This is a genomic window from Streptomyces sp. NPDC059003 (assembly GCF_042740445.1).
In the GTDB taxonomy this organism is placed as follows: domain Bacteria; phylum Actinomycetota; class Actinomycetes; order Streptomycetales; family Streptomycetaceae; genus Streptomyces.
Genome location: NZ_JBHYJH010000006.1, coordinates 110,912 through 166,935, shown reverse-complemented (window position 1 = coordinate 166,935; position 56,024 = coordinate 110,912). Strand labels below are relative to the sequence as shown.

Sequence of the window (56,024 nt, the reverse complement as noted above, 5' to 3'; positions counted from 1 at the left end):
GCGGTGCCGCTGCTCTACCACCGCAGGCGTTACGCGGGCTTCCCGCCGGAGCCCTGACCCGTAGCGCCCTGCCCCGCAGTGCCCTGCCCCGCCTGCTCCCGCAGCCCCGCCGTATCGGTGATCAGGACGGCCCGGCTCTCCACCCGGAGCAGCCGCAGCCCCGCGAAGCCGGTGAGGACCCGGTTCACGCTGCCGCGCGACACCCCGGTGTGCAGGGCCAGTTCGGACTGGGTCAGGCCGTGCCGCACCAGGAGCCCCGCCGGTGTCCGCTCGCCGAAGCGAGCCCCGAACTCCAGGAGGGTACGGGCGATACGGGCCGGTACGCCGTCGGCGAGCAGCGTCTGCGTCACGGCGTGGGCGCCGCGCAACCGACGGGCGAGGTGGCCGAGCAGCTGCCAGGCCGCGTCCGGTTCCGCCGCGAGCCAGCGGCGCAGCGGCGCCGAGCCGATGGAGAGCAGCTCCGTGTCCGTCAGGGCTCGGGCGGTGGCGCCGCGCGGCGAGGGGTCGAACACCGTCAGCTCGCCGAACACGTCCCCCGGGCCGAGCAGGGACGGCGCGTACTCCCGGGCGCCCTCCGCCCGGCGTTCGAGCCGCACCCGGCCGCGTACGACCACGAACAGGACGTCCCCCGGGTCACCGGGACCGAACACCGTGTCGCCGCGCGCGAGCCGCAGCGGCAGTGCGGCGGCGGCGAGCCGACGGGACAGCGCGGGCGTCAGACCGGCGACGCACAACTCGCCTTCCGTGTCGGGCAGTTGTGGCGCCACCGAGGCCGCCTTCGGTGGCGCTGCGTCCGGGGCGTCCATCGCCGCATCGTCACCCGGCCCGCGCCCCGCCGCAAGGCCGCCCGCGGCCGGGCGTTACGAACTCCACAACCGCATTGACCAGCGTCGCGCCGCCTCACGACACTCCTTGCCACCGCGCAGGCCAAGGCGGCCGCAAGCGACCCGGACCGACCTGGACCGACCCCCGCGAGGGAGCCCCGCATGCGCTTCTCGATCTACCTCAACGCCCAGACCCGCGGCCCGCACGAGGACGTGGACATCATCGAAACCCTGACCCGTCAGGCCGTCACGGCCACCGACGCGGGACTCGACGGCGTCGTGCTCACCGAGCACCACTTCTCCGGCTACAACACGTACGGCGACAACTTCATGTTCGCCGCCCACCTCGCGCCGCGGGTCCGCGCGGGCGTCCGGTTCTGCCTCGCGGTGGCCGTGCCGCCGCTGCACCACCCGATGCGCCTCGCCCAGCAGTGCAACCTGCTCGACATCCTCACCCGCGGGCAGCTGATCGTGGGCTTCGCCGCGGGCGGCTCGCCCCTCGAGTACGCGGGCCTGGGCCGCGACCCCGGCGAGCGGCACGCGCAGATGGCGCACAACCTCGACGTCCTCCAGGCGGCGCTCGCCAAGCACCCGGACGATCCGCCCCTGGAGTGGAAGACCGCGTTCGAGCGCGGCACCCTGCACACCCGCATCATGCCGTCGGCCTTCCACCGCGCGGCGCCGCCGTTCGCCCGCGCCACGCAGAGCGACAGCGGCGCGCGGTGGACCGGCCGCAAGGGCTGGTACCTGTTCTCCGCCCGGGAGAAGCCGGCGCCGCTCGCCGCCCGCTGGGGCGTGTACGAGGAGGCGCTGCGCGCCGCCGAGACCCCGCTGGCCGAGGCCGAGATCCAGGAGCGGCTGGACTGGAGCATGGTGCAGAAGCAGATCTACCTCGCCGAGTCCGGCGAGCGGGCCGAGCGGGAGATCCGCGAGCGGCTCGTCCTGATGGCCGAGAGCCAGCGCCGCAGCTTCGGGGCCGTCCGCGACCTGCGCGACGCCGAGCACCTCAAGAGCGTCGTCGGGGTGTCCCCGCAGGACCCGGACGCGTTCCTCGACCACGCCATGCTCGTCGGCGACCCGGCGTCGGTCGTCGCACAGATCCGCGCGTACGAGGACGCCGGCATCCGGCACATGGCGCTGCTCTTCCACTACGGCTTCATGGACGCCGAGACCTCCGACCGCTCCCTGCGCCTGTTCCTCGACGAGGTGCTGCCCGCGTTCGCCGCCCGAGGCTGACCACCGCCCCTTCTCTCCCTGTGGAGCCGCCATGGAAGCCTCGTACGCCGTCGACGCGGGCCTGCTCGCCGTCCGGCTCGCTGTGGCCGTGATCATCGTCTACCACGGCACGGAGAAGCTCTTCGGCTGGTGGGGAGCCGAAGGCCTCGACGGGGCCGCCGCGTTCTTCGGGCGCGTCGGCTACCGGCCGCCGCGCGTGATGGCGGCGGTGGCGGGCCTGTCGGAGACGGCGGGCGGCACCCTGCTCGCCCTCGGCGCGCTCACCCCGCTCGCCACGGCCGTGCTCATCGGCACGTTCGTGAACATCCTGCTCCTTCACGCCCGCAACGGCCTGTCCCGGCGCGGCGGCGGTTTCGAGTACGAGCTGGTGCTGCTCGCGTGCGCGTGCTGCGTCGCGCTCACGGGTCCCGGCGCCTGGTCGCTCGACGAACTCGCCGGTGTGCGGGACGAGTTCGACGGGTGGGGGTGGGTGTCCGTGGTGGCCGGGGTGGTGTGCGGGGTCGCGGTGTCGGCCAGTCGGCGTCGGAGTCAGGGTCGGGGTCGGCGCGCGGGAGGCGGGGGCCGGGGCGGCGGGGGCGAGGCGTCCGGCGGTCGGGCGGGTGAGGCTTCCGGGGGTCGGGCGGGCGGGGGCGGCGCCGCGTCCGGCGGGGCGTCGGACCGGGGCGTGGTCGCGCGGCGGCGGCTCGCCGTGTTCGGCCGCGGGCTCGTCGGGGCCGCCGTGCTCGCCCTCGCCTTCGAGGGGTTCGCGCGGCTCGGCCTGGTGGACCGGCAACTGCTTCCGCCCTCCAGCGTGATCCTGCCGGAGACGGCGCGCATGCTGGTCGACCCGGAGTTCCTCGGCGAGGTCGGGCACACGCTGCGGGCCGTAGTCACCGGCACCGGCCTCGCGTGCGCGGTGGCCGTGCCCGCGGGGCTGCTGCTCGGCTCGTACGCGCTGCTCACCAAGGCCCTCACCCCGATCGTGGAGTCGCTGCGGTCGGTGCCGGGGATCGCGATCATCCCGCTCCTGGTCCTGGTGCTCGGGCAGGGCCTGCGCATGGAGGCGACGCTCGTCGCGTTCGTCACCGCGTGGCCGCTCCTGTTCAACACCATGTACGGCGTGCGCGGCGCGGACCGCGTCGCGGTGGAGACCGCCCGCAGCTTCCGCGTGGGCACCCTCGCCACCTGGTGGCGCGTCGTGCTGCCCGGCGCGCTGCCGCTGATCCTCACGGGCCTGCGCGTGGCCCTGTCCACCGCGCTCACCGTGGCCGTCGCGGCCGAGGTCGCCGTCGGCACCCAGCACGGCATCGGGCACGTCATCCTCGCCGCGTCGTACGCGGGCTTCCACGCCGACGAGGTGTTCGCCGCCGTCACCGTGGCCGGGCTGCTCGGGTTCCTGCTCAACTCCGCCACCAGCGCCGTCGCTCGGCGGGCGACGGGGTGGGACACCGGGGAGGCGTCATGACGACGACCCTCGGGTCGACCTCGACCTCGACCTCGGCCACGGGTGCGGCGCGCGGCGCGCTCCCCCGCGACCGGGCGGCGCGGCGCGTCCTCGGCGTGCTCGGCGGCGTACTGATCCGCGTCGTCCCGGCCCTGGTCGCCGTCCTGCTGTGGCAGTGGGCCGCGGCCGCCGAGCAGTCCCCGTACTTCCCGCCGCCGTTCGACATCGCCGTGCGCGTGCGCGACCTGTGGTTCGGCGCCCCGCTCGCCGACGGCGTGCTCACCGGCCGGTTCCGGGACGACGCCGGGCCGAGTCTGCTGCGCGCCCTCGGCGGGTGGGCGCTCGGCGGGGCCGCCGGGGTCGTCATCGGTCTGGTCGCCGGACAGTGGCCGCGCGCCGCCGGGTACCTCGACCCGCCCGTCACCTTCCTGCGCTCGCTGCCCAAACCGGCCGTCGTGCCGGTGTTCCTGCTGGTCTTCGGCGCCGGTGACCTGATGCGGATCGGGCTCATCGCGTTCGGCTGCACCTGGCCGGTGCTGCTCAACACCCTGCAAGGGGTGCGGTCCGTCGACCCCGTGCAGCGGGACACCGCCCGCGCCTTCCACATCCCGACGCATGTGCAGCTCGTCCGCGTGGTCGTCCCGGCCGCGCTGCCGAAGATCGCGGCGGGCCTCAGGATCACCCTCTCGCTCTCCCTGATCCTGATGGTCCTGTCCGAGTGGCTGCTCGCCGACAGCGGGCTCGGGCACTTCCTGATCACCGCGCAGCGGACGTTCGACATCCTCGACATGTGGGCGGCGATCGTGCTGCTCGGCCTCATCGGCTACCTGCTCAACCTGCTGTTCCTGGCGGCCGAGCGGCGCCTGTTGCGCTGGCACCGCCATCTCTCCGCACGGACCTGAGCCGCACTCACCTGAGCCGCTTCAAGACCCGCCTGCCCCGAGAGGACGATCGTGAGCGCAGTGGAGGTCAAGGACCTCACCAAGGAGTACGGCAAGGGCGCGGCGGCGCACACGGCGCTGCGCGACGTGTCCTTCGACGTGGCCGAGGGCGAACTCCTGTCCGTGGTCGGCCCGTCCGGCTGCGGCAAGACCACGCTCCTGAAGTGCGTGGCCGGGCTGATGCCCGCGACGTCGGGCGGTGCCTGGGTCCTCGGGCAGAAGGCGGACGGCGTGCCGGACGGCCTCGCCGTCGTCTTCCAGGACTACAGCCGGTCGCTCTTCCCGTGGATGCGGGTGGCGCGCAACGTGGACTTCCCGCTGCGCTCGCTCGGTCTCGGCCGGGCCGAGCGGCGCGAGCGGGTGGAGCGGGCGCTCGAGTCGGTGGGCCTCGCCGACAGGGCCGACCGCTATCCGTGGCAGCTGTCGGGCGGCATGCAGCAGCGCGTCGCGATCGCCCGCGCGCTCGCGTACCGGCCCCGGGTGCTCCTGATGGACGAGCCGTTCGCCTCGGTGGACGCGCAGACCCGGGCCGGTCTGGAGGATCTGACCCGGACGGTCCACCGGGAGTCGGGGATGACGATCCTCTTCGTCACGCACGACATCGACGAGTCGGTGTACCTCGCCGACCGCGTCCTGGTCCTGCGCCGCTCGCCCGGCGCGGTCCTCACCGAGATGGACGTCGAACTGCCCGCCGCGCGGGACCAGATCACGACGAAGTCGCTGCCCTCGTTCGGGCGCCAGCGACGCCAGGTCGCCGAGCACATCCGCACGGCGGCGGCCGACGCCGATACCAGCACCAGCACCAGCACCCCCCGATAGCGCCCCGCACCCGCACCTCGCCACGGAAAGGGACCCCATGCCCGCGAAGCCCCGCGCCGGTCGCGCCGCCGCCCCGCACGTGCGCCCGCGCACCCCCGTCCTCGTCGGCTCGGCCGCCGCCTGCGCCCTCGCGCTGCTCGCCGCCTGCGGCGGCGACGGCACCGCGAAGGCCGCCAAGGACGAGCAGGGCCGGACCGTCATCCGCGTCACGTACCCCACCAACGTCAGCAACGTCCCGCTCCACATCGCGCTCAGGAAGGGCTACTTCGAGGACGCGGGCCTGCGCGTGAAGCCCGAGGCCGACCTGGGTTCCGGCAGCACGATCGAGGCGGTCGTCGGCGGTCAGGTCGACATGGCGTGGGCGAACACCGTCGGCGGCCTCACCGCGTACAGCAAGGGCATCGGCGTGCGCCTGGTCGCCGTCACCGACACCGCGTCCCACGGCAACCAGCAGGTCCTGGTGTCCGGCGCGTCCCGGGCCCGTGAGCTCGCCGACCTCAAGGGCGAGAAGCTCGCCGTCCTCGCGCCGACGACGGTGTGCATCCTGAACGTCCGCTCGGAGCTCAAGGCGCGCGGACTGCCCACCGACGCCATCGAGTTCACGCCCGTCTCGCCGCCCGAGCACGCCAACGTGCTGTCGTCCGGCGAGGTCGCGGCCACCTGCACCAGCGAGCCGTTCCGCACCCAGATGATCAAGAAGCTCGGTGCCCGGTCCGTCTTCGACACCGACACGGGCGAGCTCAAGGGCTATCCGGTCGGCGGCTATCTGGTGACGTCCGCGTTCGCCGAGGCCCACCCCGAGGAGATCGGCGCGTTCCGCACGGCACTCACCAAGGCGACGCGGTACGCCAACGCGCACCCCGGCGAGGTGCGCGACCTGCTTCCCACGTTCACGGGCACGGACGCGGACGTCGCCGCCGACGTCGTCATCAACCGCTATCTGGAGAAGCAGGACGCCGCCACCGTCCGGCCGCTGGTGCGGCGCGTGGCCGAGGCGATGCGCTCGTACGGCCTCGCGGAGAAGCCGATCGACGTGTCCGGCTACTTCGCGGCGGGGAGGTAGGCCCCTCATGCCCTCGTCCGTCGGACCCTCGTCCTCAGGACCTCTCATGCGCTCGCTCGTCGGCCCCGCGCCCTCAGGGCCGCTCACTCCCGAGGAGCGCCGCAACCTCGACACGGTCCTCGCGCTGCGCCGCGCCACCGTCGAGGGCCGCACGGCGTTCTTCGCCCCGGGCTACCGCGTCCACCGCCACGGCATGGCCCACCTGGCCGCGCTCGGCGGCTTCGCCCACGGCACCGGCTACACCGCCGCCTCGATCGCCGACCGGCAGGACCGGATCGAGGACGTCGTCGCGAAGGGCGACCGGGTCTGGGCGGTGTGGACGATCCAGGGCACGCACACGGGCCCGCTGTTCGGCGTCGAGCCGACGGGCCGGTCCCTGAGCGTCCTGGAGCTGGGCATCTGGCGCCTGGTGGACGGCCGGGTCGCGGAGGCCTGGTTCTTCGCCGACGAGTACGGGCTCGCCGGGGCGCTCGGCCTGGTTCCGGAGCCGCCACGCGCCCGGGCACTCGACGTGACGCCGGAGCCACCGCACGCCGGACCGCCGCCCCGGACGACTCCCTGACCGGCCCGGCTCAGGCCCTGCGGGCCCTTACCCCTGTGGACCCTTACAGCTCGGACTCGGCCCACTCGCCGACGCGCACGTCGTCCCCGACGGACACCTTGCCGGTCCGCAGGACGGAGAACTTCGCGCCGAGCGCGACGCCGCCCTGGGCGGCACGGCGGTAGGCGGCGAGGGTGCGGAGCGGCTCGGGGCCCTGCTTCGTCCCGGACTCCTGGTCGACCAGGGTGACGGCGCAGCGGATGGCGAGCTTGGCGTAGGCCAGGTCGACGTCGCCCACGGTGAGGCGCTCCGCGCGGTCCTCCGTGTGCGGTTCGTCCCAGCCGTCGACCACGAGGTTCGGGCGGAAGCGGCTCATGGGGAGCGGGTCCGCGCCGCGTGCGGCCAGCTTCTCGTTGAGCGCCGCCAGGGTGGCGAGCGACATCATGTGCAGGGCGGCGCTGTCGGCGTACCCGGAGGTGCCCGGGGTCCGCCCCGCGACCACGCGGTCGTGCTCCGGGGGCACCCGCACCAGCCTGCTGGACGTGCCGAGGACGTCGGACAGCCAGCCGGCGACGGCGTCGCCCTGGTCGATGCCGGTGTACGCGACCCCGAACAGGTCCACGGGCCGCCGCTCCCCGGTCGTGTCCACGTCGATGTCGACGGCGTCGCAGCCGGGCGCCCGCAGCGTGAGCCGCCGTCCGTCGGCGGTGATGTCGGGCCGGATCACCGCGAGGCGCGGGTCGCGCCGCTGCGTGCGGTACACCCCTTCCTCGCTGACGACCATGAAGCTCCGGTCGTGCGCGAGCCCCGCGGGCGTCACCATCGCCTCGTCGGCCGATGTCCCCGCGCACCCTTTGACGGGGTAGTACGTCACTTCGACGACACCAGCCATGACACGCCCCCCACTTCGTCGGTTTCTCAACGGAACGTACTAGGGACGCCCGATGATCTGTCAACCGTTCCCCGGTCGGCGCGCTGTGCCCGCGGCGCTGTCACTCGCCGTCGGCGGGCGGCGGGGGCGGTGTCGGGGCGCCGGGCGGCGGGGCGATCTTCGCGTACGCGGTCGTGGGGCTCGTGGGGGCGGTGGCCGCGGCGGGGGTGCCGTCCTCGCGCGGCAGCAGCGCGTCACGCCGTGCGCCCGGGTCCCAGCCGGTCTCCACGACCCGCTTCTGCACGACGATCGCGGCGGTCAGGATCACCGCGCCGATCAGGAGCATGAGGACGACGCCGCCCACGGTCCCGGCCTTCGCGGCGTTGCCGACGAGCGAGCCGAACCAGCCGAAGTCCGCGTCCCCGAACGTCGTGTTCTCCTTGCCGAAGGCGCCGAGGACCTTCAGGAGCAGCGCGGGCAGGAACGTGATGAGCACGCCGTTGAGGAAGGCGCCGACGACGGCGCCGCGCCGCCCGCCGGTGGCATTGCCGTAGACGCCCGCGGCACCGCCGGTGAAGAAGTGCGGCACCAGGCCCGGCAGGACCAGCGCGAGCCCGAAGGCCGGTTCGAAGATCCAGGCGAGCAGGCCGAGGCTGATCAGGCCGCCGATGAAGCTGGAGATGAAGCCGATGAGGACGGCGTTCTGCGCGTACGGGAAGACGATGGGCGCGTCCAGCGAGGGCACCGCGCCCGGCACGACCTTGTTGGCGATGCCCTGGAAGGCGGGCACGAGCTCGCCGAGGATCGTCCGGACGCCGAAGAGGATCACGGCGACCGCGATGCCGAACTGCAGCCCCTGCATGATCGACTGCATGACGTACGCACCGACGTCGGGGGCCGCGGGGCCGCCGTCCGTGGCGAACGCCTTGAACGCGGTCTCCTTGCCCACCTTGGCGAGGAACACCAGGGACATGATCAGGTAGATCAGGACCATGGACAGGGCGGTGGCGACCATCGAGTCCCGCAGGAAGCGCAGGCCTTCGGGCAGCTTCATGTCCTCCGTGGACCGGCTGCGCTTGCCGACGACCTGCCCCGCGGCACCGGCGACGACATAGCCCGCGGTGCCGAAGTGGCCGATGGCGACGGTGTTGTTGCCGGTGACGCGCTTGGTCCAGGGGTGGGCGAAGGCGGGCATCGCGACGAGCAGGATGCCGAGCAGGACACCGCCGACGACGACCACGACCCACGACTTCTGTCCGGCGGTGGCGAGGACCATCGTCAGGAGCGTGGCCATGAACAGCATGTGGTGGCCCGTCAGGAAGACGTAGCGCAGCGGCGTGCAGCGGGCGAGCACGAGGCTCACCGCGAAGCCGAGGATCATCAGCCAGGCCACCCGCGAGCCGTACTCGGCCTGGGCGATGCCGACGATGGCCTCGTTCGTCGGGATCACGCCGTGCGCGCCCGTCGAGCCCTGGATCATCTCGCCGAGCGGGGCGAGCGCGGCCACCACGAGCCCCGCGCCCGCGCCGATCAGCAGGAATCCGAGCGTCGCCTTGATCGCGCCGCCGAGCACCTGGCCCGCCGACTTGCGCAGCGCGACCAGGCCCGCGGCCGTGATGAGGCCGATCAAGTAGGCGGGCTGGCTGAGGATTTCGTTGACCAGGAACTTCGCTACGGATACCAGCCAGTCCACGGTGTCCTGCCTCTCGCTGTCGTACCGCGCGCCCGAACTCCCCGTCGGCCGCGCCCTGACCTACACGTCGTACGTGTCCCGCAGCACCCGGTCGGCCTCGGCGGTGGAGGTGAAGTCGTCGACGACCTTCACGGGGACGCCGACGTCGCCGAGGGTCCGGGCGATCTCGCGGGACGTGAGGATGGCGACGGCCTCCGCCGCCTTGCCCTTGGCGGAGATGGTGTCGGTCGCCTCGACGGTGACGTAGCGGCCCCAGCCCCAGCGGTCGAGGACCTGCTCCAGGGTGTTCTTCAGGAACAGGCTGGTGCCGAGGCCGTTGCCGCAGACGGTGAGGATCTTGTGCACGGTCCGGCCGCCCCGGCCGCCGGGCGCGGCGCCGCCCGGCACCGCGTCCTCCACGCCCGCCGCGGCCTCCGCCGGCTCCGCGTCCTTCACGGCCCCTGTCGCGTCCGCGGCCCCCGGCGGCTCGTCCCCCGCGAGCAGCGCCCGCAGCGCCCCCGGCGTGGACGCGGCCCGCAGGGCCCGGTCGGTCTCCGGGTCGGCGAGGAGGCGGGCCAGGGCGGCCATCGCCTCGGTGTGCTGGGAGGCGTCCCGCGCGGCGAGCGCGACGACCAGGTCCACCGGGTCGTTCGTCTCGTGCCCGAACTCCACGGGGCGGGCGAGCCGCACCCACGCCATGCCCGTGCGCAGGACCGCGGGCGAGGGCCGGGCGTGCGCGAAGGCGAAGCCGGGCGCGAGCACGATGTACGGGCCGCTGTCCTCGACGGTCCGGATCATCTCCGCGGTGTACGCGTCCGTGCTGCTGCCCGTCGCGACGAGGAGGTCACCCGCGGCGCGGACGGCGCCGCGCCAGTCCGCGGCCGTGACGTCGAGCCGGATCGCCTCGGCGGGCAGCAGTTCGCTCAGGGACACCATGGGGCTGATCGTTTCACAGGCCATGGGTCCGGGCAGAGGGTGCGGGCCGAACGGACGAGACCCGCGGGGGCGGTGCTCAGCCCGCCGACGAGGCCTTGCGCAGGGCCGTGAGGCAGGTGCCGATGGCCTCCTGGAGCTCTTCGAGGCGCTGGACCATGTCGTCCTCGTAGATGTCGTCGAAGTCGGCGGCGTCGTCGAGGGTCAGCTCCTCGAAGACCTTGGTCGCCTTCTGGAGGCTGTTGTAGAACTTCGTCCGCCGCTCCTGGACGCGCAGTTCGGGGTCGGCCTCGACGGTCTCGACGACGAGGGTCTTGACCGTGTCGTACGCCTCCGCGGCCCACTCGCCCGCCTCTTCGGCGTCGTCCAGCTCGTCGATGAGGGACAGATGCCGCTCGGCCTCCATGCGCAGGCCGACGGGCGCGTCGATGGTCTGCCCGGCCGGGGTCCTGACCTGCCCCTCCTCGGCGATCTTGCGGACGTACTCGATGCGGTCGGCGGCCCTGGCCTCGCCCGCGACGGCCTTCTTGAGGTCGTCGGTGCGGGCGATGTCGCGGGCCAGCTCGGTCTGCAGGGCCGGGTCCTCCTTCAGCCGGTCGAGCAGCGCGTGCCGGGCGGCCTGGGCGGTGGAGGGGTCGGCGAGGATCGCGGCGCGCAACGCGGTGGGGTTCTCGGCGACTTCGAGGGCCTTGGTGGGGCGGATGCCCTCCGCCTCGGCCGCGGCGGTGATCGCGGTGCCGCGCGCGGAGGTGGCGCTGGAGCGCGGCACGTAGTACGTGAGCCACACGTCGGCGTCCGGGAGTTCGACGTCCGCGCCGGGCACGAGCGCCTCGAAGTGCGGCACGAGGCCGTCGTCGGCGGCGCGGTCCCAGGCCTTGTAGTAGCGCATGACGCGCTCGGCGGAGCACCCGGCGAGCTCGCCGAACTCCTTCGCGGAGACCTTCGGCGTCTCCGCCGCCGACTGCCCGCCGGGCCGCACGCTGCGCGCCACCTTCAGGCCGAAGGCCCAGCCGCCGGTGCGCGCGTAGGCCCCGAACTCGCGGGCGTCGCGCTCGACGAGCTCGCGCGCGGCGGCGTCCGCGCCGTCCGCCGCGGGCGCGTCCGCGGTCACCGGTGCGGGCACGTCCGCGGGCACGTCCGCAGTCACGGGTGCGGGCACGTCCGCGGTCGCGGGTGCGTCATCGCATACGTCCATGGGCGCGTCGGCGGCCGGGGCGGCCTGCGTCGACAGGGCGGCCGGGTCGGCCTGGGCGGACGGGGCGATCACTGCGGTCACAGCTGACTCTCCGGGTGCTTCGTGAACGAAAAGGGGGCCCTGCCCCACAGGCCGGAGCCGGGACAGAGCCGTGCGCCAAAAGGCACAGAACGTACAGCCTATATCGGTCCCTTGGCGCGGCTTCCCCGGCGAAGCCGGACCTAGGCGGCAAGGCGGCGGCACATCCCCCAGGCCAGGACGGCCGCGCCGAGCGCGCCGAGCACGAGGTCGCACCACGCGGGCGCCCCCGCCTCCCGCAGCAGGGCCGTGACCCCGAAGCTCGTGTCCCAGGCCGCCTCCGTGACCGCGGACCCGAATCCCTGCACCAGCAGGACCAGACCGATGACCATCATGACGCTCTCCTCCTCGCGTTCCACACGTTCCGATGCGATCGCATCACAACGCAGGATCATGCCCGCGCGGCGGATATGATGCAACCGCATCGGAATGCCGAGCGTGGACCGGGAGGACGAGGCGCGTGCCCAAGCAGGTGGACTACGAAGAGCGCCGGCGGCGGATCGCGGACGCCGTGTGCGCCCTGATCGCCGCGTCCGGCATGGAGGCCGTCAGCCTGCGTGACGTCGCCGCCCGCGCGGAGGTGTCGATGGGCGCGGTCCAGCGCTGTTTCCGTACGAAGGAGGAGATGCTGCTCTTCGCCGTCGAGCACGTCTCCGAGCGGGTCGGTGCCCGCGCGCAGGCGCGGGTCGCCGCCACGGACGAGCCCCGCTCGGCCGCCACGCTCCTGGAGCGCACGCTGGCCGCGATCGCCCTGCCCGACCCGGAGGACCGCACCGACGCCCAGGTCTGGCTCGCCTTCGTGGCGCACGCGGCCGTCAGCGCGCCGCTTGCCACCGTCCTGCGCGAGACGTACGCCAAGCTGCACGAGCTACTGGTGTGGCTGATCGGCTACGGCCAGGACACCGGGGAGTTCCGCGCGGACGCCGACCCGGCGCGCGCGGCGCAGTCGCTGCTCGCGCTCGCCGACGGGCTCACCGCGCACGTCCTGGTGGGGCACCGGGCGCCGGACGCGGCGCACGCGCTGCTGAGGGCGGCCGTGGCGGACCACTTCAGTCCGTGATCCGCTCCAGGAGCCGGACCGTGACCGTGTCGCCCTCCTCCTTGCCGATCGCCTTGCGGAGGTCGGCCTTCACGGGCAGCTTGTGCGTGCCGTCGCCGAGCGCCATGAAGGAGCTGCGGAACGGCTGCCCGTCGATGGTCCCGCGCACCTTGACCAGGCCGCGGGTGCCGAAGTACGCGACGGATTCGGGCCAGACGAGATAGGTCCAGCCGCCCTTGGCCGGGCTCTTGCGCAGCTCTGCGGTGAATTGCTTGTCCATTCCGGGGCTCCCCTCGGTCGTACCTCCATGGTGCAGTGGTGACCTGCGGGAGCCCCGGAACTCATCGGCGGTCCGGCCCGCTACCGCAGCGGTCCGATCGGTGATGCTCCTGGGCGGCGGCCGTGCGTCAGACGTGCGCGGCGGCCAGGAGGACCCGGACGGTGCGGTCGATGTGGCTCTGCCGCGTGACATGGGCGACTGCACCCACCGCCCGCGACAGGGGCCTCGGTCAAAAGTCCTAGGACCCAAAGCGGGGCGCGCCTTCTTCCCAGGTCGGAGGCTCCCGCGTGCGGTCGTGGGGAGACTTGATCCATGGACTCCGCCCAGACAGACGCCTACCTGCGCCGCATCGGTGCCGAGCGCCCCGCAGCCCCGACCTCACAGGCGCTGCGCGAGCTGCACCTCGCCCACCTGCGCGCCGTCCCGTTCGAGAATCTCTCCATCCACTTCGGCGAAGAGGTCGCCCTCACGGAGAAGGACCTGGTCGCGAAGGTCGTCGACGACCGGCGCGGCGGCTTCTGCTACGAGCTCAACGGCGCCTTCGCCGCGCTCCTCGCCGCGCTCGGCTTCGACGTCGAGCTGCTCCAGGCCCGCGTGCACCAGGGCCCGCACCTCGGCATCCCCTACGACCACCTGGCGCTGCGCGTGCGCACCACCGACGGCGGCGACTGGCTCGCCGACGTCGGCTTCGGCACCCACAGCCAGCTGCCGCTCGACTTCGCCGACCGCGGCGAACAGGCCGACCCCGGCGGCACGTTCTGTCTCGTCGCGGCGCCCGGCGGCGACGTGGACGTGATCAAGGACGGCGAGCCGCAGTACCTGCTCGACCGCCGACCGCGGGCCCTTGAGGACTTCACCGCCGGAGCGTGGTTCCACCGCACGTCGCCCACCTCGCACTTCACGCAGAACCTCGTCTGCTCCCTCCTCACGGAGACAGGCCGGGTCACGCTGAGCGGCGCCAGCCTCACCGTCACCACGGGCACCGGCTCCGGCGCCGAGAAGCACGTCACCGAACTGGCCACGGACGCCGAGGTCCTGGCGGCGTACGAGACGCACTTCGGCATCCGGCTCGCCCAGGTGCCGCAGATCGCGCCGCCGGTGCGGATCGGCGGGCGGTAACCGGGCGACGGGCTCCCGGCCGCTCGGCGTCCTCCGCCCCCGCCCCGCGCCCTTCGGTGTCCTCCGCGTCCTTGCGACATGACACAGCACGCCCGCGCCGGATTGTCCAGACCTCTTGGCGCGAATCGTGCGCGCACGCAGGCGGTGACGTTCATCGCGGCGTTCGCGGCGCGCGCGGACGTAGGCTGCCGCACTGTGAAGACAGATATACCTATCGACCAGCTGCGCTTCCGCCGTGCCGGCGAGGCCGATGTCACCGAGCTCGTCCGGTTGCGGGACGAGGCGGCGCGCTGGCAGATCGGGCGTGGCATCGCTCAGTGGAAGCCGGGCGAGCTCGGCGAGGACCACTTCCGGGCGCGCCTCGCGGACAGCGAGATCTGGCTGGCCACGCTCGGCCCCGAAGGACCGGTCGCCGGCGCCTGGGAGCTGTGGTGGGACGACCTGGCCGCGTGGGGACCGCAGCCGCCGACCGCCGGATATGTGCACCGCCTGATGACGGACCGCCAGGTCGCGCCCGAGGGCACCGGGCGCCGGATGCTCGCCCACGCGGAGCGCCGCATCCTCGCCGCGGGGCGCAGCCGCTGCCGCCTCGACTGCCGCTCCAACAACCCGCGCCTGCGCGCCTACTACGCGTCCGCCGGGTACGAGGTCGTCGGCGAGCTGGCGTCGAAGGACGGCGGCGTCGCGGGCCGGTTCGCGGCGACGCTCCTGGAGAAGCGGCTCACGGCGGACCCGGCGGCCCGGCCCCGGCGTGAGGCGCTGGAGGCTACAGCGACGCCTTGATCCGGCGCGGCGCGTCGGCCAGGCGGCTGATCAGCGACACCACTTGCGGCGGCTGGCGGCTCGCGTCCTCGTCGGCGCTGAGCACGTAGTAGATCTGCTCGATCGAGGGCGGGCCGACCGCGACGGTGCGCAGCGCCGCCTGGCCCGGCGTCGCCTGGCCGGTGCGCACCAGATAGGCGGCCGTCATCGAGCCGGTGCGCCCGACGCCCGCCCCGCAGTGCACGAACACCGGGCCCTTCGCCTCGGCGACGACGCGCAGGAAGCGGTCGACCTGCCCGCTGTCGGGCGTCTGGCCGTCGCGGATGGGCATGCGCACGACGTGCAGTCCCGCGCGCCCCGGCTGCGCCAGGTTCTCGGCGCTCAGGTCCTCCGCGCGCAGGTCGACCACGGTGCGGATGCCGTGGGCCGCGAGCGCGCGGTACCCGGCCTCCGTCGGCGCGGAGCCGCGCCACAGACGGGCGTCGACCTGCTGGAAGTGGCGGACGCCGGTGATCTCCCGCTCGGCGCTGACGCGTTCGCCCGCCCAGGCCGACACGGCCAGGATGCCGACGGACGTGGTGAGCCAGAAGACCGCGTAGCCGAGCACGCAGGCGCCGACGAGCTTCAGCGCGCGGCGGGGAGTCGGCCGCTTCAGGCGCAGTCTTCTGCCCGAGGTACGCAGGGACGCGAGCAGGGCGGCGGCACGGGTGGGTGGGGCTGCGGACAAGAAGAGGTCACCACCTGAGGGCGTACGCGCGGGCGTACTCCAGGACGGGGCGGGGAAGGCACACAGACGGCGTCCAGGCTACCGGCGTTCACCGGGCCGAGGGACCCCGTCCGCCCGCCCCATGGGACCCGTGCGTCCCGTCAACTCACCCTCGTACCGGCCGACTTCATGGGCTTTCTCACAGCCGCCCGCGCAACCGCCCGGTCACCGGCCCCCGCTCGCCGGCGCCACCTGGCTCTCGCCCAGGACCTCGGCCCGGGTGCGGTGCGCTGTCGCGTCGACGAGACATCCGCTGAGCCGCATCACGTCGTGCCGGGAGAGCGCGGGACGTATCACTCCCGCCCAGACGTCGCCGCTCAGGCGGCTGAGCGGCGCGTGCTCGTTGAGGGCGGCGGTGGACCTGCGGCACCGCTCCCACAGTTCGCGGGCGGCCAGGGCGCGGGCGCGGCCGTCGTCGGTGCCGCGGACCTCCACCCGGTAGACGACGGTGGTCGCGGCGGCGTCGGGCCGCCCTTCCGCGCGGGTCTGGGTGGCGTCGGAGAGCGTGTCGACGAGCAGTGCGAGCAGCAGCACGCACACCGCGCCGAGCGCGCTCACCACGACGCCGCGCACGGCACGCGGCCGGGGCACGGCCTCCTGGTCCTCCAACTCCGGCGCGCGGCCCCGCAGTTCGTCCGAGGGTGCGGCCAGGCGGGCGAGCCGCCCGGCGAGCCTGCGCTCCGCGCCGGGCCGTGCGGTGGCCGCCGAGATCTTCTGCACGACCCAGGCGATGCCGGAGAGGAGCGCACCGGCCGCCATCAGGACGGGCACGAAGACATACGTGTGCTGGGTGCCGCCGGAGCCGTGCGGCTCCAGCCAGCGGAACCGTACGCCGTCGTCCGCGCGGGACTCCTGGAGCCGCCGCCACACCTCCTCCGTGCGCAGACTGGAGTCGGCGATGCGCCGCTCCAGGCGCCCCAGGCGGCTCAGGAGCACCGTGCACACGAGGAGGCCCTCGACCACGAGCAGCAGCACACCGCAGATGAGGGCGCGCTGCCACTCCCAGCGGGTGAGGTAGACGACGCTGTACGAGGCGGCCGCGGCGGCGGTGAGTCCGCCGAAGAGATAGCTCACGTACTTCATGACGCCATGCCCTCCGTGTAGTCGGCGTCACCGGCGGCGGCGCCGGGCGGCCCGCCGACCGCCGCCATCCGCACCACCTCCACCGCGCCGGTACCGCCGTCCACGGTGAGGCGGGTCCCCGCCGGGAAGCGGTCCAGGGCGTCGGGGACCCCGACGGCCGTCGGCACCTGGTACTCGCGGGCGAGCACGGCGAGATGCGAAAGGACGCTTCCGGTCTCGGCGACGAGGCCGGTGAGGCCCGGCAGGAGCGGGGCGAGGGCCGGGTCGAGGGCGCGCACGACGAGGACCGGGAAGCGGGGGCGCTCGCCGGTGCCGTGCCACGCGGTGCCGGAGCCGAAGCCGCCGCCCGCGCCCTGTCCCGCGGTGGCCGCCCTGCGCCTGCCCGGTTCGGTGACCGGCTGTCCGGCGGCGAGCCGGAAGGCGGCGGGCAGCTCGGAGCGCGGCGGGCGCGGAAGGCGTTCGGGCAGGTCGGCCGGGAGTCCCTTGCCGTCGCCCGCCGCGGTCAGCTCCGACCAGCGCAGCAGGGCGATCCGGTCCGGTTCGTCGAGGAGGTGGACGGCGGTCAGGCGGCGGGCGAGCTCCCGCACCATGCTGGTCTGCATCTCCTGCACCCAGCGGATGCGCAGCCGCAGCCCTTCGCGCGCGGGCAGCACGGCCGTGCCGCGGGGCGCGCCGGTCCGGCCCGTGCGCGCGGGCAGCGGGGCGCGGGGGCCGAGCGTCGGCGGCAGGAGCGAGAGCAGGACGGGGTGCCGGGCGACGAGCCGGGCGTCGTCGGGCTCGTCGGCGCGGGCCTCGCAGAGGACGGCGAGGGCCTCGCCGACCGCGGTGGCGCCCGAGCCCTGCCCGAGCAGGGCGCCCGCAAGGGACTCCTGGGCGTGCAGCGCGGACAGGACGGTCCGGCCCCAGGAGAGGGCGGCGAGCAGCCGGCCGCTCAACAGCTCGGCGGGTGCGGGCAGTTCGGCCAGGTAGCGGTCCACGTCGGCCGTCAGGTCGAGGGCGAGCATCGGCAGCGTCGTGCGCAGCCGTCCCATGCGCCAGGCCGCGGCGGCGCGCCGCGCGGCGGGCGCCGGGTTCAGGAAGGCCAGGAAGGGGTGGGTGGCGGGCACGGCACCCAGGAGGTGCAGGTCGGCGGCCGCGCGGCCGTCGACGGTGGTCACGACGGGCAGGCGGCGCAGTCGGCGCCGGGGCGCGGCACCCGCGACGTCGAGGGCCACCGCGAGGCCGTGCGCCATCGGGGCCACCCACAGGTCCTCCTCCAGCGGCTGCAGCACCCCGGGGAAGGTCTCCGCCACCGGTCCCGGGCCGAGGAGCCGGGCGCGCCGCGGCGGCCGTGCCGGCATGGCGGTGATGGGGCGGGTCTGGAACAGCCAGAGCCGGTCGTCGGCGTCGAACGCGAACTCGATGTCCTGCGGGCCGCCGAACTCCCGCTGGGCGTCGCGGGCCAGGCGCAGCAGGCGCAGCTGCCTGCCCCGGGCCAGGAGCCGCCGTTCGCGCGGCTCGTCCGGCTCGGTGTGCACCAGGCGGCCGTGCCGGGTGAGGTGGTAACGGACGCCCTGGACACTGCCGTTGACCAGCCGGTCGGGGCCGCCGGACACCGCGCTGACGACCATCCGGTCCTGCCGCCCGGCCAGCGGGTCGGCGCTGAACACGACGCCGCCGACGGCCGCGTGCACCATCGGCTGGACGAGGACCGCCATGGCGTCGTCCGGCGGCGGCCCGTCCAGGCTCGCACCCGCACCCGCACCCGGGCCCGCGCCGCGCAGCGGCGAGCGGTGCGCCGAGCGGAGCACGCGCTGGACGGCGGCCGTGAAGTCGCTCCAGCCGCGCACGTCGAGGACCGTGTCGAAGAGTCCCGCCATGGACGACTCGGCGGTGTCCTCGTACGCGGACGAGGAGCGCACCACCAGGGCGCGCACCCCGTCGTGGCTCAACTCGCGCCAGGCGCGCCGCAGTTCGTCCTCGCCGTGCGGCCCGGGTTCCGTGTCGCGCGCGGGCACGAGCACGAATCCCGGCAGGACCGGCAGGCCCGCGCCCGCCGCCCGTGCCAGGTGCGCCGCCTTGGCGCCCGCGAGCCGTGCGTCGCGCGCCCTGCGCGCCTCGAGCCCCACCACGGCCAACCGGTCCGTATCGACCCCGATCATGGCCCACCTCCTCCGCCCCCGGGCGAACAGCCCGGCCACGAGGCCTGTCCATGAACCATCCAGCCCTTAGCACGGACGCGTGGCCCGACGCTTAAGTTGAGTTCACACCGGAACGAATTACGCCGAACTGGTCCTTCACGCCAGAGACCGACCCCTGTGGGCACATCCGACACTGGAACCTCACCCGCCCCGCAGGCACCGGCCTCCGTCCGCCTTCCGTCCGCCCCGCCCAAGCCCTGACCCAGGCCCTGCCCCAAGCCCTCGGGAGGCACGCCTGCGGGCGCTGGGCGACCATGGAAGGGTGAGCGGTTCGCGCATCAAGCCCCATGTGCGGTGGCTGTCGGGGAGCGGCGGCCAGCTGCGGCACGCGGTGGTGGAGCGGGCCGTGGAGCGGGCGGTCGGCAAGGGGGAGACGCCTCCCGTGACGACGCCGTCGATGCATCTCCTGGGGATCTACACCGGGCGGCCGACGGAGCTGCGCTGCACGGCGGGCGGTATGGAACTCCGGGGGCGCTTCCACCCGGGCCAGGCCGTCATCCATCCCGCGGGCGTCCCGTCGCAGCCGCGCTGGACGGACGACGCCGAGCTGATGCTGCTCGCCGTCGCCCCGGAGCGCCTCGAACGGATGGCGGCCGAGGAGGGCGCCCGGGGCCGGTTCCGGGTGGAGCCGAAGTTCCACTTCACCGATCCGCTCCTGACGATGCTGGTGGAGCGGCTCGTGACGGAGTTCGAGGGGCCGGGGCCCGCGGATCCGCTGTACGCGGAGTCCCTGGTGCAGGCGGCGTGCGCCGTCATCCTGCGGATCTCCACGAACGCGGGCGACCTGTCCGTACGCGACGGCGGCCTGCCGCCCCGGCGCCTCGCGGAGGTCCTCGACTACATCCACGACAACCTGGCGGCGCGCGTGACCCTGGAGGACCTAGCCGCCGTGGCGGGCATCAGCGCCTCGCACTTCACCCGGGCCTTCCGCGCGTCGACCGGCGAGTCCCCGCACCGCTATGTGACCCAGCGCCGCCTGGACCGGGCCCGCAAGGCCCTGCTGACCACGGACGCGCCGATCGCGGACATCGCCCTGGAGCTCGGCTTCGCCGACCAGAGCCATCTCACGCGCACGATGCGACAGCACACCGGCGTCACACCCCGCACGCTCCGGGACGGGAGTGAGCGGGCCTGACGGATTCCGTTTCGCCCACCCATGAGCGATTCGTTCCAGAAGCGATGGAATCGTTCAAGATCTGCGGCGGCCCCGAAGGCGAGTCTGAGGCGAAGCCCGACCCACCTGCTAGGAGGCTGTCATGGTCACCACCCCGGACAAGACTCTCGAAGGAAAGGTCGCCTTCGTCGGCGGCGCGTCCCGCAATCTCGGCGGACTGATCAGCACCACCCTCGGCGCCGAAGGCGCGAAGGTGGCCGTCCACTACAACAGCGACTCCTCCCGCTCCAAGGCCGAGGACGTGGTCGCGCAGATCAACGCGGGCCCCGGCGAGGCGTTCGCCCTCCAGGCGGACCTGACCCGGGCCGCCGAGGTCGAGCGGGTCTTCGACGAGGTCGTGGGCCGCTTCGGAAAGCTGGACTACAGCGTCAACACCGCCGGGATGGTCCTGAAGAAGCCGCTCACACAGATCTCCGAGGAGGAGTACGACCGCATGTTCGCGGTCAACTCCAAGGCCGCGTTCTTCGTGATGCGCGAGGCCGCGCGGCGCGTCGAGGACGGCGGGAAGATCATCACGATCGTGACGTCCCTGCTCGCCGCCTACACCGGCCTGTACTCGACGTATGCGGGCAGCAAGGCTCCGGTGGAACACTTCACGCGGGCCCTGTCCAAGGAGCTGTTCGGCCGGAACATCTCGGTCAACAACATCGCGCCGGGACCGATGGACACGGGGTTCTTCTACCCGGCCGAGGACGACGACTCCATCGCTTACCACAAGTCGTCGGCGATGAACGGCGACCTCACCAAGATCGAGGACATCGTCCCGTGGGTGCGGCACCTGCTGACCGACGGCTGGTGGGCGAACGGGCAGACGCTCTTCCTCAACGGCGGCTACACGACCCGCTGACGCCCCGGTCGCCGGTGGGGACGCCGCCCCCGGCGCCCCCACCCCGGCACCCGCCCGTCCCCACACCCGTACCCCGCCGTCCCCGCAGATCGGAGCGCACCCATGCCGCCCCTCACCCTCCTGGTCACCGGTGCCGGTACGGGCATCGGCAACCAGACCGTCCGCGCCCTGGCCGAGGCCGGGCACACCGTCTACGCCAGCCTGCGCGACACCGAAGGGCGCAACGCGCCACGGGCCGAGGCCCTGCGGACGTACGCCGCCGACGCGGGCGTCGACGTGCGCGTGGTCGAACTCGACGTCGGCAGCCAGGAGTCCGCCGACTCCGCCGTCCGCACCGTCCTCGCCGAGCGCCCCCACCTCGACGCCGTCGTGCACAACGCGGCCCATCTGGGCGCGGGCGTGACCGAGGCCTTCACCGACGCCCAGCTCGCCGCGATCCTCGACACCAACGCCATCGGCCCGCACCGCGTCAACCGGGCCGTCCTGCCGCACATGCGCGCCCGGCGCCGCGGCCTGCTGCTCTACGTCGGCTCGACGACGAGCCGGATGATCTACCCCTTCCAGGGCCCGTACGAGGCCGCCAAGGCCGCGATGGACTCGCTGGCCGAGGTGACCCGCTACGAAGTCGCCCGCTACGGCGTCGAGGTGGCCGTCGTCGTGCCCGGCGCCATCACCACGGGCACCGTCCACTTCAGCGAGGGCACCCGGCCCGCCGACGGCACCACCGCCGCCGCGTACGGCAGGCTCGCGGGCGTCGAGCAGCACATCATGGACCGGCTCGCCGCGCTCAGCCCGCCGGACGCGACGCCGCGGGCCGTCGCCGACGAGATCGCCCGCGTGGTGGGCCTCCCCCACGGCACCCGGCCCTTCCGCACCTCCGTCGACTTCCTCCAGGACGGCGCCGCGGAGGTCGACGCCACCGCCCAGCGGCTCCAGGCCGACCTGCTGCGCCGCCTCGACCTCGACGACCTGCTGCACCCGGCCGTCGCGACTCCGGCCGCCGTGGATCCGGAAGCCAAGGATCCGGCCACCGCCTGACGAAGACACGCCTCCCGCGTTCCCGCCTCACCGGCCACACTGGACGCAGCGGCCAGGGAGGCACAGGCGTGACACACAGTCAGTTCGACGAGCTCGCCCAGATCTACGAGGAGTCCGCGGCCCTGCCCTTCCGGCAGGGCCTGGAGTTCCCCACGGTCCTGCACCACCTGGGCGCCATCGGGGACCGGGACATCCTGGACTTCGGGTGCGGCAGCGGCGTGTACACCCGGCTGCTCGCGCGGAGCGGCGCCCGCCGCGTCGTCGGCCTCGACGTGTCGGAGGGCATGATCGACCACGCGCGGCGCCGGGAGGAGTCCGAGGGGCTCGGCATCGAGTACGTCACGGCGCTGCCGGAGCGGCTGCGCGGCGCCTTCGACCTGGTGCTCGGCGTGTATGTGCTGCCGCACGCCACCACGTACGACGAACTCGTGGCGATGTGCCGCACCATCGCGTCGGCGCTGCGTCCCGGCGGGCGCCTCCTGACCCTGCCCATCCACCCGGACCTGCATCCGGACGCGGAGCACTACGCCCGCTACGGCTTCCGGCTCTCCGTGGCCGAGCGCCGCGACACCGCGCCGGTCGACTTCGGCTTCACCGTCGGCGAGCGCAGCGCCCGCTTCACCGCCCGCTACTGGACCGCGGCGACGTTGGACACGGCACTGCGCGAGGCGGGCTTCGCCGCGCCGAAGTGGCGCGCGCACGTCGTCTCCGACACCGCGGAGCCCGCCCCGTCGGACGCCTTCTGGGCTCCCTATCTGACGCGCCCGCACGCCGCGATCCTGGACGCCCGGACGCGGTGATCCGCCGCCTTCACCCTCCGGGGGCCGCCGCCGAACGCGCGGTGGCCCGGCGACCGAGAAGGTCACCGGGCCACCATGGTGTCCGCGGGTCCGCGGACGGGTGCCGCAGGTCAGCGCATCGGCTGCAGCTGACGCTCCGGGTCGGCGTCGGGCGCGGGCCCGCCGCCGTTGTTGTCACCGAGCATCTTGTGGAGCTTCTCGCCCTCCACGTCGACGTTCGGCAGGAGCGCGTTCAGCCAGCGCGGCAGGTACCAGGCGGCCTTGCCGAGCAGGGCGAGGACGGCCGGGACGATCGCCATGCGGACGACGAAGGCGTCGAACAGGACGGCCGCGGCGAGACCGAAGCCCATCATCTTGATCATGTCCTCGTCCTCCAGGATGAAGCCGGAGAAGACGCTGATCATGATGATCGCGGCGGCGGCGACCACGCGACCGCTGTGCGTGAAGCCGGTGACGATGGCCTCGCCCGGGCGCTCGCCGTGGACGTACGCCTCACGCATACGCGTCACGAGGAACACCTCGTAGTCCATGGCCAGACCGAAGACCACACCGATCATGAAGATCGGCATCATGCTCATGATCGGGCCGGGCTGCTCCACGCCGAAGAGGTCGGCGAGGTGGCCCTGCTGGAAGACCGCGACCACCGCGCCGAGCGCCGCGAGGACCGACAGGAGGAAGCCGAGGGCCGCCTTCAGCGGAACCAGGATGGAGCGGAAGACCAGCATCAGGAGCAGGAAGGCCAGGCCGACGACGAGCGCGAGGTACGGAATGAGCGCGTCGTCGAGGGTCTGCGAGAAGTCGATGGTCATGGCCGTCGCGCCGGTGACCAGGACCTCGGAGCCGGTCTTGGACTCCACGTCGCTGATGTCGGAGCGGATCTTCTTGACCAGCTTCTCGGTGTCGGCGTCGCTGGGTCCGGTCTTCGGCACCGCGGTCATGATCGCCGCGTTGTCGGCCTTGTTCGGCGTGGACGGGGTGACGCTCACGACGCCGTCGAACTTCTTGAACGCCTCGCCGACTTCCTTCGCAGCGGCGCCCGCGCCCTTGTCCTTGTCGACGACGACCGTCAGCGGGCCGTTGAAGCCGTTGCCGAAGGAGTCCGACAGCATGTCGTACGCCTTGCGCTGGGTGGTGTCCGGCGCGAAGGTGCCCTCGTCGGGCAGGCCGAGCTCCAGCTTGGCGGCCGGGGCGGCGATGGCGCCGAGGCCGACGACGGCGAAGATCAGGACGATCAGCGGGCGGCGCAGGACGAACCGGGCCCAGCGGGTGCCGAGCTTGGGCTTGCCGTGCGCGTCCGCGAACGGAACGCCGACGGGCTTCTTGCGGTCCTTGCGGCGCAGCACCTTGCGGGGCGCGATGCCGAGCAGGGCCGGGATGAGGGTCAGCGCGATGAGGACGGCGATCACCACGGTGCCGGCTGCGGCGAGGCCCATCTTCGTGAGCAGCGGGATGTTGACGACGGCCAGGCCGGAGAGGGCGATGACCACGGTGAGTCCGGCGAACACCACGGCGGAACCCGAGGTGCCGACGGCGCGGCCGGCCGCGTCCTCCGGTGTCCGGCCCTCGGCGATCTCCGCTCGGTAGCGCGAGACGATGAACAGCGCGTAGTCGATGCCGACCGCGAGACCGATCATCATGGCGAGCGTCGAGGTGGTGCTGGACAGCTCCAGGGTGCTGGCGAGCGCCGTGATGCTGGAGATGCCGATGCCGACGCCGATGAGCGCGGTCAGGATCGGCATGCCCGCCGCGACCAGCGAGGCGAACGTGATGATCAGGACCACCGCGGAGACCGCGATGCCGATCATCTCGGCGCTGCCGCCCATCGACTGCTCGGTCTCGACGGCGTCACCGCCCGCCTCGACGGTCAGCCCGTCCTTGCGGGTGTCCTCGAGGAGCTTGGTGAGGGCTTCCTTGTTCTTGTCACTCAGCTCCATGCCGGTGACCTTGTACGACACGGTCGCGTAGGCGGTGGTCCGGTCCTTGCTGACCGCGTTCGTCTTGAACGGGTCGTCGACCTTGGTGACCTTCGCGCCCTTGCCCAGGCGGTCGACCAGCTTCTCGACCTTCGCCTTGTTCTCGGCGGCGTCGATCTTCTCGCCCTTGGGGGCGCGGACGACTACGCGGGCGGTGGCACCGTCGGCGCTGGTCTCGGGGAACCGCTCATCGAGCAGGTCGAAGGCCTTCTGCGACTCCGTGCCGGGCATGGAGAAGCTGTCGGCGGGCGCTTTGGGAGCCGACGACGCAGCGACGCCCGCACCGATGAACAGCAGCACCCATATCAGTGCCATCCACCAGCGCCGTCTGAAGGCCATTCGGCCCAGTTTGTAGAGGAACGTAGCCACGGCGAAAGAGACTCCCGTCGGGATTGGCAGGCAGGGCCGACCTCCCGGCGGCACGGGTGCGCACGTCAGGGTGGGTCGGCAGGATCTACTCCATGTTGAGGGACGCATTCTCCGGGGAAGTCAGACTGCGGGCCGGACTCTGCGCCCACGCCTGATGTAGTCGCCGGAAGGGCGGGTCATCCTCGGGTAGGAGACGCGACAGATAGGTGTAGATCTCATGGACTAGGGGGAAGTCAAGGGGTGTGACGTGCGTCTCCACACGTTCACCGCACGTCCAATTCCCGTCCATGATGCGGTATTTCAGGACACATCACTCGCGCTTGATCACGCAGAGAGAGTGATACGGATACCCACCGTGCCGCTCAGCCCCCGACGCGCCCTGCTGGCCAACAGCGTGAGGCGCCCCGTCATTCCGTACTTGCGCGCGACGAGTGTCCGATAGCGCGCGGTGGTCGTCGAGTCGCACACCTCGGCCATGGCTGGAATCGACTCCCCCGTCGGACGCCCGCGGAAGTCGCAGGGCCCGACCCGGACCTCCGCGTTCCGGCGGATCCGCTTCACCTTCCAGCTGTCCGCGGCCGTCCAGATGCCGAGCGCGGCACCGTCCCGCACGACCCAGACCGGGGTCGGCACGCCCGTGCCGTCCTTGCGGTAGGTGGTGACCAGCAGGTACGAACCGCCCGCGAGGCGGTCGATGAGCGTGTCGTCGGCCATGTGCGGAGCCTAGGCCGCCCCCGCGGCCGTAGCGGAAGCAGCTCCTCCGTCTCGCCGGACCGGCCCGCCGACGGCGGCCCGGTTGCTACCGTTCCGAGGTCGGCCCGGGGGAAGCGGTCGGGGAAGCAGCCGGGGAAACGGTCTTGGGGGACAACTGTGCCGAAGTTTCGCCGCGTTGGCGCGTGGCTCATCGACTTCGCGTTGGTGGTGGCGGCGGCGTCGGGGCTCGCGGTCCTGACGTTCCACCGCGTCAGCGCGCTCCTCACCGACGTGCCCGAGCTGGCGGCCAGGGGCGGCTGGGAGTTCGTCAGGTCCGGCGGTGACGCCCGGGGCGCCGGGCAGGACCTCGTCGACTCGCTGTGGCAGGACTCCGTCGGCTACGTCCAGCAGGCCTTCGCCGCCCTGGTGGTGCTGACGTTCCTGTACCAGTGGGCCACGCTCAGGTTCGCCGGGCGGACCCTCGGCAAGGCCCTGATGGGGCTGCGCGTCACGCCGCACACCTCGTCCCGCGCGGCCGTGCGGGCGGCCGTCACCACCGCCGCCGACGTGGCGGTGTACGCGGTGGCGTGCTGCCTGCTCGTCCAGGGCCGGATCGTCCTGTCCGTCCTCTGCTGGCTCGCCGCGGTCGCCCTGTGGGCGTTCAACGCGCTGCCGGCCCTGTCCCCTTCGTCCCGCTCCCTGGCGGACCGGCTCGCGCGCACGTCGGTGGCGACGGCGAGCCTGCCCTCCATGCCGTCGCAGCGGCGGCCCGAGCCGTCGCGAGCGGACCTGTCCAGCTGGTGACGGCGCCCCGGTCGGGCAACGCCGGGACCGGGTCGTCGAGCGCCCACCCGTCGGACACCCCCTAGGAGAGCGCCTGCTCCACCAGTCCCGTCGGTGACAGCACGCCGCGCACGACGGCCAGGGCCTCGACGCGCTCCGCCTCGGACCAGCGGTCGGCGTCGGCCACCTGGGCCGCGGGAAGTGCGAGGTCCTCCAGGGCGCGGATCGCGCGGCAGTAGGCGAGCCGGTCCGGATCCGGGGTGGCCACGGCTCCGTACGCGTCGAAGAACCAGCCCTGTTCGCGCGGGCCCACCAGGGCGAAGTACAGCACGCCGCCCATGACGAACATCAGGTCGCGCTCGCGCGGCGCGAGCACCGCGTCGTCCCAGTCGATGAGCCACACCCGGCCGGGACCGCCGAGGAGCACGTTGCCGAGGTGCGGGTCGCCGTGGCACACGACCATGGGCGCGGCGGGCCGTGCGCGCAGCGCCCTGCCGAGCGCGGCGGCCCGGTCGAGGAGTTCCCCGGCCCGGTCCGTCGCCGCGCGCCACTCCGCCGCGACCGCCCGGTGCAGTGCGTCGGCCCCGGGCGGGAGGTCGCGGCGCAGGCGCCGGTCGACGTCCCGGACGAAGGACGCGAGCCGCTCGTGCGTGTAGTCCTCGCGCGGCAGGGCGCCGGCCAGCTCGTCCGTCACCGGCGTCGCGTGCACCCGCGCGAGCAACTCCCCGTACGCCGCCCAGTGTTCGGCCCCCATCGCGCCGTCGAGCGCGGGGGCGTCGGACACCCAGGGCACGAGCGTCAGGCGGCCGCCGTCGCGCGCGCTCCACAGCCCGCCGCGGCGGGTGCGCACCGGACCGGCCACACCCGGCAGGCCGTGCTCGGCGAGCCGTGCGGTGACGACGAGCCCGGCCGCCGAGCCGCCCTTGCTCAGCTTCACGGCGTACCGGCGCCCGTCCGCGCCCGTCCCCCGCCACAGCCACGCCGCCTCGTCCGCGCCGTCCGTCACCGGGTCGAGCCGGTCGAGGGCGACGCCGAAGTCCTCGCGGACCCAGGCGCGTACGCGGGCGTCGTCGTGCACACGGGTGTCGTCGGGTGCGTGGGTGTCTTCCGGTGTGCCGGAGAGGGCGGTCCGGTCGTCGCCCGGCGGTGTCCGCTCGTCGGTCATCGGCGCATGATCGCATCCGGCGGGCCCGGCGCGCCGCCGGTTTTCGGGGCGGACCCGGTCACTTGCCGCGCAGCACCTCGATGAGGCTCGCGTAGCTGTCCTGGCCGTGGCCCGCGGCGTGCGCGCGCTCCATCATCGACTTCAGGAGCTCCGGCAGCGCGTTGTCGACGCCGCGGTCGGCCGCCGCGTGGATGAGGTGGTCGATCGCGGCGATCTGGACGTCGACGGTCGCGTCGTCGCCCGGGTAGCGGCCGTCGTCCACCTGGCCCGCGTACCGGGTGAGGAAGTTGTTCACGGTGCCGAGCCAGCGGATCGCGAGCGGCGTGAACTCCGCGGCCCTCGCCTTGTCGGCGCCGACGAGCGCGGTGCCGTGCAGCCAGCCGGTCATCGTGGCCCACATCACGCCGAGCAGGGCCGCGTCGTACAGCGAGGCGAGACCGGCGTCCGCGCCGAGGTGCAGCGGGTCGCCGAGGACGTCGAGGGCGGGCCGGTGGGTGTCGAAGGCCTCGCGGGAGCCGCTGTAGAGGAACATCACCTCGGAGCTGCCGACGCCCGGCGGGGTGGTCATGATGGCGCCGTCGAGATAGGCGATGCCGTGGCCCGCGGCCCAGGTCTCGAACTCCCGCGCCTGCTCGGGGGAGCCGGACGTGAGGTTGACGAGGGTGCGGCCCGCGAGCGTGCCGACGAAGGGGTCGATGACGGTGTGCAGGGCGTCGTAGTCGAGGACGCAGGCGATCACCAGCTCGGCGGCCGCCAGGGCCTCTTCGGGGGTCTCGGCGACGTGGGCGCCGCGCTCGCCGAGGGCGCGGGCCTTCTGCGGGGAGCGGTTCCACACGGTGGTCGGGTGACCGCGCTCGATCAGCGCGGTCGCGAGGGCCGTGCCCATGGAGCCGAGTCCGATGACGGTCACGGGGGTGCGTCGTTCAGCGTTCATTGCGTGTGCTGCTCCTTGTGCGTCCGCCCGGTGGCGGCCGGTCGCGTCGATCTTGCTTGTGAGGACCACCTTCGCAGCGGGCCGGAGCGGCGGACAGTGACAGTGGTGACGGCGGCCACCAAATTCCTGCCACGCCGGTGGGCGTCGTATCCTCGCCGCATGAGCGCTGGTTCCGTCGCGGTGGTCGTGACCCAAGAGATCGGGCTCCCGTCCTGGGACCTGTACGAACTGAGCATCCCGTGCACGGTGTTCGGCAAGCCGCAGCCCGATCTGCACGACCCCTGGTACGACCTGCGCCTGTGCGGCATCGGCTCGCCCGCAGGACCCGCGGACTCCGGGCCGTTCAGCATGTCCCTGAACACGCCGTACGGCCTCGCGGACCTGGCGTCGGCGGACACCGTCATCGTGCCGTCCGTGCCCGACCCGGTCGTCGAGGACGGCGCTCCGATGCCTGCGGGCCTGGTCGAGGCGCTGCGCGACGCCCACGACGCGGGCGCGCGGATGGTGTCGCTGTGCACCGGCGCCTTCGCGCTCGCCGAGGCGGGCCTCCTGGACGGGCGCCGGGCGACCGCGCACTGGCAGCACACCGGCGACCTCGCCGCGCGCTACCCGAAGGTCCGGGTCGACGACTCGGTCCTGTACGTGGACGACGGGGACGTGCTGACCAGCGCGGGCCTGACGGCCGGGCTCGACCTGTGCCTGCACCTCGTACGCCGCGACCTGGGCGCGCACGTCGCCAACCAGCTCGCCCGCCGCATGGTGGTGCCCGCCCACCGGCCGGGCGGGCAGGCGCAGTTCATCGACCTGTCGGTGCCCTCGACCGACGACGCGGGGCTCACCCCGGTCCTGGAGTGGGCGCGCCGGCACCTGGACGAACCGCTGACGGTCGAGGACCTGGCGCGGCGGGCGGCGATGAGCCCGCGCACGCTCTACCGCAGGCTCCAGGCGGCCACCGGTACGACACCGCTCCAGTGGCTCCTCAACCAGCGGCTGGCGCGGGCGCAGAGCCTCCTGGAGGCGTCGGACCTGCCGGTCGAGAAGGTCGGCGAACTGAGCGGGCTCGGCACGGCGAACAATCTGCGCCACCACTTCCTCAGGCACGTGGGGGTGTCCCCGAGCGACCACCGGCGGGCGTTCTCGCGGGAGGTCGTCGACGCGCGGTCGTGAGCCGTTCCGGTCGGCGCGCTCGGGGCCGCTCGGCACGCTCGGGGCCGCGCGGCGCGGACCGCCGCCCGGGTCCGGTCAGCGGGCGTGGTCGGCGGACGCCTGGCCGGACGGGCGTTGACCGGCGGGCCGTTGCCCCCTGGGCTCCGCGCGCGTCGTCGTGCGGGGCGGCGGGATCCGGGTGAGCAGGGCGCGCTTGTCCGGCTTGCCGCTCGCCGCCACCGGCACGTCGGTCACGAGGGTGAGGGTGGACGGGATGCCGGTCACGCCCAGTTCGGCCGCGACGCGCTCGCGCAGGGCGGCCAGGTCGGGGGTGCGGCCGGGCGCCGGGACGACGAAGGCGTGCGCGGCCTCGCCCGTGTGCTCGTCCGGCGCGGCCACCACGTACGCCTGGTCGACGTCGGCGTGGGCGGCGACGGCCTGCTCGATGGGGCCGGTGTAGTGCACGACGGCGTTCACGATGACGACGTCACGGCCGCGCCCGGTCAGATGGAGGCGGCCCTCGTCGTCGAGGTGGCCGATGTCGCGGGTGCGCACCCAGCCGCCGCGCAGCACCTCCGCGGTCTCCTTGGGGTCCTGCCAGTAGCCCGCCATGGCGCAGGGGGTGCGCACCCAGATCTCGCCGGTGCCACCGGTGGGCAGCGGGTCGCCCGCGGCGTCGCGCACGGTCAGTTCGGTGCGCGCCCAGGGTCGGCCGACGGAGCTCAGGGCGCCGTCGGCGCTGGGGGTGGCGTCGGCGCGGTGGGCGAGGTCGTCGGGGGTGAGCAGGGTGAGCATGCCGGTCTCGGTCTGGCCGTACGCGTGGTGCACGGCGGGCCCGATCAGGCGTACCGCTTCGGCGAGCTTGTGCGGGGCGAGCGGCGAACCGGCGACGATCAGCACGCGGAGGCCGCTCAGGTCGGTGTGCCCGGCGGGCCCCTCGTCGCGCAGCGCGTCGAGCACGTGGTGCAGGCGGGGCACGGTCATCAGCAGGGCGGTGATCCGGTGGCGCTCGATGACCTGCGGGAACTCCAGGGGCGGGTCGGGGATGACGGCGGTGCCGCCGCCCAGGAGGCACAGGCCGAGGTGCTCGAACATGACGGCGCTCGTCAGGGTGCCGAACAGCAGATAGCGCCGGTATCCGGCCGCGAGGCGCGTGGTTCTCGCGTCCCAGCGGGCGGGCTGCCAGGACCAGGACGCGGTCAGGGCGCGGTAGGTCAGGGCGCAGCCCTTGGGGTGGCCGGTGCTGCCGCTGGTGAGGTGCACGAGGGCGATGTCGTCGGGGCGGCCGCGGGCGACGAGGTCGCGGCCGGGGAGCGCTTCGCTGTGCGGGTGGGCGGCGAGCAGGTCGGCCTCCAGGCGCAGGACGGGCAGCTCCCGTGCGGCGGCGAGGAGTTCGGGCCGTGCCGTGGCCGCGTCGGTGACGACCGTGTCGATGCCGCCCGCGAGGACGTGCGCGAGCTGGTGCGGTGTCAGGCCGGGCCGCAGTCCCGTCACCCGGCACCCGAGGAGGTGTCCGGCGATCTGGGCGGCGAAGCCCTCGGGGGTGACGCCGGTGGCGACGGCCAGGGAGCTCCCCGGTCCGAGCCCCGCCGCGCGCAGCCCGGCCGCGCACCGGGTGACGAGGGCGAGCACCTCGCCGCGCGTCACGGTGCGGGAGCGGTGCTCGAAGGCCACGGACGCCGGACGGCGGCGGAACGCGTCGAGGAGGGCCTGCGGAAAGGGCGGTTCGGTCGAGTGAGCCACGTGGCATCCGCTCCGGAGGACAGGTGAGGGCCCGGCCGCATGGCGCCGGAATGGGGCGGCACTGAGCAGTGCGTATCAGTGGTACGTACCAGCAGCAATAGGGGCCGCGACCTCTGGCCGAAATGCGCCGCGCCCGGACCGATCAGGCCCACCGTATCGTCGAGTTGAATTCCCGCGCCCGGGAATTCACTGTGACGCACGCCACATTGCGGCGCCCTGGCTGACCCTTGAAGACTCAACTACCTTGATATATCCGCTCGCTTGAGACGCTCACCGGACGCGTCACGGACGCTCGCCGGAGACGGGAGAATGGCGTGTCTGACGGTGAGTTGGTTGACTACTTGATTGTCGGCGCCGGGCCCGCGGGCCTCCAGGCCGGTTATTTCCTTGACCGCTCCGGCCACAGCTATCTCATCGTCGAGTCAGGGACGGCTCCGGGAACCTTCTTCACTCGATTCCCCCGGCATCGCACGCTCATATCGATCAACAAGGTGCACACCGGTTGGGACGACCCGGAGCTGCGCCTTCGCACCGACTGGAATTCGCTGCTCTCGGACGAGGGCGCCCCACTGTTCACCGGCTGCACCCCGCGCTACTTCCCCGCCGCCGACGACCTGGTCCGCTATCTGGCGGACTTCGCCGCGACCCACCGTCTGCGCGTCCGGTACGGCACCCGCATCACCTCGATCGCCAGGCCCGGCCCCCCGGCGGGCACCGGGGACTTCGTCGCCCGCGCCGAGGACGGCACGGTCTTCCGCGCCCGGCGCCTGATCGTGGCGACCGGCGTGACCCAGCCGTACGTCCCGGACATCGAGGGCGTCGAGACGGCCGAGCGGTACGGCGACGTCACCGTGGACCCGGCCGACTTCACCGGGCAGCGGGTGCTGATCATCGGGCGCGGGAATTCAGGTTTCGAAACCGCGGACAATCTGATCGAGACGGCCGCCGTCATCCATCTGGCCGGACCCGGCTCGCTTCGCATGGCGTGGCAGACCCACTTCGTCGGCCATCTGCGTGCGGTGAACAACAATTTCCTGGACACCTACCAGCTCAAATCGCAGAACGCGCTCCTCGATGGCAAGGTCCTGTCGATCCGACGCCGCCCCGACAGGTCGTATCTGGTCGCCGTCGCGTTCGCCCGCGTCGACGAAGTGGTCAAGGAGATACCGTACGACCGCGTCATTCTCGCCACCGGCTTCCGATTCGATGCCTCCCCGTTCGCCCCGGAATGCCGCCCGCAGTTGACGATCAATGACCGGTTTCCGGCGCAGACCGACGCCTGGGAATCCGTGAACGTTCCCGATCTGTACTTCGCGGGCACGCTCACCCAGGTCCGCGACTTCAAGAAATCGACGAGCGGATTCATCCATGGATTCCGTTACGGCGTCCGGGCGTTGCACCACATTCTCGAACGGCGCTACCACGGTGTCCCCTGGCCGGGCAAGGAGCTGCCGCCCACGCCGGCGGCCGCCGCGGACGCCGTCGTCGAGCGCGTCAACCGCAGCTCCGCGCTGTGGCAGCAGTTCGGCGTGCTCGCGGACGCCCTGCTCGTCGGCCCCGACGGCGGCCTCCGCTACCACGAGGAGGTGCCCGTCGCCCATCTCCACCGCACGGTCGCCGACGGTGACTTCGGCGACGTCGAGCGCTACTTCAGCGTCACCCTGGAGTACGGCGCCGACCACGACCGCGTCGATCCGTTCACCGTCGAGGTCACCAGGCCCGCGCAGCGCGACGCGAGCGGCCTCGACGGGCGCTATCTGCACCCGGTGGTCCGCGAGTTCACCGGCGGCGCACGCCCCGCCGACCCCGCTCCCGTCCCCGAGGCCGAGCACCACCTCACGGAGAACCTGGAGAACGAGTGGGACAGCGAGGAGGTCCACCGGGCCCCGCTCCTCCGCTTCCTGCGCACCCGCCTGGCGCGGGCGGGCGCGGACCACGCGTGATGCGGACGCTCGCGGCACTCCACGACCGGGCGCGCGAGGTCCTCGACCCCGTCCACTACGACTACTTCGCGGGCGGCGCGGGCGCCGAGACCGCGCTCGCCGACAACGAGCGCGCCTTTCGCCGCCTCGCGCTGCTGCCGCGCGTGCTGCGCGGCAACGACCGGCGCGACCTCACGGTCCGGCTGCTCGGCGACGCCGCCACGCTGCCGGCCCTCGTCTCCCCCACCGCCTTCCACCGGCTCGCGCACCCCGACGGCGAGCGCGCCACCGCCCGCGCCACCGCCGGGGCGGGCACCGTCCTGGTCACCGGCGTCGCGGCGACCGTGTCCGTCGCCGACGTCGCGGCGGCCGCGCGGGCGGTGCGCGCGGACGCGGCCCTGTGGTTCCAGCTCTACCCGCAGCCGGACGACGACGTCACCGCCGCCCTCGTACGCCGCGCGGAGAAGGCGGGCTGCACGGCCCTCGTCGTCACCGTGGACTCCCCGGTCTTCGGCCGCCGCACCCGCGACGAGCGCAACGGCTTCCACGACCTGCCGCCGGGGCTCGCCGCCGAGAACATGCGCGACCTGCCCGGCGCGCCCCCGGGCCGCACCCGGCACATCGCCATGTCACCGGCGCTGTCCTGGGAGCACCTGCGGCGCCTGCGCGACCTGACCCGGCTTCCCGTCGTGCTCAAGGGAGTTCTGCACCCCGAGGACGCGCGGATCGCCGTCGCCGAGGGCGTCGACGCCGTGTGGGTGTCCAACCACGGCGGCCGCCAGCTCGACGCGGCCCCGGCCGCCGTGCACGCCCTGCCGCGCGTCGCCGACGCGGTCGCGGGCCGTGTGCCGGTGCTGCTCGACGGCGGGGTGCGCCAGGGCTCCGACGTCGCCGTGGCGCTCGCGCTCGGCGCCACGGCCGTCGGCGTGGGCAGGCCCGTGCTGTGGGGCCTCGCCGCGGCCGGCGAGGCGGGGGTGCGCGAGGTCCTGGAGCTGCTGCGCGAGGAGTTCGACCACGTCCTCGCGCTGTGCGGCGGGCGCACCCCCGCCGACCTCACGCCCGACCTGGTCGTCGGCCGTTCGTGCCCCGGGGCCGGGCACGGGCAGCCATGACCGGGCGCGGGACGGCCCGGAGGACGGCGCTCGTCGCCACCGGCGCCGTCGTCGCGGCCCTGTCCACGCCGTACTGGCTGCCGTCGTCCGTAGTCGCCCTGCGCGCCCGGATCTTCGCCCGTCTCAACGGCGCCGAGGGCATCACGTTCCCCAACGACCACGTCGGGCCCGAGCAGTTCGAGGAGCTGTACGGGCACCCGGCGGCGGGCGGCCGCAGCCGGGGCGCGGCCCTCTCCGACCTGTTCTGGTACTGGCTCTCCCCCGGCGCCCACGTCCACCAGGAGCACCTGGAGTCCGGGCCCCGCTACGACGAGGTCGCCCGCACCACCATCGCCGTCCTCGCCGGTTCCGCCACGGAGCTCTCGGCGGTGGCGACCCGCTGCACCGCCGCCGTGCTCGACGAACTCGCGCCGGGGCGGGCCACGTTGGTGCGGCTGCGCGATCTGATGATGCCGGTGTGGGCGGAGTTCTTCCACGAACGCGTCTTCCACGAGCCGTGCCCGCCGGGCGTGCGGCGGCTCATCACCGACAACGCCGACGACGTGGTGAGCGCCCTCAAGTGCACCCGGCCCCGGCACATGAGGCGCCGCGACCGCCTGACCCGCTACCTCCTGCACCGCGTCGCCACCGGATCCGTACCGCACCCGCTGCCCCGCGGCCTGACCGTGCGCGAGCAGGCGTACTACCTGCAAGGCACGTTCTTCAACACGGCCGTGGTGCAGCTGTCCGAGGCCATGGCCCATCTGCTGCTCGCCGTGGCGCACCACCACGACGTGCAGCGCCGCCTCACCCGCGACCCGGACGACGAGCGCTATCTGCAGCACGTCATCGACGAGACGTTCCGCCTGTATCCGCTGTTCGGCATCGCCCACCGGATCGCCACCGCCGACATCGCGCTGGACGGCGCGCCCGTCATTCCGGCCGGTTCCGTGCTGTGCTTCAGCTATCCGGACTACCACGCGACCGGCTACCAGGACCCGGACGCGTTCACGCCCGAGCGCTGGGAGCGGCTCGCGGCCAAGGACGCCCACCACATCCCGTTCGGCGTCGCCGCCAACCGCCCCTGTCCCGCGTGGCGCCTCGCGCCCCTGGTGATGCGCGCCGCCACGCGGGAGGTCCTGCGCCGGTTCACCCTCGACTCACCGGTCTCCCACACCCGGTCGCTGCCGCACCGCGCGCCCTGCCTCCTCCTGCGCCGCGCACGGCCGCTGCCCCGGCCCGTGGCCCTGGGCGCGCGGGCGTTCCTGCGGGTCCGGGACCGCTGGGAGGACGTGTGGCGGGCCCCCGTGCAGCTCGGCCTCGGCACCTGGATGGTGCTCGCGGCCCGCCGCCGACGGCTCGCCACGCGCTACTTCGCCACGCACGACACCGAGGGGCGGCCGCGGTGCCCGTACCCGGTCTGACCCGAGCCCGCCCCACCGCCCGCCACGGCGGGCCCCCACCCCGAGCCGAAGGGCGCCGACCATGTCCACCACCGAGCTCGGCCCCGCGTTCTTCCTCGCCGTCGTCGTGATCCTGGTGACCTGCCGGGTCACCGCGCTCGCCCTGCGCGGCCTGGGGCAGCCGCCCGTCGTCGGCGAGATGGTCGCCGGAGTGCTGCTCGGCCCCTCGCTCCTCGGCCTGCTCGCGCCCGGCGTCCAGGACGCCCTGTTCCCGCAGGAGCTGCGCCCGGTCCTGTTCGTCGCCGGGCAGATCGGCCTGGTCGTCTTCATGTTCCAGGCCGGGTACGAGCTGCGCACCGACCGCGTCCGGCCGGTGGCCGGGGCGGCCGGGGTGATCTCCGTCGCGGGCATCGTGGTGCCGTTCGCGCTCGGCGCCGGGTTGGTGTGGGCGGTGCACGGCTCCGTCGACATCCTGCCGGACGGCGTGTCGCTGCTGGTGGCGTGCCTGTTCGTCGGCGTCACGCTCGCCATCACGGCGTTCCCCATGCTCGCCCGGATCATCACCGAACGCGGCCTGACCGGCTCCAGGTTCGGCTCCATCTCGCTGGCCGCGGGCGCCCTGGACGACGTCGTCGCGTGGGTGCTGCTCGCGGGCGTCGTGAGCCTGTCGCGGGACAGCGCCGGGCCGTTCGCCAAGGCCGTGGCGGGCGCGGCCGGGCTCGTCCTGATGCTCGCGCTGCTGCTGCGGGCGCGGGAGCCGATCGCGCGGCGCCTGGACCGGCTCGCTCCCGAGCGGGTCGTGCTGCTCACCGTGCTCACGCTGTTCCTCGCGGCCTGGTACACCGACAAGATCGGCCTGTACGCGGTGTTCGGCGCGTTCAGCCTCGGCACCGTCTTCCCCCGCTCCGCCGCCGTGGACCACGCGGTCGACGCGGTCGCGCCCGTCGCCCGGATCGTCTTCCTGCCGCTGTTCTTCACGTACTCGGGCCTCAACACGGACTTCGGCCTCCTGGCCGGGACCGCGTTCCTGCTGCTCACCGCCGGCTGCGTCCTTGCCGCGATCGCGGGCAAGTTCGGGGCGTGCTGGCTCGCGGCGCGGGCCGTCGGCGAGGAGCCGGGGGTCGCCCTGCGCATCGGCACCCTCATGAACGCGCGGGGCCTGATGCAGCTCATCGCGATCAACATCGGGCTCACGGCGGGCATCGTGTCGCCCCGGCTCTTCTCGATGCTGGTCGTCGTGGCCCTGGTGACGACGCTGATGGCCACGCCGCTGCTCAGCCTGTGGGACCTGCTCGACCGCAGGCGGGGCGGTGCGGTCCCGGAGGGCGGAGCGGCCCCGGCGGGCGGGCCGCCGCCGGAATCCGTGGAGAAACCCGCTCCGGCGGAGCCGGGAATGCCCGCCTGACGCCCCTCGGGCCGCGCTCGCACGGCCGTACCCCAAGGGGTGGGGGTGATCCCTCGCACGGGTGCGCCGCCGCCCCGCACACGCCGTCCCACGCGTCCGGCCGCACACCGTCTGACCTGGGATTTCATACGTTCCACAGGTACTGTCCGAGCATCGCGAAAGGGGTTCGGATGGACCGGAACATACGCAGTGTCGACGACGTGCTGAAGCTCCTTGACGGCTTGTTCGCGCCGGAGGCCGACCGCTGGACCGAGGGCGGTGGCGCCGACTGGTGGGACGGCTTCTACGCCGACCGCTCCAAGCCGGTGCCGTTCTTCGTGGCGAAGCCCGACGAGAGCCTCGCCGCCCACCTCGAGAAGGGCCTGATCGCGCCGGGCCGGGCGCTCGAACTCGGCTGCGGCCCCGGCCGCAACGCGCTGCACCTGGCCTCGCTCGGCTTCGACGTGGACGCCGTCGACCTCTCGCCGCGGGCCATCGGCTGGGCCACGGAACGCGCCCGCGAGGCCGGGGCCGACGTGCGCTTCCACCTCGGGGACGCCTTCGACCTCGACGTGGCCGCGCTCGGCGGCCCCTACGACCTGGTGTACGACTCGGGGTGCTTCCACCATCTGCCGCCGCACCGCCGCGTCAGCTATCTGGACCTGCTCGACCGCGCGCTGGCGCCCGGCGGCCACTACGCCCTCACCTGCTTCGCGGCGGGCGCCATGGGCTCGGAGCTGTCCGACGCGGACTTCTACCGGCACGCAGGCCTCCAGGGCGGCCTCGCCTACACGCCGGAGTCACTGCGCTGGATCTTCTCCGGCCTGACGGAGGTCGAGCTGCGCCGCATGCGCCCCGAGCCGCCCGAGTCACCGCACTTCGGCGAGGACTTCCTGTGGACGGCACTGTTCCGCCGGGAGCTCTAGTCCCGCCCGCGGGGCGTTACTTCATCCACTCCGCCTCGTACTTGGCGTACGTCCCGTCGTGCGTCGCCAGGTGCACGAACTGGTCGACGTACTCCTTGAAGGGCGCGTCGCCGCGCGGCACCGCGTAGGCCTTCTCGGCGAACGTGAAGGGCTTGTCGGGGTGGAGGGAGCACAGCTCGGGGTGGAGCCTGGCCTGGTAGCGGGTCTCGCTCGCGTCGGTCATCATCACGTCCGCCCGGCCGTCGACGATCTCCTGGAAGATCGTGGTGTTGTCCGGGTGGACCGTGAGGGTGGCCCGCTTGATGTGAGCGCGGGCGAACTGCTCGTTCGTGCCGCCGGGGTTGACGACCACGCGGGTGCCGGGCGTGTCGATCTGCTCCAGGGTCGCGTACTTGTCCTGGTCGGCGCAGCGCGCGATCGGCGTCTTGCCGTCCTCGCGGGTCGGCTCGCTGAAGGACACCTTGCGGGCGCGCGGCAGCGTGATCGAGACGCCCCCGACGGCGATGTCGCAGCGCCTGGCGGCCACGTCGTCGGCGATCCGCTTCCAGGTGGTGGCCACGAACTTCGGCTTCGCGTCGAGGGACTTGGCGAGGTCGTGCGCCATCTTGATGTCGATGCCGCTGTACGAGCCGTCGCTCCCGCGGTGCGTGAAGGGGCGGTAGTCGCCGGTCGTGCAGACGCGCAGGACGCCCTTCCTCGGTACGGAGTCGAGGAGGGTGCCCTTGTCGCGCGCGTGCCGCCCGCCCGCGTCCGGTGCGGCGGGCGCGGCGGCGGTGACGGCGAGCAGACAGACCAGGGCGGACAGGGTGACGGCACGCTTCATGGCGGCGGGTTCCTCTCTTGTGCGACGTGCGAGACGTACGCGTCCGGGCGTGTTGGGCGGCGGGTCCTACACGGCGAGCGGCGGCAGGTGGGCCGCCGTCAGGTCGGGGCCCGCGCCCTCCTCGTACGCGTCCTCGTCGAAGGGGTACAGCGGCCGCTCCACGCGGTGGTGGCCGAGCCGCAACAGGTCCTGGTCGACGCCTCCGGGGGTGAGGGCGAGCAGCCAGTCGGCGGCCAGGTCGTACAGCTCCGGCTCCAGGTAGCCGATCTTCACGACGACCAGGTCGTACGTCCGCGGGTCGATGCCGAGGCCGCCGTCGGCGGGGCCGAGGAAGTCGGCGAGGGTGTGGAACGGCTTGCGGCGCTCGACGAGGATCACGGTCAGGCCGCCGACGCGCACCGCCGCCATGTCGACGCCCCGGTCGTAGGCGCCGCCCTCCGCGCGGTCCTTCTGGTCGGCGGCGCGCTGCAACGCCTCGACGGTGCCGGTGAGTTCGTACGGGCCGCCGTGGCCGGTGTCGACCTTGCCGCCGACGGAGAGCGTCACCTCCGCGCCGACGCCCGCCGCGAAGCACCGGGCGACGGCGACCGGGTCTGTGATGCCCGGGTGGACGGCGGTGACCGTCCCGGAGCGGATGGCGTCGTGGGCGAGGAGCCTGCGCAGCATGTACGCGAGGTCGCCCGCGCCGCCCGCGGTGGGGTTGTCGCCGGAGTCGCTGATCACGAAGGGCCGCTGGGTAGAGGCCAGGGCCTTCTGGATGCACTCGTCGGCGGTGCCCGTGGGGCCGACGAAGACGAAGTCGCGGCGCGCGTCCCAGTAGCGCCGGGCGAGCTTCTCGGCCTCGGCCGCGGCGCGTTCGGCGTCGTCGCCGGTGACGACGATCGCGGCCCGGCAGCGGGGCTCGTCGGCCCAGGCGTAGCCGACCCACAGCGCCGCGTCCAGGATGCCGGGCAGGCGCTCGATCCCGGCGAGCGAGGCGTACAGGGACTTGGCGGGCTCCAGGCGGGTGCTGGTCTTCTCGCCGGGCAGCAGCACCGGGACCTGCACCCAGGCGCGGTGCGGCCGCTTGCCCTCGCGCAGGCAGCGCACCAGGTTGCGGGCGGCCCGCTCACGGGTCTCCCAGGCGTCCTCGTGCGGGGCGAGGCGGTGCGCGGTGAGCAGGTCGACGGGTACGGCGAAGCGGTGCGAGACGTTGCCGTGCAGGTCCATGGCCGTGGAGATCATGGGCCTGCCGGTGCCGTCAGGGGTGCCGACAGAGTCGAGGGCGGCGCGCACCGCCTCGGTGAGGTCGGCCTCGGCGTCGGTGAGGCCGACGACGCTCATGGCGCCGTGGATGTCGTACACGAGGCCGTCGAGCGGGCCCGCCTGCCGGATGCGGGTGACGAGCTCGTCCTTGAGGGTCAGATACGACTCGGCTTCGACGGGGCCGCCGGGCAGGGCCGTGGCGTGCAGCAGCGGCACCCATTCCACGGGGCCGCCGAGGCAGGTGAGGTCGCTGTCGTCGCGCGTCCAGGCGTAGCGGTCGAGGAGTTCCTGGCCGCGGGTCTGCCGGAAGTCGTCGGTGGTGGAGCGGTGCGGGCAGAACGTGGAGGACTCGATGCCGATGCCGCCGATGCCGATGCGCAGGCGGCGGCCGGTGACGGGGGCGTGCGAGGGCGTCGGGGCGGTCATGCGGGGGTGCTCTCTTCCTGTGCGGTCAGCAGGTGGTGGCGCAGGGCGGTCAGGCCCGCGCCGAGGAGGCCCGCGTCCGGGCCCGTCACCGTCGTCGTGATCTCCAGGTCCGCGGTGGCGAGCGGCAGGCAGCGCTCGTACAGGACGCCGCGGACGGCGGCGACGAGCGGCTCGGCGGTGGCGAGGACGCCGCCGAGGGCCACGGCCTGCGGGTTGAAGAAGTTCACGACGACGGACAGGACGGTGCCGATGTGGCGGCCCGCGGTGCGGACGAGCGTGGTGGCCTGCGGGTCGCCGTCGGCGACCAGGCGCAGCAGCTCCCCGGTGGAGGCCACCTCGACGCCCTGCCGCGCGAGTTCGCGGATGAGGGCGGCGCCGCTGGCGACGGTCTCCAGGCAGCCGATGTTGCCGCAGCTGCACGGCCGGTCGCCCGCCGCCTCGATGCGGACGTGGCTGATGTCCCCCGCGGAACCGTTGGCGCCGTCGTGCGGGCGGCCCGCCGCGATGACGCCGCTGCCGATGCCGCGGCCCGCCTTGACGACGACGAGGTGGTCGAGCTCGGCGCGCGCGGCGCGGTGTTCGCCGACGGCCATCATCGTGGCGTCGTTCTCGACGGTCACGGGCATGCCGAGGCGTTCGGCGAGGGTGGCGCGCAGCGGGTAGCGGTGCCAGCCGGGCATGCGGGACGGGCTGAGCACCCGGCCCTCGGCGGGCTGCACGGGTCCGGGGAAGGCGACGCCGAGGGCCCGCACCGCGCGGCCCGCCTCGCGCTGGCGCGCCGCGAGTTCGTCGACGCGCTCGCACAGCCAGTCCACGACCGGCTCGGGGCCCGCGGTGATGTCGTGCGGCAGGTCGACGGCGTCCAGGACACCGCCGCCGAGGTCGACGGCGCCGAGCCGGGCGTGGTGGCTGCCCAGGTCGGCGGCGAGGGCGACGCCGCCCTGGGCGCGGACGCGAAGGAGGCGGGGGCGGCGGCCGCCGCGGGACGCGCCCTCGCCGGACTCCGTGAGCAGGCCCGCGCCGACCAGCTCCTGGACCCGCGCCGAGACGGTCGACGGGGCGAGGCCGAGCTCGCGGACGAGGTCGGCCCGTGACGACGCGGCCCCCGAGGAGACCAGCTGCAGGATGTGCTGCGTCGATCCCGGCTCGCCGACGGTTGTTCCGGCCACATGGCCCCCAATTCCTTCGTTTCTTCGAGCAGTTCATTCGACCGTCGATGGAACGGTACGCAGATGCTCGCCACGTTGGCCAGACCTTCCCGGAAATCGCCCAATCAACCGAACAAAGCTATTGACTTGCTTTTCCCCGGCGGCCTAGCGTCTGGCGCCATCCCGCCGATCACCGGCCGGACATCGGCACCGCTCGTGTCCCGTTTGGAGGCCGTCCACCATGCGCGCACTCAAGGCAGCCGCGGCCACAGGCCTCGTCCTCGCGGCCCTGACCGGCTGCGTCCGCGAAGGCGGCCGCATCGACATGGGCCCCACCGGCGGCACCCCCGTCGAGGGCGGCACCGCGACCATGGCGCTGCCCCCGGCCGCGACGCCCAACTGGATCTTCCCGATCGGCGCGCCCGGCTACGGCGCCTCCTACAACTACGGCATCTCCTCACTCCTGTTCACGCCGGTGTACGACGCCGTCCTCGACAAGGCGAAGGGCGAGCTCACCACGCACGGCCCGAGCACCCTCGGCCTGAAGCCGACGTACACCGACGGCAACAAGACCGTCACCGTACCCCTGCGCAAGGGCGTCAAGTGGTCCGACGGCACCCCGGTGACGGCCCGTGACCTGGAGTTCTGGTTCAACCTCGTCAAGGCCAACAAGACGTCGTGGGGCAACTACTCGGTCGGCACGATGCCCGACAACGTACGGCGCTTCGAGACCGTCGACGACCACACCGTGCGGCTGCGCCTCAGCCGCGCCTACAACCCGGACTGGTTCACCGCCAACCAGCTCACCCTCGTGCGGGCCCTGCCCCAGCACGCCTGGGACGCCACGTCCGACGGCGGCCGGATCGGCGACCACGACCGCACGAAGAAGGGCGCCAAGGCGGTCTTCGCCCGGCTCACGCGGCACGCCAAGAGCCTTGGCTCCTACGGCTCCGACCCGCTGTGGAAGACCGTCAACGGCCCCTGGAAGCTGGCCGGATGGCGGGACAACGGCCAGGTCACCATCGTCCCGAACGACAGGTTCACCGGCCCGGCGTCACAGCGCCCGCACCTGGACAAGGTCGTCTTCAAACCCTTCACGACCGCCGACTCCGAGTACAACGTGCTGCGTTCGGGCGGCGTCGACTACGGCTACATCCCGCCGTCGGTCATGGCGCAGAAGGAGAAGTTCGAGGACAAGGGCTACCGCGTCGACCCGTGGGAGGGCTGGGCGGCCACGTACATCGTCTACAACTTCAACTCCACCCACGCCGGACCGCTGCTGCGCCAGCTGTACATCCGCCGGGCCATGCAGCACCTCGTCGACCAGAAGGCGATGAGCGAGGTCATCTGGCAGGGCAGCGCGACCCCGACGCTCGGCCCGGTGCCGGTCACCCCGAAGAGCCAGTACCTGTCCAAGGCCATGGAGCGCAACCAGTACCCGTTCTCCGTGGCCAAGGCCAAGGCCCTGCTGTCCGCGCACGGCTGGCGGGTCGAGGACGGCACCGCGCGCTGCGTACGCCCGGGGACCGGGCCCGACCAGTGCGGCAAGGGCATCGACGAGGACGCGCCCCTGAAGCTGACGCTGCTCTCGCAGTCCGGCTCCACGGAGACGACGAACACGATGCAGGAGCTCAAGTCGTCCCTGTCCAAGGCCGGCATCGAGCTGACGGTGCGCCAGCAGCCGCTCAACTCCGTGCTCGGCAACTCCGTCCCGTGCACGGCCAAGGACCCCGGCTGCGACTGGGACATGTCGTTCTTCGGCACGGCGGGCAGCTGGTACTACCCCCTCAACCCCAGCGGCGAGCAGCTCTTCTCCACGGGCGCGTCCGCCAACTTCGGCAACTACAGCGACAAGAGGGCCGACCGCGTGATCCGCGCCGTGCAGTACGCGCCGGACATGAAGGCCGTGCACGCGTACGGCGAGTACCTCGCCGAGCAGCTGCCGGTGATGTGGCTGCCCAACCCCGCGTACCAGGTCTCGGTGATCCGCAACGACCTGCGGGGCGTCGAGCAGAACCCGACGGTCACGTTCGCGCCGCAGGACTGGTACTTCGTCAAGAAGGCCAAGAAGTCCGACAAGGTCAACAAGGACAAGAAGAACAAGAAGGCCAACGAGAAGGAGGCCGACAAGTGACCGGCTTTCTGGTCAAGCGCTTCCTCCAGGCGCTGGTCGTGCTCTTCCTGGTGTCGGTCATCGTCTTCGTGCTCCTGCACATGCTGCCCGGCGGCCCGGCCCGCGCCATCCTCGGCCCCAAGGGCACGCCCCAGCAGATCCAGGACTTCAACCACCAGCAGGGCTACGACCGTTCGCTGCCCACGCAGTACGTCATGTACCTCAAGCGCCTGTTCACCGGCGACCTCGGCGACTCGTACAAACTCAACTCGCCCGTGCTCGACCTGCTCAGGCAGCGGCTGCCCAAGACCCTGCTCCTCACGGTCCTCTCGACCGCGCTCGCCGTCGTCATCGCGGTCCCCCTCGGCCTGCTGCAGGCCGTGCGGCGCGGCAAGGCGTCCGACTACGCGCTCACGGGCCTGGCGTTCCTGCTGTACGCCACGCCGGTGTTCTTCCTCGGCCTCATCATGATCATCGTGTTCGCGCAGGTCCTGCCGGTCCTGCCGGCGGAGGCGCCGCAGGGCGAGTCGGTCGGCGAGCTCCTGGGGGACTTCACGGGCCTGGTGCTTCCGGTGGTCACGATGGCCTTCGGCATCGTGGCGATGTTCAGCCGCTATATGCGCTCGGCCGTCCTGGACAACCTGACCGAGGACTACGTCCGCACCGCCATGGCCAAGGGGCAGTCGAGCCGGCGCGTCCTGGTCCGGCACGTCCTGCGCAACGCGCTGATCCCGCTCGCGACGCTGCTCGGCCTGTATCTGCCGACGCTGTTCAGCGGCGCGCTCGTCGTCGAGTCGATGTCAACTACCCGGGCATGGGGCTGCTCTTCTGGAACGCCGCCCAGGGCTCGGACTTCCCCGTCCTGCTCGGCGTGACGCTGGTCGTCGGCATCGCCACCGTCGTCGGCTCGCTGCTCACCGACATCCTCTACGCCGTCCTCGACCCCCGGATACGGAGCGTGGCATGAGCCCTCGGATACGGAGCGTGGCATGACCACCACGACAGCCCCCGTCCCGGCCCCCGGCACCGCCCCGGGCCACGAGGAGGCCGCCCGGGCCACGCCCTCGCTCGCCCGCCGCACCCTGCGGGTCTTCACCGGCAACAAGCTCGCCCTGACCGGCGTGGTGCTCCTGGCCCTGCTGCTCGCGTTCAGCTACCTCGGGCCGCTCCTGTACGACACCGAGCAGATCCACACCGACCTGTCGCGGGCGAACCTCTCCCCCGGCACCGACGGCCATCTGCTCGGCACCACCGACCTCGGCTACGACATGGTCGGCCGCCTGATGGTCGCCGGGCGGACGTCCCTGGAGATCGGGCTCGCGGCCGGGCTCCTCGCGACGCTCTTCGGGACCGTGTACGGCGCGGTGTCGGGCTACTTCGGCGGGTGGGTCGACGCCGCGATGATGCGCGTCACCGACGCGGCGCTCGCGATCCCCGCGATGTTCCTGCTCGTCGTGGTCGCCGCGATCGTCACACCCACCAAGGGCGTGATCATCCTCATCATCGCGGCCGTCGCCTGGCTCTCCCCGGCCCGCCTGGTGCGCGGCGAGGCGCTCGCCCTGCGCGACCGCGAGTACGTCCAGGCGATGCGGATGATGGGCGGCGGTGGCGCCCGCGCCGTGTTCCGGCACATCGTGCCGAACGCCGTCGGCACCGTCATCGTCAACGCGACCTTCCAGATCGCCGACGCCATCCTCTACGTCAGCTATCTGGCCTTCCTCGGCCTCAGCATCCCGCCGCCCGCGGCCGACTGGGGCTCCATGCTGTCGGCCGGGATCACCTACACGCAGAACGGCTACTGGTGGCTGATCTTCCCGCCGGGCATCGCGATCGTCCTGGTGGTGGCCGCGTTCAACTTCATCGGCGACGGGCTGCGGGACGCGTTCGACGTACGGCTGCGGAAGTGAAGCACGGCTACGGAAGTAAGGACCTCACGACATGACCGAGCCCGAAGTCACCAAGGCCGAGCCGCTGCTGAGGATCGAGGACCTGTCCGTCGACATCGTCGCGCGCGAGCGCACCGTCCACGCCCTCGACGGCGTCTCGCTCGACCTCGCGCCGGGCGAGGCCCTGGGCATCGTCGGCGAGTCGGGCTGCGGCAAGACCATGACCGCGCTCAGCGTCCTCGGACTGCTGCCGCCCGGCGGCAGGATCACCGGCGGCCGGATCCTGTTCGACGGACAGGACCTGGCGGCCGCGCCCGCGCCCGTGCTCCAGAGCGTGCGCGGGGACCGCGTCGGCATGGTCTTCCAGGACCCGCTGACCTCGCTCAACCCGACGATGACCATCGGCGCGCAGGTCGCCGAACCGCTGCTCCTGCACCGCCCGGACACCAGCCGCACACAGGCGTGGGCGCGCGCCGAGGAGATGCTGGGCCTGGTCGGCATGCCGCAGCCCGCGGAGCGGATGAAGGCGTATCCGCACCAGCTGTCGGGCGGCATGCGCCAGCGCGTGGCGATCGCCATGGCCCTGGTGTGCGAGCCGCGGCTGCTGATCGCCGACGAGCCGACGACGGCGCTCGACGTCACGACGCAGGCCCAGATCCTGGAGCTCGTCGACCATCTGCGCCGGACGCTCGGCATGGCGCTGATCCTCGTCACCCACGACCTGGGTGTCATTGCCAACCGCGTGGACCGGGTCGCGGTCATGTACGCGGGCCGCGTCGCCGAGGAGTCCGGCGTGCGCGACCTGTTCGCGCACCCCCGGCACCGCTACACCGAGGCGCTGTTCGCGGCACTGCCGGAGCGGGCCGCCGACAGCGGCACGGAGCTGCACACCATCCCCGGTCTGCCGCCGAGCCTGACCGTCCGGCCCACGGGGTGCCGGTTCGCGCCGCGCTGCTCCTTCGCGACGGACGAGTGCCGCGAGCGGGAACCGCGCCTCGCACCGCAGTCGGCCGAGGGCGGACCGGAGGGAGCGGAGCACCGGTTCGCGTGCTTCCACCCCGTGCCGCTCGGGGACGCCCCTGACGAGGAGGTCGTGACACCGCCGGCCGCGCCTGTCACCGAGCCCGGCGGCGTCCTGCTCGAACTCGCCTCCCTCACCAAGGAGTTCCCCCTCTCCGGCGGCCCGTTCACGCGGCGCCGCGGCACGGTCAGCGCGGTGGGCGGGGTCTCGCTCACCGTCCGGAGGGGCGAGACCTACGGCCTGGTCGGCGAGTCCGGGTGCGGCAAGACGACGCTCGGCCGGATCGTCGCGGGCCTGGAGGCGCCGACCGCGGGCACGGTCCGCTTCGACGGCCACGACCTCGCCGGGCTCTCCCGCTCCGGGCGCCGGGCGCACCGGCGCCGGATCCAGCTGATGTTCCAGGACTCCACGGCCGCGATGGACCCGCGCATGCGTGTCGCCGAGATCCTGCGCGAGCCGCTGGTCATCCAGGGCGTGGGAAGCCGCGCCGACCAGGAGAGGCTGATCGCCGAACTCCTCGACGCGGTCGGCCTGCCGCGCGGCGCCGTGCGGCGCTATCCGCACGAGTTCTCCGGCGGCCAGCGCCAGCGCCTCGGCCTCGCCCGGGCCCTGACGCTCTCCCCCGACCTGGTGGTCGCCGACGAGCCGGTCTCGGCGCTCGACGTCTCCGTGCAGGCGCAGATCCTCAACCTGATGCGGGACCTGCAGCGCGAGCGCGGCCTCACCTACCTCTTCATCTCGCACGACCTCGCGGTGATCCGCCATCTCGCCGACACCGTCGGCGTCATGTACCTCGGCAAGCTGGTGGAGTCGGGCCCCGCCGAGCGCGTGTACGCGCACCCGCTGCACCCGTACACGCGCGGGCTCCTCGACACCGTGCACGTGCCGGACCCCGAGGCCGCGGCCGCCACCGGCCGCGAGCCGCTGCGCGGCGAGGCCCCGTCCGCGGCGAAGCCCCCGTCCGGCTGCCGCTTCCGCACCCGTTGCCCCCTCGCCCAGGAGGTGTGCGCGACGACCGAGCCACCCGTCAGCACCCCGAACGGTCAGGGCCACCAGGTCGCCTGCCACTTCCCTCTGGCCGCACCTCGGCTAGCGTCGGCGGTATGAGCGACGCAGCGAGTACGGGGACGGGTCCCGGCGGCGGCGCGGGCGGCCGCCCGCCCCTCGCCACGGCACTGGCGCGGGGCCCGCTGGTCCTCGACGGCGGCCTGTCCAACCAGTTGCAGGCCGCGGGGCACGACCTGTCCGACGACCTGTGGTCGGCGCGGCTGCTCGCCGAGCACCCGGACGCGGTGCGGGCGGCGCACCGCGCGTACTACGAGGCGGGCGCGGACGTCGTCATCACCGCGAGCTACCAGGCGACGTTCGAGGGCTTCGCCCGCCACGGCATCGACGCGGTCAGCACGGCCGAACTGCTCCGCCTCAGCGTGAACCTGGCCCGCGAGGCCGCGGGCCAGACGGGCGCGGGCCGGACCGACGCGGGCGCGGCGGGTGCGGGCCCGGCGGGTGCGGGCCCAGCGAGTGCGGGCGCGACGGGCGCGAGCCCAGCGAGTGCGAGCCCAGCGAGTGCGAGCCCAGCGGGCGCGAGCCCAGCGAGTGCGGGCGCGACGGGTGCGAGCCCGGCAGGCGCAGGCCGTCCTCTGTGGGTGGCGGCGTCCGCAGGCCCGTACGGCGCGATGCTCGCCGACGGCTCCGAGTACCGCGGCGACTACGGCCTGAGCGTGACCGCCCTCGAACGGTTCCACCGCCCCCGCCTGGAGGTCCTGGCCGACGCCGCGCCGGACGTCCTCGCCCTGGAGACGGTCCCGGACACCGACGAGGCCCGCGCCCTCCTGCGCGCGGTGCGCGGCCTCGGCGTCCCCGCCTGGCTCTCCTACAGCGTCAGCGGCACCCGCACCCGCGCGGGCCAGCCCCTCACGGAGGCCTTCGCGCTGGCGGCCGACGCGGACGAGATCATCGCGGTGGGCGTCAACTGCTGCGACCCGCGCGACGCGGACACCGCCGTCCCCCTGGCCGCCCGCATCACCGGCAAGCCGGTGGTGGTCTACCCCAACTCGGGCGAGACCTGGAACCCCACGACCCACGACTGGCAGGGCCCGCACCGCTTCACGGCACAGCAGGTGACGGCTTGGTACGAGGCCGGGGCACGCCTCATCGGCGGCTGCTGCAGAGTGGGCCCGGAGACGATCAGGAGAGTGGCGGAGGAGCTACGAGACGTTTCAGCCCGTCCGGCGTTTGAGGACGAGGCCGAAGGCCGATAGCGGAGGCAAGGGGCGCAGCCCCGAAAAGGGCGGGTGGGTGGGGGAGGAAAAGCCCGTCCGGCGCGTGCGGACGAGCGCGCAGCGCGACAGAGGGGGCGAGTGGGCGGGGGTAGAGAAACCCGCCCTGACCAGGGCAACCACGCCGCCCACAGGTGATTGTCAGACCCACGGTGCAGACTGAGCCATACCTGAGACAACGCCGTCCAGAAAGGCGCCAGCCATGGCGAACGTCCTGCTCACCATCGGCACCCGAAAAGGCCTCTTCGTAGCCCGCCGCACGAACGGCACCTGGCAGTTCGACGAAGGGCCGTACTTCAACGCGCAGGCGATCTACTCGATCGCGATCGACACCCGCACCCCCACGCCCCGCGTACTCGTCGGCGGCGACAGCTCCCACTGGGGCCCGTCGGTGTTCCACTCCGACGACCTGGGCCGCACCTGGAGCGAGCCGTCGCGCCCGGCGGTGAAGTTCCCCAAGGACACCGGCGCCTCGCTGGAGCGGGTCTGGCAGCTGCACCCCGCGGCGGCCGAGCCGGACGTGGTGTACGCGGGCACGGAGCCCGCCGCGCTGTACCGCTCGGAGGACCGCGGCGAGAGCTTCGAGCTCGTCCGCCCGCTGTGGGAGCACCCGACCCGCTCGCAGTGGCAGCCGGGCGGCGGCGGTGAGGGCCTGCACACGATCCTGACGGACGCCCGCGACAAGGACGCGGTGACGGTCGCGGTGTCCGCGGCGGGCGTGTTCCGCACCAAGGACGGCGGCGCGAGCTGGCACCCGTCGAACGCGGGCGTCTCGGCGGTCTTCATGCCGGACCCGAACCCGGAGTTCGGCCAGTGCGTGCACAAGGTCACGAAGGACGCGGCCGACCCGGACCGCCTCTACCTCCAGAACCACTGGGGGGTGTACAGGAGCGACGACGCGGGCGCCCGCTGGACCGACATCGGCAAGGGCCTGCCGTCGGACTTCGGCTTCGCGGCCGTCGCGCACCCGCACCGCGGCGGCACGGCGTACGTCTTCCCGATCAACGCCGACGCGGACCGCGTCCCGGCGGGCCACCGCTGCCGCGTCTACCGCACGCCGGACGCGGGCACGACCTGGGAGCCGCTGAGCGCGGGCCTGCCGAGGGACGACCACTACGGCACGGTGCTGCGGGACGCGATGTGCACGGACGGCGCGGACCCGGCGGGCCTGTACTTCGGCAACCGCAACGGCGAGGTGTACGCGTCGGCGGACGACGGCGACAGCTGGCAGGAGCTGGCCGCCCACCTGCCGGACGTGCTGTGCGTGCGGGCCGCCGTCGTCGCGTGAGCCGTAGGAACCGCATGCGCCGCACGACGGGACGAGGAGGACCCGAGCCGTCATGCTTGCGGCATGCGCAAGTCGGCTGCGGCAGTGGGAAGTTCGGTGTTCATGGCGCTCGCCCCGGGGACGGTGGCGGGGCTCGTGCCGTGGTGGCTGACGCGGTGGCAGGCCGGTCACTGGTGGCTGCCGGTGCGGGTCGTGGGCGGCATCGCGCTGGCGGCGGGGGCGGTGGTCCTCGTCCACGCCTTCGTGCGGTTCGTGGCCGAGGGCCTCGGCACCCCGGCCCCGGTCGCGCCGACCCAGCAGCTGGTCGTGGGCGGGCTCTACCGGCACGTACGCAACCCCATGTACGTCGCGGTGGTGACCGCGATCGCCGGGCAGGGCCTGCTCCTCGCCCGCCCGGTCCTGCTGGCGTACGCGGTGCTCGCCGCCGCGGTCATGTGGGCCTTCGCGCGGTGGTACGAGGAGCCGACCCTGCTGCGCACCTACGGCACGGAGTACGGGCGCTACCGCGAGGCGGTCCCCGGCTGGCGGCCGCGGCTGCGGCCCTGGCGCGGCTGAGCTCCCGCACCGTTCTCCCGCACCTTTCTCCCGCACCGTCGCGCCGGGCCGCGCGCCGCCCCCGGCGGAGCCGTGGGCCATCGGTTGAACCGGCCCGCGTGTACGGCAGTAGAGTGACGCTCCGTGGCACCACGACCCTTGCATGAAATCGTCGAAGCCGGCTGGGCCAAGGCCCTGGAGCCGGTGTCCGAACAGATCGCCTCCATGGGCGACTTCCTGCGCGCGGAGATCGCCGCGGGACGCACCTATCTGCCCTCGGGGGCGAATGTGCTGCGCGCCTTCCAGCAGCCGTTCGACGAGGTGCGCGTCCTGATCGTCGGCCAGGACCCGTACCCCACCCCCGGGCACGCGGTGGGCCTGTCGTTCTCGGTGGCGCCCGACGTCAGACCGCTGCCCGGCAGCCTCATCAACATCTACCGGGAGCTGAACAACGACCTGGGCCTGCCCCAGCCGTCCAACGGCGACCTGACGCCGTGGACCCAGCAGGGCGTGCTGCTGCTCAACAGGGCCCTGACGACGGCCCCGCGCAAGCCCGCCGCGCACCGCGGCAAGGGCTGGGAAGAGGTCACCGAACAGGCCATCCGCGCGCTCGCGGCCCGCGGCCGGCCGCTGGTGTCGATCCTGTGGGGCCGGGACGCGCGCAATCTGCGGCCGCTGCTCGGCCAGTTGCCGTCGGTGGAGTCCTCCCACCCGTCGCCGATGTCGGCGGACCGCGGCTTCTTCGGCTCGCGGCCGTTCAGCCGCGCCAACGACCTGCTCGTGCGGCAGGGCGCACAGCCGGTGGACTGGCGGCTGCCGTGACCGAGCCGTCGGCCGTCCTCGGCGTGGACTCGGGCGGCTCCGGCCTGCGCGTCGCGCTCGGCGTCGCGGACGGCCTGCGCCGCCCGGCGCCGCGGACGTCCGACGAGCCGGTGCGGACGGGCCCGCGCGGCATCGACGCCGAGCACATGCTGGCGCAACTGACGCCGATGGTGCGGGAGTTGCTGGCCGAGGCGGGCGGCGGGCGGCTCACCGCCGTCGCCGTCGGCGCCGCCGGGATGGGGACGCTCGGCGACGACCTGCGCGAGCGGCTGCCGTCCGCCCTTGCCGAGCTGTTCGGGGCCCACCGCGTGGCGCTCGCCGCGGACGCCGTCACCGCGTACGCGGGCGCGCTCGGCCAGCGGCCCGGTGCGGTGGTCGCCGCGGGCACCGGCCTGGTCGCCCTCGGCACGGATCTGACCGCGTGGCGGCGCGCCGACGGCTGGGGGCATCTGCTCGGCGACTGCGGCGGCGGCGCGTGGATCGGGCGCGCGGGTCTCGAAGCGGCGATGCGGGCGTTCGACGGGCGGCTCGGCGGCTCGGCGGCGCTGCGGGCCCGCGCGGAGGACCGGTTCGGCAGCCCGCTGTCGGATCTGCCGGGCCTGCTGTATCCGCGTACGGACCGGCCCGCCGTGCTCGCCGGCTTCGCGCCCGACGTGGGCCGCTGCGCGGCGGACGGCGATCCGGTGGCCGCACGCATCCTGCGCGAGGCGGCCGCGCACATCGCCGACGCGGCGGCCGCGGCCTGCCCGGCCGCCGCGGGCCACGCGGGAGACCGCGAAGGAGAGGACGAAGGGGCGTGCGAAGTCGCTCTGACGGGCGGCCTGTTGAAGCTCGGTGACGTACTCCTTGACCCGCTGGAGGCGGAACTGACGGAGCGTCTTCCGTACGCGCGCCGCGTCCCGGCCGCGGGCGGCCCGCTCGACGGCGCCGTCCGCATCGCCGTCGACCTCGCCGCCGGAACGCTCAAGCTGCCGCACGATCCACGCCTGTTGCACGTGGCGGCATGACCGGCGCGCGCACCCCGGTGCGCGCGCCGCGCCGGGCCCCGGACCAGGCACGTTGTTGACGCCGGTACGAACGGTCCGACAAAGCGGACTTATGCCGCTGACCTGCACCCTCCCCGAACAAGGAAGCCCCTCAAGCCAGTAGCATGCGGCGCCATGAGCTCCCCCACTGGGCCCGCATCCGGCCTGCCTGTACGAATGCCGCGTCCCCGCCAGCCGGGCCGGCACCGACGTCCGGAGCCCGTCGCGGCTCCCGAGGGCGCGCCCGCGCTCGTCCTCGCCGTGCCGGGCGTCCCCAGCACGACCACGCGCTCCCTCGCCGAGGAAGTCGCCAGCATCGCCCGCTCCGAGCTGCCCGGCCTCGACGCGAGAATCGGCTACGTCGACGGGGAGGACGCCGATTCCACCGAGTTCCCCACCCTCCAGGCCGTGCTCGCGCACACCGCCGCCCAGCGCGTCGCCCGCTACGAGCAGGCGCTCGCCGCGGGTGTCGAGGCCAAGGCGCCCGAGGGCCCCGTGGCGGTCGTGGTGCCGCTGCTCGCGGGCCCCGACAGCGCGCTGACGCACCGCATCCGGCAGGCCGTCGTGGACAGCGGCGCCGATGCCGAGCTGACCGACGTCCTCGGCCCGCACCCGCTGCTCGCCGAGGCCCTGCACGTGCGCCTGTCCGAGGCCGGTCTGTCCCGCGCCGACCGGGCCCGCCTGTTCACGGTCGCGACCGCGGCGGACGGCATCGTCCTGGCCACGGTCGGCGGCGAGGAGGCCGTGCAGGCCGCCGGGATCACCGGCATGCTGCTCGCGGCGCGCCTCGCGGTGCCGGTGATGGCGGCCGCCCTGGACGCGGAGGGCTCGGTCGCGGCCGTCGCCGAGCAGCTGCGCGCGTCGGGCTCGGCCCAGCTGGCGCTCGCCCCGTACCTGATCGGCCCGGAGACCGACGCCGGCCTCCTGGAGGCGGCGGCGAAGGACGCGGGCTGCTCCGTCGCCGAGCCGCTCGGCGCCTACCCGGCGATCGGCAAGCTGGCGCTCTCCAAGTACACGACGGCCCTGGGCATCGCCCCGCAGCGGCCGGGCACGCCGGTGCACTGACCCGGCCACCGCTCGTACGTACGTCTCGATGCGCCGATGGGCCCGCTTCCTGAGTCAGGGGCGGGCCCATCGGCGTATCAGTGCTTACGAGACGTACGAGGCATCCGGGCGCGGTCCGGGCGCGGTCCGGGCGCGGGCCTCGTCAGCCGAAGACCACGCAGGAGGCCGCGGGCACGTCGACCGCGCCCCCGCGCAGCGGCGTGCCGGTCTCGGGGTCGACGGCGAACCAGGTGACGTCCCCGGAGCGCTCATGGGCGGCGTACAGGAACCGTCCGGAGGGGTGCAGCGCCAGGTCGCGCGGCCAGTGCCCGCCGGACGGCACGGTGGCCGTGCGGCGGGCGGTGCCGCCCGCCGCGTCGAGCGCGAAGACGGACACGACGTCCTCGCCGCGCGTGGCGGTCCACAGGAAGCGGCCGTCGGGCGCGACGACGACCGCGGAGGGGTAGGCGTCGCCCGCGGGCGCCCCGGGCAGCACGGGCGTCTCCGTGAGCGGCTTGAGGGTGCCGTCGACGGCGTCCCAGGCGCACACGGTGAGGGTGGGCGAGAGCTCGTTCAGGACGTACGCGTGCGTGCCGTCCGGGTGGAAGGCCAGGTGGCGCGGCCCGGAGCCGGGGCGCAGGGCCACCTCGCGGTGCAGGGCGAGCCCGTCGTCGCCGAGCGCGCACACGCGGACGGAGTCGGTGCCGAGGTCGACGCTGACCACCCAGCGGCCGCTCGGGTCGGGCAGGACCTGGTGGGCGTGCGGGCCCTGCTGGCGCTGCGGGTGCGGGCCCGCGCCCTCGTGCCGCAGCACGCCCGCGGGGGCGGAGGCGAGGCCTCCGTCGGCCTTGACGGCGAGGGCGGTGACGCTGCCGGAGCCGTAGTTGGCGGCGAGCACGTGGCCGCCGTGCAGCGCGAGGTGCGTGGGCGCGTCCCCGTCGACGGGCACGGGCGGGCCGAGGGGCCGCAGCCCGTCCGCGCTCACGCGGAAGGCGGCGAGGGCGCCGTTCGACGTCTCGCTCACCGCGTACAGCGTGTCGGCGCCGGGCGCGAGCGCGAGGTACGACGGGTCGGGGACGGCGTCCGTCGCCGTGAGCGGGGTCAGCGCCCCGGTGTCCGGGTCGAGCGCCGCGCTGACGACACCGCGCCCGCCCGCCGCCGTGAAGGATCCGATGTACGCCCGCCGCGCCTGACTGCCCACTGCCTCGCCCCTCTCTCCGCGCGCGTGCCCCGGTCACGCACCGCGTCCCCAAGCCGTCGCGCGCCGGAACAGCGCGCGTGGGGGCGACGCTAGCAGCTGGTCTGGACCAACGGGTGCGGGGCTGCCGGGCACCGTACGGATCAGGCGGCCCGGGCTGCGAGGCTGGGGCTCCGACTCCGTCGGCTCAGGCTCCGGTCAGCGGTGCGCGCGTGGGCGCCTGCAGCGGTTCGGCGAGCTGGACCAGGGCCTGCTCCAGGCCGTGGACGTGGGCCAGCGCGCCCTCGACGACTCCGGTGTGGGGCGCGGCCGGCGAACCGAGCGCGGCTCCCGGCGTCGTCAGCGCCTCCACGGCGGCCTCCACGCGCCAGCACGCGGCCGCGAGGCGCTCGTCGTGCGAGGCCTCGACGTCGGCGGTGACGGACGCGAGGCCGCGCACCTCCCGGGCGCAGTCGTCCAGGAGGGCGAGCACCTGCCGCGCCCGCGCCTTGCGGGCGGCCAGCGGGTTGAGCGGGTGGAGGAGCGGCGCCAGGGACATCCGCACCTTGCCGAGCAGCACTTCGAGCTCGGCGACGTGCGGGGCCGGGTCGGCATGGGCCGAGCCCCGAAGACGGGCCGTGGCCATGTCCGTGCAGGTGTGCACGCAGCGCAGGGCCCGCTGGATCCACGCGTCGGTGGTGGCGTGGGTGGTGACGGGCAGGACGAGCAGGACGGCGAGGGCCGCGCCCGTCGCGCCGACCGCGGTCTCGGCGACGCGCAGGGCGAGCAGGGCCGGATCGAGCACGCCGAGCAGCCCGTACAGCAGGCCCGCCATGACCGTCACCGACAGCATCATCCAGGTGTACGACACGGCGGCGGTGTAGAAGATCCCGAAGACGCAGACGGCGACCAGGACCGCCGTGGGCACCGGCGCCGCGTGCAGCGGCACCGCGACGAAGAGGCCGATGACGACGCCG

50 protein-coding genes and 1 pseudogene (2 of these 51 running past the window's edge) are annotated in these 56,024 nt (G+C 73.6%); 31 read left to right on the top strand and 20 right to left on the bottom strand.

Annotated elements, in window-relative coordinates:
• On the top strand, positions 1–57 hold the final stretch of the coding sequence (locus tag ACFWZ5_RS05795; protein WP_384791923.1) for a flavin reductase family protein. Its footprint begins 468 nt before the window's first position; 57 of the gene's 525 nt are visible here — the last part of the coding sequence; its start codon lies off the left edge, out of view; the stop codon is at positions 55–57.
• Here the strand turns inward: ACFWZ5_RS05795 and ACFWZ5_RS05790 are convergent.
• Positions 30–806, bottom strand: coding sequence for a Crp/Fnr family transcriptional regulator (locus ACFWZ5_RS05790; protein WP_384791926.1), 777 nt, complete (start codon positions 804–806; stop codon positions 30–32). The two genes, ACFWZ5_RS05795 and ACFWZ5_RS05790, sit on opposite strands and share 28 nt — an antisense overlap.
• A gap of 180 nt (positions 807–986) precedes the next feature.
• Here ACFWZ5_RS05790 and ACFWZ5_RS05785 point away from each other — a divergent pair, with 180 nt between their 5' ends.
• Genes ACFWZ5_RS05785 through ACFWZ5_RS05760 form a run of 6 tightly spaced genes read left to right on the top strand, consistent with a single transcriptional unit; the run spans position 987 to position 6,868 of the window.
• A complete protein-coding gene (locus tag ACFWZ5_RS05785) occupies positions 987–2,060 on the top strand; it encodes an LLM class flavin-dependent oxidoreductase (RefSeq protein WP_384791930.1) in 1,074 nt (357 codons plus the stop codon).
• A 31-nt stretch (positions 2,061–2,091) separates the two neighbouring features.
• Positions 2,092–3,504: an ABC transporter permease subunit gene (locus ACFWZ5_RS05780; protein WP_384791933.1), complete on the top strand. Its 1,413-nt coding sequence runs from the start codon at positions 2,092–2,094 to the stop codon at positions 3,502–3,504.
• Positions 3,501–4,385, top strand: coding sequence for an ABC transporter permease (locus ACFWZ5_RS05775; protein ID WP_384791936.1), 885 nt, complete (start codon positions 3,501–3,503; stop codon positions 4,383–4,385). Before ACFWZ5_RS05780 ends, ACFWZ5_RS05775 begins: the two co-directional genes overlap by 4 nt.
• A gap of 51 nt (positions 4,386–4,436) precedes the next feature.
• Positions 4,437–5,243 (top strand): ABC transporter ATP-binding protein, encoded by an 807-nt coding sequence (locus ACFWZ5_RS05770; RefSeq protein WP_384791939.1) that lies wholly within the window; start codon positions 4,437–4,439, stop codon positions 5,241–5,243.
• 37 nt (positions 5,244–5,280) lie between these two features.
• A complete protein-coding gene (locus ACFWZ5_RS05765) occupies positions 5,281–6,306 on the top strand; it encodes an ABC transporter substrate-binding protein (protein WP_384791942.1) in 1,026 nt (341 codons plus the stop codon).
• Positions 6,307–6,352: 46 nt separating this feature from the next.
• Positions 6,353–6,868: an ester cyclase gene (locus tag ACFWZ5_RS05760; protein WP_384791945.1), complete on the top strand. Its 516-nt coding sequence runs from the start codon at positions 6,353–6,355 to the stop codon at positions 6,866–6,868.
• A 43-nt stretch (positions 6,869–6,911) separates the two neighbouring features.
• Here the strand turns inward: ACFWZ5_RS05760 and ACFWZ5_RS05755 are convergent, their stop codons facing one another.
• From ACFWZ5_RS05755 to ACFWZ5_RS05735, 5 genes are all read right to left on the bottom strand, one after another.
• A complete protein-coding gene (locus tag ACFWZ5_RS05755; protein WP_384791948.1) occupies positions 6,912–7,739 on the bottom strand; it encodes an MOSC domain-containing protein in 828 nt (275 codons plus the stop codon).
• Between the two features lie 100 nt (positions 7,740–7,839).
• Positions 7,840–9,411 (bottom strand): PTS ascorbate transporter subunit IIC, encoded by a 1,572-nt coding sequence (locus ACFWZ5_RS05750; RefSeq protein ID WP_384791951.1) that lies wholly within the window; start codon positions 9,409–9,411, stop codon positions 7,840–7,842.
• Between the two features lie 60 nt (positions 9,412–9,471).
• On the bottom strand, positions 9,472–10,326 hold the full coding sequence (locus ACFWZ5_RS05745) for a PTS sugar transporter subunit IIA (protein WP_384791954.1): 855 nt from the start codon (positions 10,324–10,326) through the stop codon (positions 9,472–9,474).
• Between the two features lie 76 nt (positions 10,327–10,402).
• Positions 10,403–11,599 carry a hypothetical protein gene (locus tag ACFWZ5_RS05740; protein WP_384791957.1) on the bottom strand — a complete coding sequence of 399 codons (1,197 nt, stop codon included), beginning with the start codon at positions 11,597–11,599 and terminating at the stop codon, positions 10,403–10,405.
• A gap of 140 nt (positions 11,600–11,739) precedes the next feature.
• Positions 11,740–11,931, bottom strand: coding sequence for a hypothetical protein (locus tag ACFWZ5_RS05735; RefSeq protein ID WP_384791960.1), 192 nt, complete (start codon positions 11,929–11,931; stop codon positions 11,740–11,742).
• A 125-nt stretch (positions 11,932–12,056) separates the two neighbouring features.
• On the opposite strand from ACFWZ5_RS05735, the gene ACFWZ5_RS05730 reads away from it, so the two are divergent.
• A complete protein-coding gene (locus ACFWZ5_RS05730; RefSeq protein WP_384791963.1) occupies positions 12,057–12,656 on the top strand; it encodes a TetR/AcrR family transcriptional regulator in 600 nt (199 codons plus the stop codon).
• Here ACFWZ5_RS05730 and ACFWZ5_RS05725 read toward each other — a convergent pair.
• A complete protein-coding gene (locus ACFWZ5_RS05725; RefSeq protein WP_384791966.1) occupies positions 12,646–12,915 on the bottom strand; it encodes a DUF1905 domain-containing protein in 270 nt (89 codons plus the stop codon). The genes ACFWZ5_RS05730 and ACFWZ5_RS05725 overlap by 11 nt on opposite strands.
• 312 nt (positions 12,916–13,227) lie before the next feature.
• Between ACFWZ5_RS05725 and ACFWZ5_RS05720 the strand changes: the two genes are divergently transcribed.
• Together ACFWZ5_RS05720 and ACFWZ5_RS05715 are read left to right on the top strand one after the other, a co-directional pair.
• Complete coding sequence (locus tag ACFWZ5_RS05720) at positions 13,228–14,034, top strand: arylamine N-acetyltransferase (RefSeq protein ID WP_384791969.1); 807 nt, start codon at positions 13,228–13,230, stop codon at positions 14,032–14,034.
• A 195-nt stretch (positions 14,035–14,229) separates the two neighbouring features.
• Positions 14,230–14,817 (top strand): GNAT family N-acetyltransferase, encoded by a 588-nt coding sequence (locus ACFWZ5_RS05715; protein WP_384791972.1) that lies wholly within the window; start codon positions 14,230–14,232, stop codon positions 14,815–14,817.
• On the opposite strand, the gene ACFWZ5_RS05710 is transcribed toward ACFWZ5_RS05715, so the two are convergent.
• The 3 genes from ACFWZ5_RS05710 to ACFWZ5_RS05700 form a co-directional block, all read right to left on the bottom strand.
• Positions 14,801–15,523, bottom strand: coding sequence for a dual specificity protein phosphatase family protein (locus ACFWZ5_RS05710; protein ID WP_384791975.1), 723 nt, complete (start codon positions 15,521–15,523; stop codon positions 14,801–14,803). The two genes, ACFWZ5_RS05715 and ACFWZ5_RS05710, sit on opposite strands and share 17 nt — an antisense overlap.
• Positions 15,524–15,727: 204 nt before the next feature.
• Entirely contained in the window at positions 15,728–16,645 is a 918-nt protein-coding gene (locus ACFWZ5_RS05705; protein WP_384791978.1) for a hypothetical protein, read from the bottom strand.
• A complete protein-coding gene (locus tag ACFWZ5_RS05700; protein WP_384791981.1) occupies positions 16,642–18,786 on the bottom strand; it encodes a PEP/pyruvate-binding domain-containing protein in 2,145 nt (714 codons plus the stop codon). Before ACFWZ5_RS05700 ends, ACFWZ5_RS05705 begins: the two co-directional genes overlap by 4 nt.
• A gap of 301 nt (positions 18,787–19,087) precedes the next feature.
• Here ACFWZ5_RS05700 and ACFWZ5_RS05695 point away from each other — a divergent pair, with 301 nt between their 5' ends.
• The 4 genes from ACFWZ5_RS05695 (at position 19,088) to ACFWZ5_RS05680 (ending at position 22,684) form a co-directional block, all read left to right on the top strand.
• Positions 19,088–19,960: a helix-turn-helix domain-containing protein gene (locus ACFWZ5_RS05695; RefSeq protein WP_384791984.1), complete on the top strand. Its 873-nt coding sequence runs from the start codon at positions 19,088–19,090 to the stop codon at positions 19,958–19,960.
• Between the two features lie 121 nt (positions 19,961–20,081).
• Positions 20,082–20,846, top strand: a complete 765-nt coding sequence (locus ACFWZ5_RS05690) for an SDR family oxidoreductase (RefSeq protein ID WP_384791987.1) — start codon at positions 20,082–20,084, stop codon at positions 20,844–20,846.
• A gap of 102 nt (positions 20,847–20,948) precedes the next feature.
• Positions 20,949–21,884, top strand: coding sequence for an SDR family NAD(P)-dependent oxidoreductase (locus ACFWZ5_RS05685; RefSeq protein WP_384791990.1), 936 nt, complete (start codon positions 20,949–20,951; stop codon positions 21,882–21,884).
• Between the two features lie 68 nt (positions 21,885–21,952).
• A complete protein-coding gene (locus tag ACFWZ5_RS05680; protein WP_384791994.1) occupies positions 21,953–22,684 on the top strand; it encodes a class I SAM-dependent methyltransferase in 732 nt (243 codons plus the stop codon).
• 110 nt (positions 22,685–22,794) lie between these two features.
• Here ACFWZ5_RS05680 and ACFWZ5_RS05675 read toward each other — a convergent pair whose 3' ends face one another.
• Together ACFWZ5_RS05675 and ACFWZ5_RS05670 are read right to left on the bottom strand one after the other, a co-directional pair.
• Positions 22,795–25,026 carry an MMPL family transporter gene (locus ACFWZ5_RS05675; RefSeq protein ID WP_384791997.1) on the bottom strand — a complete coding sequence of 744 codons (2,232 nt, stop codon included), beginning with the start codon at positions 25,024–25,026 and terminating at the stop codon, positions 22,795–22,797.
• A gap of 324 nt (positions 25,027–25,350) precedes the next feature.
• Complete coding sequence (locus tag ACFWZ5_RS05670) at positions 25,351–25,740, bottom strand: PPOX class F420-dependent oxidoreductase (RefSeq protein ID WP_384792000.1); 390 nt, start codon at positions 25,738–25,740, stop codon at positions 25,351–25,353.
• A gap of 156 nt (positions 25,741–25,896) precedes the next feature.
• Between ACFWZ5_RS05670 and ACFWZ5_RS05665 the strand changes: the two genes are divergently transcribed.
• Entirely contained in the window at positions 25,897–26,523 is a 627-nt protein-coding gene (locus ACFWZ5_RS05665) for an RDD family protein (RefSeq protein ID WP_384792003.1), read from the top strand.
• 61 nt (positions 26,524–26,584) lie between these two features.
• On the opposite strand, the gene ACFWZ5_RS05660 is transcribed toward ACFWZ5_RS05665, so the two are convergent.
• Positions 26,585–27,667: a phosphotransferase enzyme family protein gene (locus ACFWZ5_RS05660; RefSeq protein WP_384792006.1), complete on the bottom strand. Its 1,083-nt coding sequence runs from the start codon at positions 27,665–27,667 to the stop codon at positions 26,585–26,587.
• Between the two features lie 58 nt (positions 27,668–27,725).
• Positions 27,726–28,601, bottom strand: a complete 876-nt coding sequence (locus ACFWZ5_RS05655) for an NAD(P)-dependent oxidoreductase (RefSeq protein WP_384792009.1) — start codon at positions 28,599–28,601, stop codon at positions 27,726–27,728.
• Positions 28,602–28,760: 159 nt separating this feature from the next.
• On the opposite strand from ACFWZ5_RS05655, the gene ACFWZ5_RS05650 reads away from it, so the two are divergent.
• Entirely contained in the window at positions 28,761–29,768 is a 1,008-nt protein-coding gene (locus tag ACFWZ5_RS05650; RefSeq protein WP_384792012.1) for a GlxA family transcriptional regulator, read from the top strand.
• Between the two features lie 75 nt (positions 29,769–29,843).
• On the opposite strand, the gene ACFWZ5_RS05645 is transcribed toward ACFWZ5_RS05650, so the two are convergent.
• Positions 29,844–31,490, bottom strand: a complete 1,647-nt coding sequence (locus ACFWZ5_RS05645) for a class I adenylate-forming enzyme family protein (protein ID WP_384792015.1) — start codon at positions 31,488–31,490, stop codon at positions 29,844–29,846.
• 314 nt (positions 31,491–31,804) lie between these two features.
• Here ACFWZ5_RS05645 and ACFWZ5_RS05640 point away from each other — a divergent pair, with 314 nt between their 5' ends.
• The 5 genes from ACFWZ5_RS05640 to ACFWZ5_RS05620 all read left to right on the top strand — a co-directional run bounded on the left by ACFWZ5_RS05640 (position 31,805) and on the right by ACFWZ5_RS05620 (position 38,216).
• Entirely contained in the window at positions 31,805–33,433 is a 1,629-nt protein-coding gene (locus tag ACFWZ5_RS05640) for an NAD(P)-binding domain-containing protein (protein ID WP_384792018.1), read from the top strand.
• Positions 33,433–34,524, top strand: a complete 1,092-nt coding sequence (locus ACFWZ5_RS05635) for an alpha-hydroxy acid oxidase (RefSeq protein ID WP_384792062.1) — start codon at positions 33,433–33,435, stop codon at positions 34,522–34,524. Before ACFWZ5_RS05640 ends, ACFWZ5_RS05635 begins: the two co-directional genes overlap by 1 nt.
• On the top strand, positions 34,521–35,927 hold the full coding sequence (locus tag ACFWZ5_RS05630; protein WP_384792021.1) for a cytochrome P450: 1,407 nt from the start codon (positions 34,521–34,523) through the stop codon (positions 35,925–35,927). The genes ACFWZ5_RS05635 and ACFWZ5_RS05630 overlap by 4 nt, the downstream gene beginning before the upstream one ends.
• A gap of 61 nt (positions 35,928–35,988) precedes the next feature.
• On the top strand, positions 35,989–37,311 hold the full coding sequence (locus ACFWZ5_RS05625) for a cation:proton antiporter (RefSeq protein ID WP_384792024.1): 1,323 nt from the start codon (positions 35,989–35,991) through the stop codon (positions 37,309–37,311).
• Between the two features lie 170 nt (positions 37,312–37,481).
• Entirely contained in the window at positions 37,482–38,216 is a 735-nt protein-coding gene (locus ACFWZ5_RS05620) for a class I SAM-dependent methyltransferase (RefSeq protein WP_384792027.1), read from the top strand.
• 16 nt (positions 38,217–38,232) lie between these two features.
• On the opposite strand, the gene ACFWZ5_RS05615 is transcribed toward ACFWZ5_RS05620, so the two are convergent.
• From ACFWZ5_RS05615 to ACFWZ5_RS05605, 3 genes are all read right to left on the bottom strand, one after another.
• Positions 38,233–39,039 (bottom strand): transporter substrate-binding domain-containing protein, encoded by an 807-nt coding sequence (locus tag ACFWZ5_RS05615; protein WP_384792030.1) that lies wholly within the window; start codon positions 39,037–39,039, stop codon positions 38,233–38,235.
• 66 nt (positions 39,040–39,105) lie between these two features.
• Positions 39,106–40,710 (bottom strand): M81 family metallopeptidase, encoded by a 1,605-nt coding sequence (locus ACFWZ5_RS05610; RefSeq protein WP_384792033.1) that lies wholly within the window; start codon positions 40,708–40,710, stop codon positions 39,106–39,108.
• The gene (locus tag ACFWZ5_RS05605; RefSeq protein ID WP_384792036.1) at positions 40,707–41,879 is read right to left on the bottom strand and encodes an ROK family protein; all 1,173 of its coding nucleotides are present in this window, start codon (positions 41,877–41,879) and stop codon (positions 40,707–40,709) included. The genes ACFWZ5_RS05610 and ACFWZ5_RS05605 overlap by 4 nt, the downstream gene beginning before the upstream one ends.
• A 220-nt stretch (positions 41,880–42,099) precedes the next feature.
• Here ACFWZ5_RS05605 and ACFWZ5_RS05600 point away from each other — a divergent pair, with 220 nt between their 5' ends.
• From ACFWZ5_RS05600 to ACFWZ5_RS05555, 10 genes and pseudogenes are all read left to right on the top strand, one after another.
• Entirely contained in the window at positions 42,100–43,992 is a 1,893-nt protein-coding gene (locus tag ACFWZ5_RS05600) for a peptide ABC transporter substrate-binding protein (RefSeq protein ID WP_384792039.1), read from the top strand.
• Positions 43,989–44,938, top strand: a pseudogene (locus ACFWZ5_RS05595) (ABC transporter permease). The gene ACFWZ5_RS05600 and the pseudogene ACFWZ5_RS05595 overlap by 4 nt, the downstream one beginning before the upstream one ends.
• Before the next feature lie 22 nt (positions 44,939–44,960).
• Positions 44,961–45,878: an ABC transporter permease gene (locus ACFWZ5_RS05590; RefSeq protein WP_384792042.1), complete on the top strand. Its 918-nt coding sequence runs from the start codon at positions 44,961–44,963 to the stop codon at positions 45,876–45,878.
• 31 nt (positions 45,879–45,909) lie between these two features.
• Positions 45,910–47,985, top strand: a complete 2,076-nt coding sequence (locus tag ACFWZ5_RS05585; protein WP_384792044.1) for a dipeptide ABC transporter ATP-binding protein — start codon at positions 45,910–45,912, stop codon at positions 47,983–47,985.
• A complete protein-coding gene (gene mmuM, locus ACFWZ5_RS05580) occupies positions 47,982–49,139 on the top strand; it encodes a homocysteine S-methyltransferase (RefSeq protein WP_384792047.1) in 1,158 nt (385 codons plus the stop codon). Before ACFWZ5_RS05585 ends, mmuM begins: the two co-directional genes overlap by 4 nt.
• A 220-nt stretch (positions 49,140–49,359) precedes the next feature.
• On the top strand, positions 49,360–50,445 hold the full coding sequence (locus ACFWZ5_RS05575) for a WD40/YVTN/BNR-like repeat-containing protein (protein ID WP_384792050.1): 1,086 nt from the start codon (positions 49,360–49,362) through the stop codon (positions 50,443–50,445).
• 63 nt (positions 50,446–50,508) lie between these two features.
• The gene (locus ACFWZ5_RS05570; RefSeq protein WP_384792053.1) at positions 50,509–51,000 is read left to right on the top strand and encodes a methyltransferase family protein; all 492 of its coding nucleotides are present in this window, start codon (positions 50,509–50,511) and stop codon (positions 50,998–51,000) included.
• Positions 51,001–51,123: 123 nt separating this feature from the next.
• Positions 51,124–51,801: a uracil-DNA glycosylase gene (locus tag ACFWZ5_RS05565; RefSeq protein WP_384792056.1), complete on the top strand. Its 678-nt coding sequence runs from the start codon at positions 51,124–51,126 to the stop codon at positions 51,799–51,801.
• Positions 51,798–52,808: an N-acetylglucosamine kinase gene (locus ACFWZ5_RS05560; RefSeq protein WP_384890460.1), complete on the top strand. Its 1,011-nt coding sequence runs from the start codon at positions 51,798–51,800 to the stop codon at positions 52,806–52,808. The genes ACFWZ5_RS05565 and ACFWZ5_RS05560 overlap by 4 nt, the downstream gene beginning before the upstream one ends.
• A gap of 153 nt (positions 52,809–52,961) precedes the next feature.
• A complete protein-coding gene (locus tag ACFWZ5_RS05555; RefSeq protein WP_384789562.1) occupies positions 52,962–53,891 on the top strand; it encodes a sirohydrochlorin chelatase in 930 nt (309 codons plus the stop codon).
• A gap of 142 nt (positions 53,892–54,033) precedes the next feature.
• Here the strand turns inward: ACFWZ5_RS05555 and ACFWZ5_RS05550 are convergent, their stop codons facing one another.
• Positions 54,034–55,071 (bottom strand): lactonase family protein, encoded by a 1,038-nt coding sequence (locus ACFWZ5_RS05550; RefSeq protein WP_384789565.1) that lies wholly within the window; start codon positions 55,069–55,071, stop codon positions 54,034–54,036.
• A gap of 184 nt (positions 55,072–55,255) precedes the next feature.
• Positions 55,256–56,024, bottom strand: partial view of an FUSC family protein gene (locus ACFWZ5_RS05545; protein ID WP_384789568.1) — the 3' portion only. The gene runs 728 nt beyond the window's last position; only the last 769 of its 1,497 coding nucleotides appear in the window; its start codon lies beyond the right edge, outside the window; the stop codon is at positions 55,256–55,258.

Excerpts from the sequence above, each read along its gene's own strand:
- ACFWZ5_RS05660 (WP_384792006.1), bottom strand. The coding sequence starts at position 27,667 with ATGACCGACGAGCGGACACCGCCGGGCGACGACCGGACCGCCCTCTCC.
- ACFWZ5_RS05570 (WP_384792053.1), top strand. The coding sequence starts at position 50,509 with ATGCGCAAGTCGGCTGCGGCAGTGGGAAGTTCGGTGTTCATGGCGCTC.
- ACFWZ5_RS05630 (WP_384792021.1), top strand. The coding sequence starts at position 34,521 with ATGACCGGGCGCGGGACGGCCCGGAGGACGGCGCTCGTCGCCACCGGC.
- ACFWZ5_RS05585 (WP_384792044.1), top strand. The coding sequence starts at position 45,910 with ATGACCGAGCCCGAAGTCACCAAGGCCGAGCCGCTGCTGAGGATCGAG.
- ACFWZ5_RS05755 (WP_384791948.1), bottom strand. The coding sequence starts at position 7,739 with ATGGCTGGTGTCGTCGAAGTGACGTACTACCCCGTCAAAGGGTGCGCG.
- ACFWZ5_RS05700 (WP_384791981.1), bottom strand. The coding sequence starts at position 18,786 with ATGATCGGGGTCGATACGGACCGGTTGGCCGTGGTGGGGCTCGAGGCG.
- mmuM (WP_384792047.1), top strand. The coding sequence starts at position 47,982 with ATGAGCGACGCAGCGAGTACGGGGACGGGTCCCGGCGGCGGCGCGGGC.
- ACFWZ5_RS05735 (WP_384791960.1), bottom strand. The coding sequence starts at position 11,931 with ATGATGGTCATCGGTCTGGTCCTGCTGGTGCAGGGATTCGGGTCCGCG.
- ACFWZ5_RS05670 (WP_384792000.1), bottom strand. The coding sequence starts at position 25,740 with ATGGCCGACGACACGCTCATCGACCGCCTCGCGGGCGGTTCGTACCTG.
- ACFWZ5_RS05590 (WP_384792042.1), top strand. The coding sequence starts at position 44,961 with ATGACCACCACGACAGCCCCCGTCCCGGCCCCCGGCACCGCCCCGGGC.
- ACFWZ5_RS05655 (WP_384792009.1), bottom strand. The coding sequence starts at position 28,601 with ATGAACGCTGAACGACGCACCCCCGTGACCGTCATCGGACTCGGCTCC.
- ACFWZ5_RS05555 (WP_384789562.1), top strand. The coding sequence starts at position 52,962 with ATGAGCTCCCCCACTGGGCCCGCATCCGGCCTGCCTGTACGAATGCCG.
- ACFWZ5_RS05575 (WP_384792050.1), top strand. The coding sequence starts at position 49,360 with ATGGCGAACGTCCTGCTCACCATCGGCACCCGAAAAGGCCTCTTCGTA.
- ACFWZ5_RS05765 (WP_384791942.1), top strand. The coding sequence starts at position 5,281 with ATGCCCGCGAAGCCCCGCGCCGGTCGCGCCGCCGCCCCGCACGTGCGC.
- ACFWZ5_RS05625 (WP_384792024.1), top strand. The coding sequence starts at position 35,989 with ATGTCCACCACCGAGCTCGGCCCCGCGTTCTTCCTCGCCGTCGTCGTG.
- ACFWZ5_RS05760 (WP_384791945.1), top strand. The coding sequence starts at position 6,353 with ATGCGCTCGCTCGTCGGCCCCGCGCCCTCAGGGCCGCTCACTCCCGAG.
- ACFWZ5_RS05780 (WP_384791933.1), top strand. The coding sequence starts at position 2,092 with ATGGAAGCCTCGTACGCCGTCGACGCGGGCCTGCTCGCCGTCCGGCTC.
- ACFWZ5_RS05720 (WP_384791969.1), top strand. The coding sequence starts at position 13,228 with ATGGACTCCGCCCAGACAGACGCCTACCTGCGCCGCATCGGTGCCGAG.
- ACFWZ5_RS05610 (WP_384792033.1), bottom strand. The coding sequence starts at position 40,710 with ATGACCGCCCCGACGCCCTCGCACGCCCCCGTCACCGGCCGCCGCCTG.
- ACFWZ5_RS05790 (WP_384791926.1), bottom strand. The coding sequence starts at position 806 with ATGGACGCCCCGGACGCAGCGCCACCGAAGGCGGCCTCGGTGGCGCCA.
- ACFWZ5_RS05635 (WP_384792062.1), top strand. The coding sequence starts at position 33,433 with ATGCGGACGCTCGCGGCACTCCACGACCGGGCGCGCGAGGTCCTCGAC.
- ACFWZ5_RS05705 (WP_384791978.1), bottom strand. The coding sequence starts at position 16,645 with ATGAAGTACGTGAGCTATCTCTTCGGCGGACTCACCGCCGCCGCGGCC.
- ACFWZ5_RS05650 (WP_384792012.1), top strand. The coding sequence starts at position 28,761 with ATGAGCGCTGGTTCCGTCGCGGTGGTCGTGACCCAAGAGATCGGGCTC.
- ACFWZ5_RS05685 (WP_384791990.1), top strand. The coding sequence starts at position 20,949 with ATGCCGCCCCTCACCCTCCTGGTCACCGGTGCCGGTACGGGCATCGGC.
- ACFWZ5_RS05615 (WP_384792030.1), bottom strand. The coding sequence starts at position 39,039 with ATGAAGCGTGCCGTCACCCTGTCCGCCCTGGTCTGTCTGCTCGCCGTC.
- ACFWZ5_RS05725 (WP_384791966.1), bottom strand. The coding sequence starts at position 12,915 with ATGGACAAGCAATTCACCGCAGAGCTGCGCAAGAGCCCGGCCAAGGGC.
- ACFWZ5_RS05600 (WP_384792039.1), top strand. The coding sequence starts at position 42,100 with ATGCGCGCACTCAAGGCAGCCGCGGCCACAGGCCTCGTCCTCGCGGCC.
- ACFWZ5_RS05775 (WP_384791936.1), top strand. The coding sequence starts at position 3,501 with ATGACGACGACCCTCGGGTCGACCTCGACCTCGACCTCGGCCACGGGT.
- ACFWZ5_RS05745 (WP_384791954.1), bottom strand. The coding sequence starts at position 10,326 with ATGGTGTCCCTGAGCGAACTGCTGCCCGCCGAGGCGATCCGGCTCGAC.
- ACFWZ5_RS05690 (WP_384791987.1), top strand. The coding sequence starts at position 20,082 with ATGGTCACCACCCCGGACAAGACTCTCGAAGGAAAGGTCGCCTTCGTC.
- ACFWZ5_RS05785 (WP_384791930.1), top strand. The coding sequence starts at position 987 with ATGCGCTTCTCGATCTACCTCAACGCCCAGACCCGCGGCCCGCACGAG.
- ACFWZ5_RS05620 (WP_384792027.1), top strand. The coding sequence starts at position 37,482 with ATGGACCGGAACATACGCAGTGTCGACGACGTGCTGAAGCTCCTTGAC.